Origin of the sequence: Mycobacterium sp. DL (genome assembly GCF_039729195.1) — a bacterium.
GTDB classification, from domain to species: Bacteria; Actinomycetota; Actinomycetes; order Mycobacteriales; family Mycobacteriaceae; genus Mycobacterium; species Mycobacterium hippocampi_A.
In genome coordinates this window covers 4,686,073-4,741,766 of sequence record NZ_CP155796.1, presented here as the reverse complement: position 1 = coordinate 4,741,766, position 55,694 = coordinate 4,686,073, and the positions used below count along the sequence as shown (strand labels likewise).

58 protein-coding genes and 2 pseudogenes (2 of these 60 only partly in view) are annotated in these 55,694 nt (G+C 66.8%); 40 read left to right on the top strand and 20 right to left on the bottom strand.

All coding sequences use genetic code 11. The features are described 5' to 3' along the window. Together ABDC78_RS22640 and ABDC78_RS22635 are read left to right on the top strand one after the other, a co-directional pair. On the top strand, positions 1-191 hold the 3' end of the coding sequence (locus ABDC78_RS22640) for a class I SAM-dependent methyltransferase (RefSeq protein WP_178360580.1). 520 nt of this gene lie to the left of the window's left edge; the window shows 191 of its 711 coding nt (coding positions 521-711); its start codon lies off the left edge, out of view; its stop codon occupies positions 189-191. Next, complete coding sequence (locus tag ABDC78_RS22635; RefSeq protein WP_178360579.1) at positions 188-1,291, top strand: Rieske (2Fe-2S) protein; 1,104 nt, start codon at positions 188-190, stop codon at positions 1,289-1,291. Before ABDC78_RS22640 ends, ABDC78_RS22635 begins: the two co-directional genes overlap by 4 nt. Here ABDC78_RS22635 and idi read toward each other — a convergent pair. Further along, positions 1,218-1,763, bottom strand: a complete 546-nt coding sequence (gene idi / locus ABDC78_RS22630) for an isopentenyl-diphosphate Delta-isomerase (protein WP_178360578.1) — start codon at positions 1,761-1,763, stop codon at positions 1,218-1,220. The genes ABDC78_RS22635 and idi overlap by 74 nt on opposite strands. A gap of 42 nt (positions 1,764-1,805) precedes the next feature. Next, complete coding sequence (locus tag ABDC78_RS22625; protein ID WP_347133198.1) at positions 1,806-2,993, bottom strand: ROK family protein; 1,188 nt, start codon at positions 2,991-2,993, stop codon at positions 1,806-1,808. An 85-nt stretch (positions 2,994-3,078) separates the two neighbouring features. Between ABDC78_RS22625 and eda the strand changes: the two genes are divergently transcribed. Then, entirely contained in the window at positions 3,079-3,732 is a 654-nt protein-coding gene (gene eda / locus ABDC78_RS22620; protein ID WP_178360576.1) for a bifunctional 4-hydroxy-2-oxoglutarate aldolase/2-dehydro-3-deoxy-phosphogluconate aldolase, read from the top strand. Continuing rightward, positions 3,729-4,958: an MFS transporter gene (locus ABDC78_RS22615; RefSeq protein ID WP_178360575.1), complete on the top strand. Its 1,230-nt coding sequence runs from the start codon at positions 3,729-3,731 to the stop codon at positions 4,956-4,958. Before eda ends, ABDC78_RS22615 begins: the two co-directional genes overlap by 4 nt. A gap of 10 nt (positions 4,959-4,968) precedes the next feature. Here the strand turns inward: ABDC78_RS22615 and ABDC78_RS22610 are convergent, their stop codons facing one another. Continuing rightward, the gene (locus ABDC78_RS22610) at positions 4,969-5,850 is read right to left on the bottom strand and encodes a LysR substrate-binding domain-containing protein (RefSeq protein ID WP_178360574.1); all 882 of its coding nucleotides are present in this window, start codon (positions 5,848-5,850) and stop codon (positions 4,969-4,971) included. An 85-nt stretch (positions 5,851-5,935) separates the two neighbouring features. Between ABDC78_RS22610 and ABDC78_RS22605 the strand changes: the two genes are divergently transcribed. The 4 genes from ABDC78_RS22605 to ABDC78_RS22590 are packed head-to-tail and all read left to right on the top strand — an operon-like array spanning position 5,936 to position 9,388. Further along, positions 5,936-7,147, top strand: coding sequence for an acetyl-CoA C-acetyltransferase (locus tag ABDC78_RS22605; protein ID WP_178360573.1), 1,212 nt, complete (start codon positions 5,936-5,938; stop codon positions 7,145-7,147). Next, complete coding sequence (gene pcaD, locus ABDC78_RS22600; protein ID WP_178360572.1) at positions 7,144-7,914, top strand: 3-oxoadipate enol-lactonase; 771 nt, start codon at positions 7,144-7,146, stop codon at positions 7,912-7,914. The genes ABDC78_RS22605 and pcaD overlap by 4 nt, the downstream gene beginning before the upstream one ends. Then, a complete protein-coding gene (locus ABDC78_RS22595; protein ID WP_178360571.1) occupies positions 7,911-8,705 on the top strand; it encodes a CoA transferase subunit A in 795 nt (264 codons plus the stop codon). Before pcaD ends, ABDC78_RS22595 begins: the two co-directional genes overlap by 4 nt. Further along, positions 8,702-9,388, top strand: a complete 687-nt coding sequence (locus tag ABDC78_RS22590; RefSeq protein ID WP_178360570.1) for a CoA transferase subunit B — start codon at positions 8,702-8,704, stop codon at positions 9,386-9,388. Before ABDC78_RS22595 ends, ABDC78_RS22590 begins: the two co-directional genes overlap by 4 nt. Here ABDC78_RS22590 and ABDC78_RS22585 read toward each other — a convergent pair. The 5 genes from ABDC78_RS22585 to benA are packed head-to-tail and all read right to left on the bottom strand — an operon-like array spanning position 9,334 to position 17,910. Further along, positions 9,334-11,970, bottom strand: a complete 2,637-nt coding sequence (locus ABDC78_RS22585) for an AAA family ATPase (protein WP_347133197.1) — start codon at positions 11,968-11,970, stop codon at positions 9,334-9,336. The genes ABDC78_RS22590 and ABDC78_RS22585 overlap by 55 nt on opposite strands. Positions 11,971-11,973: 3 nt before the next feature. Next, positions 11,974-13,326, bottom strand: coding sequence for an aromatic acid/H+ symport family MFS transporter (locus tag ABDC78_RS22580; RefSeq protein ID WP_178360569.1), 1,353 nt, complete (start codon positions 13,324-13,326; stop codon positions 11,974-11,976). After that, entirely contained in the window at positions 13,323-15,983 is a 2,661-nt protein-coding gene (gene benC, locus ABDC78_RS22575; protein ID WP_178360568.1) for a benzoate 1,2-dioxygenase electron transfer component BenC, read from the bottom strand. The genes ABDC78_RS22580 and benC overlap by 4 nt, the downstream gene beginning before the upstream one ends. Positions 15,984-15,992: 9 nt before the next feature. Then, a complete protein-coding gene (gene benB / locus ABDC78_RS22570) occupies positions 15,993-16,517 on the bottom strand; it encodes a benzoate 1,2-dioxygenase small subunit (RefSeq protein ID WP_178360567.1) in 525 nt (174 codons plus the stop codon). Between the two features lies 1 nt (position 16,518). Beyond that, a complete protein-coding gene (benA, locus tag ABDC78_RS22565; RefSeq protein WP_178360566.1) occupies positions 16,519-17,910 on the bottom strand; it encodes a benzoate 1,2-dioxygenase large subunit in 1,392 nt (463 codons plus the stop codon). Positions 17,911-18,116: 206 nt separating this feature from the next. Between benA and ABDC78_RS22560 the strand changes: the two genes are divergently transcribed. Genes ABDC78_RS22560 through catC form a run of 4 tightly spaced genes read left to right on the top strand, consistent with a single transcriptional unit; the run spans position 18,117 to position 21,346 of the window. Then, a complete protein-coding gene (locus ABDC78_RS22560) occupies positions 18,117-19,019 on the top strand; it encodes a LysR substrate-binding domain-containing protein (protein ID WP_178360565.1) in 903 nt (300 codons plus the stop codon). Further along, complete coding sequence (locus ABDC78_RS22555; RefSeq protein WP_178360564.1) at positions 19,016-20,122, top strand: enolase C-terminal domain-like protein; 1,107 nt, start codon at positions 19,016-19,018, stop codon at positions 20,120-20,122. Before ABDC78_RS22560 ends, ABDC78_RS22555 begins: the two co-directional genes overlap by 4 nt. A gap of 59 nt (positions 20,123-20,181) precedes the next feature. After that, complete coding sequence (gene catA, locus ABDC78_RS22550) at positions 20,182-21,060, top strand: catechol 1,2-dioxygenase (RefSeq protein ID WP_178360563.1); 879 nt, start codon at positions 20,182-20,184, stop codon at positions 21,058-21,060. A gap of 1 nt (position 21,061) precedes the next feature. After that, positions 21,062-21,346 carry a muconolactone Delta-isomerase gene (gene catC / locus ABDC78_RS22545; RefSeq protein WP_178360562.1) on the top strand — a complete coding sequence of 95 codons (285 nt, stop codon included), beginning with the start codon at positions 21,062-21,064 and terminating at the stop codon, positions 21,344-21,346. 10 nt (positions 21,347-21,356) lie between these two features. On the opposite strand, the gene ABDC78_RS22540 is transcribed toward catC, so the two are convergent. Next, on the bottom strand, positions 21,357-22,343 hold the full coding sequence (locus tag ABDC78_RS22540) for an aldo/keto reductase (protein WP_178360561.1): 987 nt from the start codon (positions 22,341-22,343) through the stop codon (positions 21,357-21,359). Between the two features lie 100 nt (positions 22,344-22,443). On the opposite strand from ABDC78_RS22540, the gene ABDC78_RS22535 reads away from it, so the two are divergent. The 5 genes from ABDC78_RS22535 to ABDC78_RS22515 all read left to right on the top strand — a co-directional run bounded on the left by ABDC78_RS22535 (position 22,444) and on the right by ABDC78_RS22515 (position 25,581). Continuing rightward, entirely contained in the window at positions 22,444-23,334 is an 891-nt protein-coding gene (locus tag ABDC78_RS22535) for a helix-turn-helix transcriptional regulator (RefSeq protein ID WP_178360560.1), read from the top strand. 7 nt (positions 23,335-23,341) lie between these two features. Further along, on the top strand, positions 23,342-23,974 hold the full coding sequence (locus tag ABDC78_RS22530) for a glyoxalase (protein WP_178360559.1): 633 nt from the start codon (positions 23,342-23,344) through the stop codon (positions 23,972-23,974). Between the two features lie 34 nt (positions 23,975-24,008). Further along, positions 24,009-24,197, top strand: a complete 189-nt coding sequence (locus tag ABDC78_RS22525) for a helix-hairpin-helix domain-containing protein (protein ID WP_178360558.1) — start codon at positions 24,009-24,011, stop codon at positions 24,195-24,197. A 4-nt stretch (positions 24,198-24,201) separates the two neighbouring features. Next, the gene (rnhA, locus tag ABDC78_RS22520; protein WP_178360557.1) at positions 24,202-24,684 is read left to right on the top strand and encodes a ribonuclease HI; all 483 of its coding nucleotides are present in this window, start codon (positions 24,202-24,204) and stop codon (positions 24,682-24,684) included. A gap of 162 nt (positions 24,685-24,846) precedes the next feature. After that, positions 24,847-25,581 carry an alpha/beta hydrolase gene (locus ABDC78_RS22515; RefSeq protein ID WP_178360556.1) on the top strand — a complete coding sequence of 245 codons (735 nt, stop codon included), beginning with the start codon at positions 24,847-24,849 and terminating at the stop codon, positions 25,579-25,581. 71 nt (positions 25,582-25,652) lie between these two features. Here the strand turns inward: ABDC78_RS22515 and ABDC78_RS22510 are convergent. After that, positions 25,653-26,492 (bottom strand): annotated as a pseudogene (locus ABDC78_RS22510) (DUF222 domain-containing protein); the annotation flags it as partial. Between the two features lie 587 nt (positions 26,493-27,079). Here ABDC78_RS22510 and ABDC78_RS22505 point away from each other — a divergent pair. The 10 genes from ABDC78_RS22505 to ABDC78_RS22460 all read left to right on the top strand — a co-directional run bounded on the left by ABDC78_RS22505 (position 27,080) and on the right by ABDC78_RS22460 (position 33,374). Then, positions 27,080-27,442 (top strand): hypothetical protein, encoded by a 363-nt coding sequence (locus ABDC78_RS22505; RefSeq protein ID WP_218621153.1) that lies wholly within the window; start codon positions 27,080-27,082, stop codon positions 27,440-27,442. Beyond that, on the top strand, positions 27,439-28,497 hold the full coding sequence (locus ABDC78_RS22500; RefSeq protein ID WP_347133196.1) for an AAA family ATPase: 1,059 nt from the start codon (positions 27,439-27,441) through the stop codon (positions 28,495-28,497). Before ABDC78_RS22505 ends, ABDC78_RS22500 begins: the two co-directional genes overlap by 4 nt. A 216-nt stretch (positions 28,498-28,713) precedes the next feature. Next, the gene (locus ABDC78_RS22495) at positions 28,714-29,013 is read left to right on the top strand and encodes a hypothetical protein (protein ID WP_178360555.1); all 300 of its coding nucleotides are present in this window, start codon (positions 28,714-28,716) and stop codon (positions 29,011-29,013) included. Between the two features lie 320 nt (positions 29,014-29,333). Next, positions 29,334-29,558, top strand: a complete 225-nt coding sequence (locus ABDC78_RS22490) for a hypothetical protein (protein ID WP_178360554.1) — start codon at positions 29,334-29,336, stop codon at positions 29,556-29,558. A 4-nt stretch (positions 29,559-29,562) separates the two neighbouring features. After that, positions 29,563-30,123 carry a hypothetical protein gene (locus tag ABDC78_RS22485; protein WP_178360553.1) on the top strand — a complete coding sequence of 187 codons (561 nt, stop codon included), beginning with the start codon at positions 29,563-29,565 and terminating at the stop codon, positions 30,121-30,123. A gap of 371 nt (positions 30,124-30,494) precedes the next feature. Continuing rightward, entirely contained in the window at positions 30,495-31,352 is an 858-nt protein-coding gene (locus tag ABDC78_RS22480; RefSeq protein ID WP_178360552.1) for a phage major capsid protein, read from the top strand. Between the two features lie 168 nt (positions 31,353-31,520). Further along, positions 31,521-31,856: a hypothetical protein gene (locus ABDC78_RS22475; RefSeq protein WP_178360551.1), complete on the top strand. Its 336-nt coding sequence runs from the start codon at positions 31,521-31,523 to the stop codon at positions 31,854-31,856. Between the two features lie 3 nt (positions 31,857-31,859). Next, the gene (locus ABDC78_RS22470) at positions 31,860-32,231 is read left to right on the top strand and encodes an HNH endonuclease signature motif containing protein (RefSeq protein WP_178360550.1); all 372 of its coding nucleotides are present in this window, start codon (positions 31,860-31,862) and stop codon (positions 32,229-32,231) included. Beyond that, entirely contained in the window at positions 32,228-32,554 is a 327-nt protein-coding gene (locus tag ABDC78_RS22465) for a hypothetical protein (protein ID WP_178360549.1), read from the top strand. The genes ABDC78_RS22470 and ABDC78_RS22465 overlap by 4 nt, the downstream gene beginning before the upstream one ends. 676 nt (positions 32,555-33,230) lie before the next feature. After that, on the top strand, positions 33,231-33,374 hold the full coding sequence (locus ABDC78_RS22460; RefSeq protein ID WP_178358280.1) for a hypothetical protein: 144 nt from the start codon (positions 33,231-33,233) through the stop codon (positions 33,372-33,374). Positions 33,375-33,441: 67 nt separating this feature from the next. Here the strand turns inward: ABDC78_RS22460 and ABDC78_RS22455 are convergent, their stop codons facing one another. From ABDC78_RS22455 to ABDC78_RS22430, 6 genes and pseudogenes are all read right to left on the bottom strand, one after another. Continuing rightward, entirely contained in the window at positions 33,442-34,899 is a 1,458-nt protein-coding gene (locus ABDC78_RS22455; RefSeq protein ID WP_178358281.1) for a recombinase family protein, read from the bottom strand. 41 nt (positions 34,900-34,940) lie between these two features. Then, positions 34,941-35,657: pseudogene (locus ABDC78_RS22450) on the bottom strand (DUF222 domain-containing protein); the annotation flags it as partial. After that, complete coding sequence (locus ABDC78_RS22445) at positions 35,654-36,466, bottom strand: integrase core domain-containing protein (protein ID WP_178358283.1); 813 nt, start codon at positions 36,464-36,466, stop codon at positions 35,654-35,656. The pseudogene ABDC78_RS22450 and the gene ABDC78_RS22445, both read right to left, overlap by 4 nt. A gap of 867 nt (positions 36,467-37,333) precedes the next feature. Next, positions 37,334-38,056: a hypothetical protein gene (locus ABDC78_RS22440; protein ID WP_347133195.1), complete on the bottom strand. Its 723-nt coding sequence runs from the start codon at positions 38,054-38,056 to the stop codon at positions 37,334-37,336. Next, a complete protein-coding gene (locus tag ABDC78_RS22435) occupies positions 37,984-38,946 on the bottom strand; it encodes a CPBP family intramembrane glutamic endopeptidase (RefSeq protein WP_178358285.1) in 963 nt (320 codons plus the stop codon). The genes ABDC78_RS22440 and ABDC78_RS22435 overlap by 73 nt, the downstream gene beginning before the upstream one ends. Before the next feature lie 179 nt (positions 38,947-39,125). After that, complete coding sequence (locus ABDC78_RS22430) at positions 39,126-39,488, bottom strand: hypothetical protein (protein ID WP_178358286.1); 363 nt, start codon at positions 39,486-39,488, stop codon at positions 39,126-39,128. A gap of 189 nt (positions 39,489-39,677) precedes the next feature. Between ABDC78_RS22430 and ABDC78_RS22425 the strand changes: the two genes are divergently transcribed. Then, positions 39,678-40,280, top strand: a complete 603-nt coding sequence (locus tag ABDC78_RS22425) for a TetR/AcrR family transcriptional regulator (RefSeq protein WP_178358287.1) — start codon at positions 39,678-39,680, stop codon at positions 40,278-40,280. 278 nt (positions 40,281-40,558) lie between these two features. On the opposite strand, the gene ABDC78_RS22420 is transcribed toward ABDC78_RS22425, so the two are convergent. After that, positions 40,559-41,479 (bottom strand): CPBP family intramembrane glutamic endopeptidase, encoded by a 921-nt coding sequence (locus ABDC78_RS22420; protein WP_347133193.1) that lies wholly within the window; start codon positions 41,477-41,479, stop codon positions 40,559-40,561. A gap of 118 nt (positions 41,480-41,597) precedes the next feature. Then, positions 41,598-43,886, bottom strand: a complete 2,289-nt coding sequence (locus tag ABDC78_RS22415) for an ATP-dependent DNA ligase (RefSeq protein WP_178358288.1) — start codon at positions 43,884-43,886, stop codon at positions 41,598-41,600. A 48-nt stretch (positions 43,887-43,934) separates the two neighbouring features. Between ABDC78_RS22415 and ABDC78_RS22410 the strand changes: the two genes are divergently transcribed. Both ABDC78_RS22410 and ABDC78_RS22405 read left to right on the top strand, forming a co-directional pair. After that, complete coding sequence (locus ABDC78_RS22410) at positions 43,935-44,867, top strand: carbohydrate kinase (protein ID WP_178358289.1); 933 nt, start codon at positions 43,935-43,937, stop codon at positions 44,865-44,867. Continuing rightward, entirely contained in the window at positions 44,867-45,769 is a 903-nt protein-coding gene (locus ABDC78_RS22405) for a Ku protein (RefSeq protein WP_178358290.1), read from the top strand. The genes ABDC78_RS22410 and ABDC78_RS22405 overlap by 1 nt, the downstream gene beginning before the upstream one ends. A gap of 5 nt (positions 45,770-45,774) precedes the next feature. Here the strand turns inward: ABDC78_RS22405 and ABDC78_RS22400 are convergent, their stop codons facing one another. Then, entirely contained in the window at positions 45,775-46,536 is a 762-nt protein-coding gene (locus ABDC78_RS22400) for a MerR family transcriptional regulator (protein WP_178358389.1), read from the bottom strand. A gap of 205 nt (positions 46,537-46,741) precedes the next feature. Here ABDC78_RS22400 and ABDC78_RS22395 point away from each other — a divergent pair, with 205 nt between their 5' ends. The 9 genes from ABDC78_RS22395 (at position 46,742) to ABDC78_RS22355 (ending at position 53,906) form a co-directional block, all read left to right on the top strand. Continuing rightward, positions 46,742-47,533 carry an SDR family oxidoreductase gene (locus ABDC78_RS22395; protein ID WP_178358291.1) on the top strand — a complete coding sequence of 264 codons (792 nt, stop codon included), beginning with the start codon at positions 46,742-46,744 and terminating at the stop codon, positions 47,531-47,533. Between the two features lie 28 nt (positions 47,534-47,561). After that, positions 47,562-48,638 carry a diacylglycerol kinase gene (locus ABDC78_RS22390; RefSeq protein ID WP_178358292.1) on the top strand — a complete coding sequence of 359 codons (1,077 nt, stop codon included), beginning with the start codon at positions 47,562-47,564 and terminating at the stop codon, positions 48,636-48,638. Positions 48,639-48,660: 22 nt separating this feature from the next. Further along, positions 48,661-48,909 (top strand): hypothetical protein, encoded by a 249-nt coding sequence (locus ABDC78_RS22385; RefSeq protein ID WP_178358293.1) that lies wholly within the window; start codon positions 48,661-48,663, stop codon positions 48,907-48,909. A 31-nt stretch (positions 48,910-48,940) separates the two neighbouring features. Then, a complete protein-coding gene (locus ABDC78_RS22380; protein ID WP_178358294.1) occupies positions 48,941-49,174 on the top strand; it encodes a hypothetical protein in 234 nt (77 codons plus the stop codon). Between the two features lie 79 nt (positions 49,175-49,253). Next, on the top strand, positions 49,254-50,495 hold the full coding sequence (locus ABDC78_RS22375; protein ID WP_178358295.1) for an Nramp family divalent metal transporter: 1,242 nt from the start codon (positions 49,254-49,256) through the stop codon (positions 50,493-50,495). Next, the gene (locus ABDC78_RS22370) at positions 50,495-51,598 is read left to right on the top strand and encodes a poly-gamma-glutamate hydrolase family protein (RefSeq protein WP_178358296.1); all 1,104 of its coding nucleotides are present in this window, start codon (positions 50,495-50,497) and stop codon (positions 51,596-51,598) included. Before ABDC78_RS22375 ends, ABDC78_RS22370 begins: the two co-directional genes overlap by 1 nt. A 225-nt stretch (positions 51,599-51,823) precedes the next feature. Next, positions 51,824-52,591, top strand: coding sequence for a DUF1365 family protein (locus ABDC78_RS22365; protein ID WP_178358390.1), 768 nt, complete (start codon positions 51,824-51,826; stop codon positions 52,589-52,591). Next, positions 52,588-53,169 (top strand): sigma-70 family RNA polymerase sigma factor, encoded by a 582-nt coding sequence (locus tag ABDC78_RS22360; RefSeq protein WP_178358297.1) that lies wholly within the window; start codon positions 52,588-52,590, stop codon positions 53,167-53,169. The genes ABDC78_RS22365 and ABDC78_RS22360 overlap by 4 nt, the downstream gene beginning before the upstream one ends. Further along, on the top strand, positions 53,166-53,906 hold the full coding sequence (locus ABDC78_RS22355; RefSeq protein WP_178358298.1) for an anti-sigma factor: 741 nt from the start codon (positions 53,166-53,168) through the stop codon (positions 53,904-53,906). Before ABDC78_RS22360 ends, ABDC78_RS22355 begins: the two co-directional genes overlap by 4 nt. On the opposite strand, the gene ABDC78_RS22350 is transcribed toward ABDC78_RS22355, so the two are convergent. Beyond that, positions 53,903-55,000 carry a glutamate--cysteine ligase gene (locus ABDC78_RS22350; RefSeq protein WP_178358299.1) on the bottom strand — a complete coding sequence of 366 codons (1,098 nt, stop codon included), beginning with the start codon at positions 54,998-55,000 and terminating at the stop codon, positions 53,903-53,905. The genes ABDC78_RS22355 and ABDC78_RS22350 overlap by 4 nt on opposite strands. Positions 55,001-55,135: 135 nt before the next feature. Here ABDC78_RS22350 and ABDC78_RS22345 point away from each other — a divergent pair, with 135 nt between their 5' ends. Then, a protein-coding gene (locus tag ABDC78_RS22345; protein WP_178358300.1) for an LLM class F420-dependent oxidoreductase crosses the window boundary here: on the top strand, positions 55,136-55,694 show its 5' portion. It continues 266 nt past the right edge of the window; 559 of the gene's 825 nt are visible here — the first part of the coding sequence; the start codon lies at positions 55,136-55,138; its stop codon lies off the right edge, out of view.

Here is a 55,694-nt window from a genome sequence, read left to right as displayed (position 1 = left end):
CCGCAGGGCGGCTGCGCACCGGCGACGCCGAGCTCTACCGCTATCTGCGCCGCAGCGTCAACGACTTCGACGGTGTGACACGGTTCCGGAACCGCCTGCAGCACAGCGGGTTCACCGAGGTCCGCAGTATGACCGTCCCCGGCTGGCAGCGAAACATCGTGCACACCTTCCTCGCCAGGGCACCGCAGTGAGTGTCTTCGACCGGCTGGCCGCGACGGCCGCCAAGGCGTGGCCGTTCGAGATCCTGCCACGCATCCCGTGGGCCCGGCAGACCCCGACCCACGGGCAAGCGTCACCCGCCGTGATCGGCGCGGCCCTTGCGCGTTCCCAGAAGCGGCCGAGCGGCAACTGGTTCACGATCGCCGCCAGTTCGGCGATCACGGCCGCGCCGTACCGCGCCGAAGTGGCAGGGGCCCAGCTGGTCTGCTGGCGCGGCGCCGACGGTCAGGTGCGGATCGGACCGGCACGATGCCCCCATCTGGGCGCCGATCTGTGCACCGGCACCGTCGATCGTGATGCGCTGATCTGTCCGTGGCACGGCCTTCGGTTGACGGGCGACTCGGCGCGATCCGGATGGGCGCCGCTGCCCGCTCACGACGACGGGGTCCTGGTCTGGGTCCGCCTCGACCGTATCGGTGGCGAAACGCCCACTCCCGAGCCGATCGTCCCGGTCCGACCAGTCGGGCCTCAGATCGCGGCGGTCACCCAGCTCAGCGGGGTCTGCGAAGCCACCGACATCATCGCCAACCGGATGGACCCCTGGCACGGCTCGTGGTTTCACCCGTACTCGTTCACAAAGCTCGAGGTGCTCAGCGCCCCACCGGCGCACGACGACGTGCCTGAGGAGTTGGACCGGTTCCTGGTGGCCGTCACATTCCGCATCGGCCGGCTCGGCATCCCGGTGATCGCCGAGTTCACCAGCCCTGAGAAGCGCACCCTCGTCATGCGCATCCTCGAGGGTGAAGGCACCGGCAGTGTGGTCGAAACCCATGCCACGCCCAATGGATACGGCCGGGACGGGCTTCCTCGCAGCACGGTGATCGAGGCGGTCATCGCATACTCCGAGCGTCCCGGTTTCGCCCGTGCCCTTCCGGCCGCGCCGTTGATCGCACCACTCATGCGCCGCGCCGCAGATCGGTTGTGGCGGGACGACTTACGCTACGCCGAGCGATTGCACACCGTGCGTCGGGAAGAAGCCGACGGCGCGACGGATCTGCTCACGCCGACCCCGCCCACGACGGAAGAGCCGCGGCATCCAGCAACGGCACCTGGTCGCGGGCCCACGGACTGATCGCCCAGTCCAGCGTCGCCGCGGTGCGCACCTGATCCCAGCCCACCCAGGCCAGGTCCATCACCTCGTCGGGTTCGGCGTTGACATCGCCGGCCACCAACGCGCAGAAGACCGGACACACCTCGTTCTCCACGGTGCCGTCGGCAGCCTCTGCGCGGTAACGGAATTCGGGGAGCACACACACCACCTCCGCCAGGGTGGTTCCGAGTTCCTGCCGACCGCGACGGCGCACCGCCTCCTCGACAGGTTCGTCGGGACCGGGATGGCCGCAGAATGAATTCGTCCACACCCCCGGCCACGTCTGCTTTCCCAGGGCGCGACGGGTGAGCAGCACGCGCCCGGTTCCGTCGAAGAGGTAGCAGGAGAACCCGAGATGCAGAGGGGTGTCGGCATGATGAACCTCCGCCTTCGCGGCGGTGCCCACGGCGTTGCCGGCATCGTCGAGCAGCACCACCCGTTCCTCGTGACTCACACGTCTCTCTCTTTCCCTTCGGTCCCTGTCTCGTTCGGTGTGTCACCGCGACGCTGCGACCATCCCGTCGATCGCCTCGGTGCCGAGAACCTGGTCGAGCACCATCATGGCGCTGCCGATGACCCCGGCCCGGTCGCCGAGCGCCGCCGGAACGACCTGCAGCGTACGGGTCGCCAGTGCGGTCGCGTTGCCGTACAACGTCTCTCGCAATCCGGCTACGAAGATGTCGTAGGCGGCCGCGACGTCGCCCGCCACCACCAGGGCGGCGGGGTTGAGCAGGTTGACGGCAGCGGCGAGCACCTCGCCGACGTGCCGACCACTGTCCCGCAGCAGCCGGCGCGCCAGCGCGTCTCCCCCGTGCGCCAACTCGACGACGTCGCGGAGATTCTGTACCGGCCTGCCCTCCTGCCGCAGCGCGCGCACCAACGCCCATCCGCCGGCGACCGCCTCGAGACAACCGATGTCGCCACAGCGGCATGCTCGGCCGTCGGCCGCGGCGGTTTTGTTGTGGCCGAATTCGCCTGCCGCACGAATCGCGCCGCGCTGCAGCGCCCCGCCGGAGATGATGCCCGCTCCGAGACCGGTTGATGCCTTGATGACCAGGACGTCGCCGAACGTGCGCCCGGCCCCGACGCGCCATTCGGCGAGAGCGATCACGTTGGCGTCGTTGCCGAGTATCACCGGGGCGTCGGTGAGCTCACTGAAGTACGGGATCAGCGGTGCGCCGTCCCAGCCGCTCAGGATCGGTGTATCAACGCTGCTGCCGCGCTGCTGATCCACGGTGCCGGGCAGGCTGAGGCCGACGCCGAAGATCCGCGCATCACGGCAACCCGATTCGGTCAGCATCAGGTCGAGGCGTTTGACCACATCGGGCATCAGGTCGTTGGGGCCCAGGCCCGGCTCCTGGTCGATGTCGGCGTTCGCCAGCACGTCGCCGGCCAGGTCGCACACCGCCAGGCGAGTGCGGCTGCCACCGACGGCAGCGGTCAGCACCACTCCCGCCGCGGCGTTGAAGCTCAGCAGCGTGGCGGGCCGCCCGCCCGTCGACAGCGCGTGTTCGTGCTCGATCACCATGTTGCGCGCGGTGAGTTCCCTCACCCTGGCGGTCACCGCGGTCCGGGACAAACCTGTGAGCTTTCCGATCTCGGATCGTGTCACTTCGCGCTTTTCCCTGATCAAGGCATACACATCTCCCACAGTCGTTGCTGGAGAGATCCTGAACAGTGGCACGGGCCCACGGTAACCACCAGACTTTTGTATTTCAAGTGCGGAAGTCAGATTGAGAAGTACCGAATTCGTCTCTACCGTTGAGCCGATGAAGGAACCGAGATCGTTGTTGGACGTCGCCCCGGTGATGCCCCTCATCAGCGTTCGCAACCCCGCCGACGCGGCGTCCGTGGCCCGCGCACTCAGCCGGGCCGGGCTGCCGCTCGTCCAGGTCGACCTCGGCAGCGCAGCTTCGCTGGACGCCATCGCCTGCATCTCCGCGGACGCACCCGAGGTTGTTGTCGGGGCCGGGAACATCACCGATGTCGACCAACCGGCGCTCGCACGTGCCGCAGGCGCCGAGTTCCTGGTCGCCACGACCGGGGCTGCACCCCTGCGGGCCGCGATGTGCGATACCGAACTGCCGCACCTGCCCGGGGCCACCACCGCGCTGGAAGCAGTGGAGCTTCTGGGGGACGGCTACACCGACATGGTGCTGTTTCCGGCTGCCGCCGCCGGCGGCCTGCGGCACCTGCGGGCGCTCGCAGCGTTTGCGCCCGGCGCCCGGTTCTGCCCGGCGGGCGGAATCTCGCCGGCGCAGCTGAGCGGCTACCTGGCCGCACCCAACGTCGGGTGTGTCACCGCGGACTGGCTCGCCCCTGCCGACGCCGTCCGGCGCCGCGACTGGGACCGGATCCGCCGTCTCGCCGACGTCGCCGTCAAGCTCAGCACGCCGACCGTCACCGCGGTGAGAGCTCTATGACCGTGACCCTCGACCGATCATCGGGCCCCGTCTCGGTGGTGGCACCCGACCCCGTGGTGCGCTGGCTTGCCGTCGTCGCGCTCGCACTCGGCGGATTCGGCATCGGAACCACCGAGTTCGTGGCGATGGGCCTGCTCCCCGACATCGCGAGCAGCCTCGGGGTATCCGAACCGGTGGCGGGACATGTCATCTCGGCCTACGCCCTCGGCGTGGTGGTGGGCGCACCGCTGATCGCCTCGATCACCGCGCGGATGGCCCGCCGCACCCTGCTGCTCGGCCTGATCGCACTGTTCACCGTCGGCAACCTGGCCAGCATGCTGGCTCCGTCCTACGAGACGCTGATCGCGGCACGGTTCCTCGCGGGCCTGCCGCACGGCGCCTACTTCGGTGTGGCCGCGCTGGTGGCCGCGCACCTGATGGGTCCGCAGAACCGCGCCAAAGCCGTCGCGCACGTCATGTCCGGGCTGACGATCGCGACCGTGCTCGGCGTGCCGATGGCCTCCTGGCTCGGCCAATCGCTGGGCTGGCGGGCCGCTTTCGGCCTGGTTGTCGCCATCGGAATCGTCACCGTGACCGCGCTGTGGTTCTGGCTCCCGTTCCAGTTGCGCTTCATGCCGACCACCAGTCCGCTGGCCGAACTGGGCGCACTGCGCCGCACCCAGGTCTGGCTGGCGCTGCTCGTCGGAATGATCGGCTTCGGCGGCATGTTCGCCGTCTACACCTACATCACCACGACCATGACCGACGTCGCCGGCCTGTCTCGCGGACTGGTCCCGGTGGCTCTCATGGTCTTTGGCCTGGGCATGGTCGTCGGCAACGTGGTGGGCGGACGACTGGCAGACCGGTCGGTGATCCGCGCGCTGTACTTGTCGATGGGTGCACTGAGCGTCGTCCTCGCGGTCTTCGTCATCGCGGCGCACAACCCGTGGACGGCACTGGTGCTGCTGTTCGGCATCGGCGCCTCGGGTTCGGCGGTCGCACCTGCACTGCAGACCAGGCTGATGGACGTCGCCCACGACGCACAGACCCTCGCGGCTGCGCTGAACCACTCGGCGCTCAACATCGGCAACGCCACCGGCGCCATGGTGGGCGGCCTGGTCATCGGTGCGGGTCTCGGTTACACCGCCCCCGCGGCCGCAGGTGCACTGCTTGCGTTGGCGGGACTTCTGGTACTGACCTTCTCTGTTCTGCTGCAACGACGTTCGGATAGCGCCCTCGCCCGATGAGGGTCGCTCCTCAGGCGAACGTACGAAGCACCTCGAGCACCCTGGTGAGCAGCGCCGACGCACGGGCGCTGGGGTAGGCCGCGAGAAGGTCGATGGAGTTCGACCGCGGCAACAGGGGGCGGTAACAGACCCCCGTGATGTCGAGCTCCGCGGTGGGTTCCGGTACGACCGCCACACCCAACCCCGCCGCGACGAGTGTCACCAGCGTGGAGGTCTCCTCGACTTCGTGACGGATGCGTGGCGTGAACCCGGCGTCAGTGCACAGTGCGGTGACCAGCGCGCTCATCCGGGAGCGGCCCCGACCGGCATGGCCGATGAAATCCTCGTCGCGGAGTTCGGTGATGCTCAGTTCGTCACGCGAGGCACACGGATGACCCGCGGGCAGGGCGACCAGAAGACGGTCCTTCCGGATCGACTCGACGGTGATGTCGGCGTCCGTGACGGGGGGACGGAGCAGTCCCAAGTCGATCTCGCCGGTGTGCAGTGCGACCAGTTGCGCGGGAGCGAGCATCTCGCCGCGCACGCTGAGGTCGACGTTCGGCAGCGTCTTGCGCAACGCGCGCACCAGTTGTGGCAGCAGCGAGTACGTCGCGGACCCCACGCAGCCGATGACCAGGCGCCCCTCCGCGCCCGCGGCGACCCTGCGGGCCTGCTCACCGGCATCGTCAACGGATTCCAGGATCTGCACCGCCCGGTCGAGGAAGGCCCGGCCCGCCGCGGTCAACTCGACACTGCGGGTCGAGCGGGTCAGCAGGGTGACCTGCAACTCCCGCTCGAGCTGACGGATCTGTTGCGACAACGGCGGCTGCGCCATGTGCAACCGCTCCGCCGCCCGTCCGAAATGGAGCTCTTCGGCGACCGCGCGGAAGTACCGCAGGTGGCGCAACTCCACGGCAACTCCAATACAGATGTCAAAGATATCAATCAGGGTGTTTTGAGTATTTCACAATATCGCCGTGTCGATCTACCGTCGAGGCATGGACGTCGTCATCTGCAATCCCCTGCGCACCCCGGTAGGACGGATGGGCGGAGCCCTGGCGACGCTGACGGCTGCCGACCTCGCCACAGCCACACTGCGCGCGCTCATCGACCGGACCGGACTCACCGAAGGTGATGTCGATGACGTGGTACTCGGAACCGGTTACCCCAACGGCGAAGCGCCCGCACTCGGTCGCGTCGCGGCGTTGGACGCCGGTCTCGGCACCGGGGTTCCCGGTTTGCAGATCGACCGACGTTGCGGTTCTGGTCTGCAGGCCGTGCTCTACGCCGCCGGGCAGGTGGCCACGGGCGCGGCCGAGGTGGTCGTCGCCGGAGGCGCGGAATCGATGTCCAATGTCGAGCACTACGCGTTGGGCCTTCGCACCGGCGTCCGCCAGGGTGGCATCACTCTCGCCGATCGCCTCGATCGGGCGCGCGAAACAGCTGGCGGCGCTTCGCATCCCATCGGCGGCGGCATGATCGAGACCGCGGAGAACCTGCGCCGCCAGTACGGCATCTCCCGCGCGGACCAGGATGAGTTGTCCGTGCGGTCACATCAGCGGGCGATCGCCGCACACGACGCGGGCCGTTTCACCGACGAACTGGTCCCGGTGACCGTGCCCGGAAAACGCGGCAGGGCGGACGTCGTCGTCGACCGTGACGAGCATCCACGGGCCGATGTCGACATCGAGACGCTTGCGGGTTTGCGTGCCGTCCGGGCCGGGATCGACACCGACGCCACCGTCACCGCGGGCAACGCCTCGGGCCAGAATGACGGTGCCGCACTGTGTGTCGTCACCACCGCGAGCCACGCCGACAAGCTGGGGTTGACCCCGATGTTGACGCTGCGCTCCTGGGCGGTGACCGGTTGCCGGCCGGAGACGATGGGCATCGGGCCGGTCAGCGCCACCGCGGCCGCCCTGCACCGCGCCGGACTCACGCTCGACGACATCGATCTGATCGAACTCAACGAGGCGTTCGCCGCGCAGGTGTTGGCGGTGCTGGCGGAGTGGAAGGTCGATCCGCTCGATGATCGGTTGAACCCCAACGGATCCGGGATCTCACTGGGCCATCCCGTCGGAGCGACCGGCGCCCGGATCCTCGCGACGGCGGCCCACGAGGCCCGCCGGCGCGGTGCGCGCACCGTCCTGGAGACGATGTGCATCGGCGGCGGGCAGGGACTGGCCGCCATCTTCGAGGTGACCCGATGAGCGCAGTCGAGGTGCACTCGGTCGTCACCGGACCCACGGACGCGCCAGTGGTGGTGTTGTCGAACTCGCTGGGTTCGACCCACCGGATGTGGGACGCCCAGATCCAGGAATTGCAGCAGCATTTCCGGGTCGTGCGCTACGACACCAGAGGACACGGCGACTCCCCCGTGCCCGCCGGACCGTACTCGATCGACGACCTTGCCGACGACCTCGTCGCGCTGCTCGACCGACTCGCGGTGACGCGGGCGCACATGGTGGGCCTGTCCCTAGGCGGGATGACGGTCATGCGGGTGGCCGCACGCAACTCCGACCGGGTGGCGCGGATGGCACTGCTGTGCACCGGGGCGCAACTCCCGCCGGCGAGCGCCTGGACGGAGCGGGCAGCCACGGTACGCGCACAGGGCAGTCAAGCCGTGGCCGCTGCCGTTCTCGACCGCTGGTTCACCCCGGCGTACCTCGACGCCCACCCCGAGACCGTCCGCAGGTATCACCAGATGATCGCAGCCACCCCCGCCGAAGGATATGCCGCCTGCTGCGAGGCCATCGCGAAACTCGATCTGCGCGAGCAGCTTTCCTCCATCACGGCGCCGACGCTGGCCATCGCCGGCGACGACGACCCGGCCACCCCGGCGGCCAAGCTCGAAGAGATCACCGCCGCAATCCCCGGGTCGCGCCTGATGACGGTGCCGCAGGCCGCCCACCTGGCCAACGCCGAACAACCCGACATCATCACCCCCGCCCTCATCGAACACCTGGAGCAGCAATGACTTTGAACAAGATCGTGAGCTCGCCCGAAGAGGCGGTGTCCGACATCCCCGATGGCGCCAGCCTGGCCGTCGGCGGATTCGGACTTGCCGGGATCCCCTGGTTCCTCATCGAAGCCCTGCTCGAGCAGGGGGCGGGCGACCTGACGATCGTCAGCAACAACTGCGGTGTCGACGGCGGCGGGCTGGGTCTGCTGCTGGAGGCGCACAAGATCACCCGCGTCATCGCCTCCTACGTCGGCGAGAACAAGGAATTCGCACGGCAGTACCTGGCCGGCGAGTTGACCGTCGAGCTGACACCGCAGGGCACGCTGGCGGAGAGACTGCGCGCCGGTGGCAGCGGGATCGGCGCGTTCTTCACCCCGACCGGAGTCGGCACACTGGTCTCCGATGGCGGCCTGCCGTGGCGGTACCACCCCGACGGGAGCGTGGCGCTCGCGTCCCCGCCGAAAGAGGTGCGGACGTTCGGCGGCCGGCCGATGCTGCTCGAGGAGTCGATCGTCACCGATTACGCGCTGGTGCGGGCCGCGGTCGCCGACAAAGCCGGAAACTGCGTCTTCCACGCGGCCGCCCGGAACTTCAATCCCCCCGCCGCCATGGCCGGCCGGCTCACCGTCGTCGAGGCGGAGAGAGTGGTCGAGGTCGGCGACCTGCACCCCGACGAGGTCCATCTGCCGGGCATCTTCGTCCAGCGCGTGGTGGAGCTGACGCCGGAACAGGCTTCGCGCAAGGGAATCGAGAAGCGTACGACCCGGCCGCGCCCGGCCGATCATCAGCAGGAGGTTGTGTCATGAGCTGGACCCGCGACCAGATGGCCGCCCGCGCAGCGCTGGAACTGCGTGACGGCGACTACGTCAACCTCGGGATCGGCCTGCCGACCCTGATCCCGGACTACCTGCCGGACGGGTCCGACGTCACCCTGCACGCCGAGAACGGCATCCTCGGGGTCGGTCCGTTTCCGTACGACGACGAGGTGGATCCGGATCTGGTGAACGCGGGCAAGCAGACCGTGTCGGTGGTCGACGGTGCGTCGTACTTCGACTCGGCGACCAGCTTCGCGATGATCCGCGGCGGCCATGTCGACGTGGCGGTGCTGGGCGGCATGCAGGTGGCCGCCAACGGAGATCTGGCCAATTGGATGGTGCCCGGTTCGATGGTCAAGGGCATGGGTGGCGCGATGGACCTCGTCAGCGGTGCGGAGCGGGTCATCGTGCTCATGGACCACGTGTCCAAGTCCGGGGCTGCCAAACTGGTTCTGCGGTGCGATCTTCCACTGACGGGCAAGGCTGTGGTCAACCGGGTCATCACCGATCTGGGGGTGTTCGACATCACCGGAACCGGGTTCGCCGTCGTCGATCTCGCCGACGGTGTGGCTTTCGAAGACGTCGTCGACAAGACCGCCGCTCCCGTCACCGACGACCGTCAGCGACGCAGCGCCGCGAGTTCCGAGCGGGATCGCACGCCGAGCTTGGCGTAGACGCGGGTGAGATGGTATTGCACCGTCTTCGGGGAGACATAGAGTTCCGCAGCCACTTCGCGATTGGAAAGTCCCTGGGAGACAAGCGCTGTGACGGCTTCTTCCTGCGCAGTGAGGTTCACGTCATCCCGCGAACCCTGGACCTGATGCAGTCCACCCGCCTTGAGTTCACGATCGCAGCGGGCGACATAGGTCTGCGCATCCAGGGACAGATAGATCTCACGGGCGGCACCGATCACGGCGTCGGCCTGGCGTCGTTTCCCGGCCCGGCGCAGCGTCTGCCCGTAGGCGAAGTTGACGCGCGCGGTGTCGTAGCGCAGAGGTAACCCGTTGAGCAGTTCCAGCGCCGCCTCGAACGACCTTCGCGCGGCGTGGATGTCACCGAGCGCGCCGTGCAGGCGGCCCCTGGCATACCCGAGGCGGGCCTGGGCTGACCGATGGCCACGCGACCTGGCGCGCTGCTCGTGCGGTTTCAGGAAGCTGTCGGCTTCCTCGAGTCGGCCGTCGAGCACCAGCGCGTTGGCCAGCAGATCAGGCCACGGCCAGTAGCCCGGTTCCTGCAGCGAAGTGCCGACGGCCATCCGGATCAGTGGTGTCGCCAGCCGGCGAACCTTCGCGTAGTCCGCTTCCGCTTCCGCGATCTGCGCACGAGCCAGCACCGTCGGGATCACCATCATCTCGTAGTCACCGGCGACCGAGTCTGCCGAGCGCACCGCCGACGCCGCACCCGCCCAGTCGCCGCGCAGTGCGGCGATCTGTGCCGCCGTCCACTCCAGCAGCGGCGTGGTCACCACGATCCCCGTCGCCGTCGCGAGTGCTCTGCCACGCTCGACGGTGGCCATTGCGCGGTCCCACTCACCTGTCGCGAAGTGCACTCTGGCGAGCCAGGCCAACGCCCACAGCGTGATCCGGGACGAACCGCCCATCCCTGCCGCAGCCACCGCGCTCTCCAGGCTGGCACGCGCCCCGTCGACGTCATCTCGGATGAACTCCACCCAGCCGCGGCCCATGACGACACGCTGCGCCTGCGCACCGTGGCGGACCCGCGCACTGAGCTCGTCGTAGGCCGCCGCGGCGCGTCGGGGGTGCCCGGCCGCCAGCAGTCCGAGGCCCCGGATGGCCGCAGACTCGATGCCCGCGGGAGAGTCGCTGTCGGCCAGGCTCAGGGCACGGTCGGCCCAGGTGACCAGATCGTCACCGCGACAGCGGATCAGCGAGTGCAGGACGTGTCGTTGTGCCACCAGTGCCGCGGTGTCGGGATCACGCTCGGGATTGACGATCTCCCACGCACGCCCCAGTCGGACTTCTGCTTCGGCTGCCCGGCCGCGAAGGATCGCCAGGTAGGCCAGTACCGCATTTCGCAGCGGCGTCTCCCGCAGGCTCTCCACGACAGGTACCTTGGCCGCGGCCGCCACGCAGTCACCCGCGGCGATCAGCGCGTCGACCGAACGGGTGAGCCGTTCGTCGTGCCGCAGCGGGTCCGCTGTCAGCCTCGCGGAGTCGCGGAACAGCGTCGCGGCCTGCGCCCACGCGCCTTCGGCACCTCTGTGCTGCGCGAGCAGCGCGACCTCATCGGCCAGTGCCGCGTCCGGCGTCGGTGTGGCCGCCACGAGGTGGCCGAGCCGTGACACCGGGTCGGTGACGATTCCCGCCGCCCGCCGGTGCGCTTCGGCGGCAGCCTGAGCACCCATCAGTTCGAGCACCGACGCCCGGGTGGACCGGTCGCGCAGACCCGGTTCGAAGGGTGTCGCCGAGACGACGAGGCCCGCACTGCTCGCAGCGTCCAACGCCGGCAGCGGGTCGATCAGACCCGCCAGAGCCGAGGCATCGGCCAGCGAGGCGGCCTCACCGAGTATGGCCAGTGCCTCCACGAGTGCCCGGCCGTCGGGGCTGCAGGCCGCCAACTGTTCGCGGGTCCGGTCTCGAATATGTTCGGGCGCAGGCAGGATGGCGTCGGGCTGCGCCCAGATGAAGTCAGGGACCTCGTCCAGCAGTGCCAGAACGTCGCGTGGGTTACCCCGCGTGTGCTGTGTGAGCGCGGTGACCATCGAGGGGTGCAGGGTCCGGCCGCGGCCGGCGGCGAGTGCGGCGACGGCAGGTTCGGGCAATCCGGTCAGGGTCACCGTGTCGGCGGCGAGATCGGACAGAGCCGGTGAAGGCGACGACATTGCGAGGACGACCAGGACGGGCAATTCTCGCTGATGGCGCACCAGTGTCGACAGCGCCTGGACAGACTCTGCGTCGGCGTACTCGGCGTCGTCGACGATCAGCAGCACCGGTTCGGGTGTCCGCAGCAGGTCGACGAGGTGGGCCGCTGCGTCCACCGGGTCGGGGGGCACCTCGTCCTGCACCATCTGGGCGAGCACGCCGCCGGGGAGATCGGACTCCCAGGACGTGGCGCGCGCCCACATCGAATTGTGGTGCTGGGCGGCCAACGCACGCAACAGCGCAGTCTTCCCGAAGCCGGGACCACCGACAACCGCCACAACTCCGGCGCCACCGTCGACGGTGCCGCGCAGGCGCCGGGCGAGTTCGGACAATTCGCCGTCACGCCCGACGCAGCCGTTCGGCCCGATGCGCACCGTTCACATCGTAGTGGCGAGGACCTCTGCCCCAGGGTCGCTCGACACATCCCGCGGTGGTTCGCGGCGCGGCACGAAGGCCGTCACCGCGGCGCCGAGCAGAGCGAGCACTGCGAAGATGACAAAAGCCACCGATCCGCCGATACCGGCCCCGACGAGCACACCGCCGACGACCGGTCCGACAATTCCGCCGAGCCTGCCGAAACCGGCGCACCAGGCGACGCCGGCCGCCCGTGCCCGGGTCGGGTAGTAACCGGCCACCAGCCCGTAGATCAGCACCTGGGTGCCGATAGTCCCCACCCCTGCGATCGCCACTGCGAGGAGCAGGACCGGCAGCGGCAGCTGCAAGGTGAGCAGCACCAGCATCGCCGCGGCGAGGACGAAGGTCGTCATCACCACCCGCTGCGCGCCGCCGATCCGATCCGCGGCGTATGACGCGATCAAGCCACCGATGATGGCACCGAGGTTGAGCACCAACAGGAACATCAGCGAATACGCCTTGCCGAAGCCGTTGACCTGCATGATGTGCGGCAGCCAGGTGTTCAATCCATAGGTCAGGAGCAAACCGACGAAGCTCATCGTGCCGAGCAGCGCCGTCGGCCATACCAATGGCCGACAGGCCAATGCTGCGAATCCCGCTCGGCTGCCGTCAGGTTCGGAATCCGACAGCGTCACGCCGGTGCGTGCTGCCGATTCCGCCGCACGGGCATGCTGACCCCTCGACAGCATCCACTGCGGCGACTCCGGGAGCTTCCACATCGCCAGCGGCAGCAGCAGGAACAGCGGGAGCGCGCCGAAGGCGAACATCAGGCGCCAGCTGTCGCTGTCGGCGAACACCAGCGCCACCACGGCCGCCAGCACGCCACCGGCCGGAACACCGCTGTAGACAACGGCATTGAGCCTATTGCGTTGATGCGGCTCGGCGAACTCCGCCACCAACGCGCCCACGGTGGCCACCAGCGCGCCGACTCCGATGCCGGTGAGAAAACGGAACAGTCCGAATGTCGTGACCGATTGCGCCACCGCGGTCAACCCCATGCCCACGGAGAACCATGCCAGATTCACCAGGATCACCCTCCGGCGTCCGATGAGGTCACCGACCGCGCCCGCACACAGCGCGCCGACCAGGACGCCGACCAGCGCGTAGCTGCCGAGCGCTCCGGCCTGCTGCGGCGAGATGGCGCCGAGCTGGGTGGGGTCGTCGAGCAGGGTGGGTACGACGGTCCCGTACACCACCAGGTCGAAACCGTCGAATATCAAAGCGGCTGTGGACAGTACGACGACCCACGTAAGCGTGCGCCTCCGACGTGATTCGGACATGGTGATCGGGCTTTCTGTGGGTGGGGTGGGATTCATCCGGCGTCGCCGCCGGCGACGGGCAGCACGGCTCCGGTGATGTAGCTCGCCTCGTCGGAGGCCAGGAAGCAGATGGCGGCGGCCTGCTCGTCGAGAGTGCCGTACCGCTTCATCAGCGACGAGTCGATCGTCTGCTCGATGTGGGCGTCGAACCAGGCACGCTGGGTGTCGTTGCGCTGCTCCGGGGTGCCGCGCGGGATCCGCCGCGCCGGGGCCTCGGTGCCGCCCGGCGCAGTCGCCACCACTCGAATTCCGTCACCGGCGTATTCCATCGCCAGTGACGCAGTAATCGCGTTGATACCGCCCTTGGCAGCCGAATACGGGATGCGATGGATTCCCCTGGTCGCTGCCGAGGACACGTTGACGATGACGCCCTGCCCGCGATCCACCATCGACGGAAGCGCGGCGCGGCAGGCGTACAGCGTGGTCATCAACGACCTGTTGATCTCCGCGCGGATCTCGACGTCGGTGAACTCGGTGAACGGCTTGAAGTTGATAGCACCGCCGACGTTGTTGATCAGGATGTCGATCCGCCCGAAGGACGAGAGTGCCTGTTGTGAAATCGATTCGGCACCTTCCCAGTGCTCCAGATCAGAGGTGACGGCCAGCGCCTGCGCACCGTCCCCGCTCAGTTCGTCGGCGAGTTCTTTCACCAGTTCCGAGCGGTCGGCCAGCACGAGGATGCCGCCCTCGGCATGCACGCGGCGCGCAGTCTGTTCGCCGATGCCCTGAGCGGCGCCTGTGACGACGACGACCTTCCCAGCGAAGCGTCCCGGGGTGACGAACCGTGGCCGCCGGGCGGAACGCACCTGCGCCACGTCTGCCATCGCCCGTCGCATCGTCTGCTTCGAACACTCGGCATGCGCGGTGATCAGGGTGCGGGCCGCGGTGCGGTCCCCGGCTTCGAACGCATCAACGATGTTCACGTGATCCTGCGCGCACAGCGGATGGCACCACGTGGCATGTCGCAGCACCTCGCTCATCCGCCCCTTCACATCCAGTGCCTGATAGGCCTGCAGCAGATGCGAGTTCCCGGTCAGGGTGAACAGGTAGTCGTGGAACGCCGCGTTGGTTTCGGTGTACTGAGCGGCGTCGACGAACCGGTCCCCGTCGACGTAGGGCAACGTCGACTCCGCAAGAAGTCGGTAGCCGGCGAGTTGCTGCGAGGTCAGACGCCCGAGCGTCAACTCCAGCGCTCCCAGTTCCAGTGCCTGCCGCGCCTCGAACAGCGCATCGGACGCGTGCAGCTCGGGATGTTCCTCGCCGATCTGGTATCCGTCCTGCGCCACGACCGGATCGACTGCCGGCGTCGGGGCGACGGTTGATTCGGCGGCGGCGAACATCGATTGCCCGGCAAGATGAGTTGCGCCACTGGCGATCAACGACCCGTCATCACTGTCGAGAGGCTTCGAGGGTCCGGAGCCGGCGTCGGGAATGATCCGTTGGCCGACGATCGACCGGATGGACCGGTTGTCGTCGATCACGGCCCCCGAACCGGAAGCGGTGATGGCGTGTGCCGGCAGTACGATCTGACCGGCGACACTGCGGGCATCGGCAGAGATCAGCAGCGCCTGTTCTGCCGCGGCCGGCGCGGGACGCGGCGAAGCCGGTTGCGCCGCCGCAGCGCCTACGTGCGCGAGCGCGAACTTCTCGTAGTAGAAGCCGGTCGGCTCGATGCCGACCTGTGCCACATGGGTGCGCACCGCCTCCACCATCGGGGGTGGACCGCAGAGGTACACCGCGACGTCGCCGTCGTACAGGTGCTCGGGCTCGATCAGACTCGTCACATAGCCGGTGTGCACCGCCGTCGAATCCGGGTCGGAAACGCAGTGATCCCAGGTGAATCCGTCCAACGTGGCGGCAAGATCCTCGATCTCGTCCAGAGCGACCAGATCCTCGTCGGTGCTGACACCGTAGATCAGGTGCGCCTTGCGTGGACTCGACGTATCCCGCATCGCACGCAGCATCGACAGCACGGGCGCCAACCCGGTTCCACCTGCGAGCAACAACACCGGTCGGTCAGTGTCCCGGAGGAAGAAGGATCCGTTGGGACCGGTGAACGAGAGGGTGTCGCCGACCGCGGCGCGCCGGGCGAGATACTCCGACATCACCCCGCCCGGGGTGAGCTTCACCAAGAAGGTGAGCCGGTCCTGGTCGGGTGCGTTGGAGAACGAATACGACCGGGTCTCGTCGGTGCCGGGCACCACGATGTTCACGTACTGCCCTGGCAGGAAGGCCAGCTCGGCGCGGTTCGGAATCTCCACACCGAGGGCCACGGTGGTGTCGGACAGTCGATCGAGCGCGGTCACGGTGCCGGTGTACGTCGCCGCACGGGTCTTGGCCACTTCCGAGGTGCTGGCGATCTGAAGCACCAGATCCGATTGCGGCCGCATGCTGCACGGCAGCACGTAACCCGACGCCGCCTCGTCCGGTGTTAGTGCGTCGTCGATGTAGGTACCGCCGTCGTAGGTACCCGACTCGCACAGCGCCTTACAGGTGCCGCACGCGCCGTCACGGCAGTCCAGCGGGATGTTGATGCGCTGGCGGTAGGAGGCGTCGGCAACGGTTTGGTCGTCGCGGCAGGTGATGAACCGAGTCACGCCGTCTTCGAAGGACAGTGCAATGGAGAATGTTTCGGCTTCGGTGGTGGCAGTCATAACTCGTCCCTAGAAGTGGTAGACATCCACCACGTGGTGGATGTAGTCGTTCTTGAGCACCACGGTCTTGCGTCGGATCAAGGGTTGTTCGCCGCTGAAATCGATGGTGTAGAAGGATGTCCCGTAGTACGGGTCGATCGTCTTGTAGCGGAAATACATGGTGTGCCAGTTGAATCGGACGTCGACCAGATCATCACGCCGTTCGATGACCTCGACGTTGCTGATGTTGTGGCTGGTGCGGGGTTCGGGCAGTGACGTCGCCGACGATCGTTCGGTTCGGATCCGGAAGATCCGGTCCTCGAGGCCGCCCTTGTTCCCGTAGTAGATGAGCGAGATGTCTCGTTGCGGGTTCTCGACGAGCATGTCGTTGTCGTCCCACGCGGGCATCCAGTACACGACGTCGTCGGCGTAACACTGCAGCCATTTCTCGAACTCGCGGTCGTCGAGGTAACGGGCCTCGCGGTACAGGAACTGCTCGATCATGTTCTGGGTGATCAGAGTCCTGGCTGTGTTCACCTTTTCCGTTGAGGCCATGTCAGCTCTCCTTCGCGTGCTCGCGGGCCACTGCGCCGCGCATGGTGTCCAGCCAGTAGCCGTGCTGGACCGGATAGAGTCCCTCGTCTTCGTTCTTGACGCCGGACGAGATCACCCCGTCCATGCCGAGTGATCGGGCGACGTCATCGGGTCCGGTCAGCCAGTGCTCGGCACCCCGGCTCATGTCGTTCCACGGCGCGGCCTCAGCGCGGAAGGTCAACTGGCAGGAGCGGAACTCCTCCAGGTCGTCGGGTGTGGCCATGCCGGAGGCGTTGAAGAAGTCCTCGTACTGGCGGATCCGGTGCGCGCGAGCCGCATCACTCTCACCTTTGGGGGCGATGCAGTAGATGGTGACCTCGGTCTTGTCCGGCGCGATGGGACGGAAGTGCCGGATCTGCGTCGAGAACTGGTCCATCACATAAACATTGGGGTACAGGCACAGGTTGCGCGATCCCTTGACCATGAACTCGCCCTTGGCGTCGCCGAAGCTCTCCTTGAGTACGTCGAGCTTGTCCCACAACGGCCGGTCCTGCGGATTGCCCGCCCAGGTCCACAGGCACAGGTGCCCGTGAGGGAACGACCAGTAGCCCCCGCCGGACTTGCCCCAGCTGCCGGCGTCGAGGGCTTTGGTGTCGTTCTTGGACTCACCGGTGCTGCGCCGGCTGGTGGTCGCGGCGTAATTCCAGTGCGTAGCCGTCACGTGATAGCCGTCTGCCCCGTTCTCGGCCTGCACCTTCCAGTTTCCGTCGTAGGTGTAGGTCGATGAGCCGCGCAGCACCTCCAGCCCGTCCGGTGACTGGTCGACCAGCATGTCGAGCACCTTGACGGTGTCACCGAGATGTTCGGCGAGTGGCAGCACGTCGTCGGCGAGGCTGCCGAACAGGAAGCCGCGGTAGCTGTCGAACCTCGCGACCCTGGTCATGTTGTGGCTGCCGTTGACGTTGAAGGTTTCCGGATATCCGGCGCCGTCCGGGTCCTTGACCTTGAGAAGAGTGCCGTCGTTGCGGAATGTCCAGCCGTGGAACGGGCACGTCAGCGTCATCCGGTTGTCTGTCTTGCGGCGGCAGATCATCGCGCCGCGGTGGGCGCAGGCGTTCACCAGGCAGTGCAGCTCACCGGACTTGTCGCGGGTGATCACAACGGGCTGCCGGCCGATATAGGTGGTGACGTAGTCCCCGGGGTTGGGCACCTGACTTTCGTGGGCCAGGTAGATCCAGTTGCCTTCGAAGATGTGTTTGATCTCCAGATCGAAGATCTCCTCGTCGGTGAAGATCCGACGGTTCGTGCGATAGATGCCGGCCTCGGCATCGTCGACGACGGCGTCGGCCAAGACGGCTTCGACGTGGCTCGCGGGGCGAGCGGTTGTGTGGGTGGGTTCGGTCGACGTGGTCATATGTGCCTCCAGAAGTGATCTCTGTTGGCACTCTGGCACCGAGTGGCATCAGTCACACTAGGTAATTGCCTAGTCCTGACTCCGCACTAGATTAATAAACTGCATCGAATAATCAGACGTAAATGTGTCTTTGATTCCTATGGATCAGCCGCCTACCGTCGAACGTGTCGGGCCTCATATACAGCCCTCAGACGGACGGAAAGCACATGGAGCTGCGTCACCTGCGATACTTCGCCGCGGTGGCCGAGACCTGCCACTTCGGGCAGGCCGCGGACCAACTCCACATTGCGCAGCCGGCATTGTCGTATGCGATCCGCCAGCTCGAAGACGAACTGGGCGCCACGCTGTTCAACCGCACGACCCGACAGGTCTCCCTGACCTCCGCCGGGGACTTCCTCAGATCCGAAGCGGCCCGCATCCTGGCGGGCGTCGACGACGCCGAACGCGGGGTGCGCCGCATCGCTGCCGGCCGCGGTGGCCTGCTCCGCGTCGGGCTGACCGGCACGGCCGCGTTCTCCCACCTGCCGCGCGTCGCACGGATCCTGCGTCAGGAACTCCCGGGGGTGGCGATGGAGATCCAGGCCGACATGCTCACGCCACTGCAGTGCGATCAGCTCCGATCGGGCGCGCTGGACGTCGGCGTGCTTCGTCCACCCGCCGTGGGCGACGACATCGAGATGCGGACCATCGACGTCGAACCGCTGGTTCTCGCCGTATCGGTAGACCACCGCCTGGCCGCAGAGCCGGTGGTCTCCTTGACCGACCTGCGCAGTGAGTCGTTCGTCGCCTACGCCAGCCGGGATTCGGCCGTCAACGACGCTGTGCTGCGCGACTGCAAGCGCGCCGGGTTCGTGCCACATCGCGAACATGCCGCGCCCGGTACCGCGGTGCTGCTGGCCCTGGTGGCCGCCGGCTTCGGCGTCGCAGTATTGCCGGCGTCGGTGCGCACTCTGCCGTTGCAGGGGATCGTCTTTCGCGATCTGACCGATGCGGGCAGCATCGAACTCGCCCTCGCCTGGCGGTGCGGTGCCGACAACCCCGTGGTCGACGCCGCGATCAACGTCCTGTCGTCTGCTTTCACACCCACCGCCGTTCAGGAGCTCCTGTGAAGATCACCGCCGTCGAGGCGATTCCGTTCGCGATCCCCTACTCGAAGCCTCTCAAGTTCGCGTCCGGCGAAGTCCACACCGCCGAGCACGTCCTCGTCCGCGTGCATACCGACGACGGCGTGGTCGGCGTGGCGGAAGCGCCGCCGCGGCCCTTCACCTACGGCGAGACCCAGGCCGGGATCGTCGCGGTCATCGACCAGTTGTTCGCTCCGGCCCTGGTCGGGTTGGCACTCACCGAACGTGAAGTGGCCCATGCCCGGATCGCACGCACCGTCGGAAACCCCGCGGCGAAATCCGCTGTGGACATGGCGATCTGGGATGCGCTCGGCCGCACACTGGAAGTTCCCGTGACCAGCCTGCTCGGTGGCTTCACCGACCGGATGCAGGTGAGCCACATGCTCGGCTTCGCAGATCCGGCGGCGATGGTCGCGGAGGCGGAGAAAATGCGTGACGGCTACGGCATCAGCGTGTTCAAGGTCAAGGTGGGACGCCATCCCGTCACCCTGGACACCGCGGTCGTGCGTGCCCTTCGGGACCGGTTCGGCGATTCGATCGAGTTGTACATCGATGCCAACCGCGGGTGGACGGCGTCGGAGTCGCTGCGGGCGATGCGGCAGATGGCAGATCTCGACCTGCTGTTCGCGGAGGAACTCTGTCCCGCAGACGATGTCATGGGCCGCAGGTGGCTCGTGGAGCGACTCGACGTGCCGTTCATCGCCGATGAGTCGGTCTCGACACCCGCCGACGTCACGCGCGAGGTGCTGAGCAGGTCAGCCACCGCGATCAGCATCAAGACCGCTCGCACCGGATTCACCACCTCGCAACGCGTCCACCATCTCGCCGAAGGTCTCGGCGTGGAAGTGGTGATGGGCAACCAGATCGACGGTCAGATCGGTAGCGCCTGCGCAGTCGCGTTCGGCGCGGCGTTTCCGCTCACCTCGCGTCGCGCCGGCGAACTGTCCAACTTCCTCGACATGTCCGACGATCTGCTCACCGAGCCGCTGCAGATACGTGACGGCCTGCTGAGGGTCCCGCCCGGCGTCGGACTCGGCATCACAATCGACCCCGACAAACTTGCCCGCTACCGCACCGACCGGCATTGAACTCCTCCATGGGCAGCCCCCGTGGAGCTGAAAGAACAACAGAGAGAGAAGAATTGACCATGACCACCGTCGAAAACCCCACACCGTCTGCCACTGAAGTCACAAGCGCCGCGGCATCCGGCGCATCAGCCACCGACCGGTTCCACGCCGACAAGTCGCCCTATGACGCGGTCAAGGACACACCCGCCGAGCGTGTTGATCTGCTGGCAGGTGAGGTGCTCAGTGCTCTGCACGACACGATCCGTCGCCACCGCGTCACCTACGACGAGTACAACGCACTGAAGGCGTGGCTGATCGCTGTCGGCCAGGACGGTGAGTGGCCGTTGTTCCTCGACGTCTGGCTCGAGCACGCGGTCGAAGACGTCGCCACCGATCACCGGGCGGGCAACAAGGGCAGCATCGAAGGTCCGTACTACGTCCCGGGCTCACCGGACCTCGGCGCGAAGGGCACGATCCCCATGCGCGACGGCGAGCAGGGGACCCCGCTGGTGTGGCGCGGCAGGATCACCGACACCGACGGTGGTCCACTGCAGGGCAGGGTCGAACTCTGGCACGCTGACAACGACGGCTTCTACTCGCAGTTCGCGCCGGGCATCCCGGAGTGGAACCTGCGCGGCAGCTTCTCCACCGGAGCTGACGGCACATTCGAGATCACCACCATTCGCCCTGCGCCGTACCAGATCCCGACCGACGGATCGTGCGGAAAGCTGATCGCGGCGGCCGGTTGGCACGCATGGCGCCCGGCTCACCTGCACGTGAAGGTCTCGGCTCCCGGCCACGAATTGTTGACCGCGCAGTTGTACTTCCCTGGTGACGAGCACAACGACGACGACATCGCGAGCGCGGTGAAGCCGGAGTTGATCCTCGAACCGCAGATCGAGCCCGACGGCACCCAGTCGGTCGCCTACGATTTTGCCCTCGATCCGGAACGGATCTGACGTGCTCTACCACGTACACATGGAGGTGAACCTCCCGACCGACATGGACCCGCAGGAGCGGACCGAACTGCTCAGCCGGGAGAAGGCTTACTCGCAAGGCCTGCAGCACGACGGCAAGTGGCCGCACATCTGGCGCGTGGTGGGTGAATACGCGAATTACTCGGTGTTCGATGTCGATTCCAACGATGAACTGCACCAGATACTTTCGGGACTTCCGCTGTATCCGTACATGACCATCCGGGTGACCCCACTGGCGCAGCATCCATCAGACATCCGCGCCGGGTAGGCAGCCGAGCTCAGCGCTCGGAATCCAGCGCAGCCATGTGCGCTGCGGGATAGCGGTCCCCCGCTACCGCATCAACCGGCACGGCCGCCTCGATCTGCGCCAACTGCTCTGCAGTCAGGCTCACGTCCACCGCGCCGAGCGCCTCGGCCAACCGAGTCCGGGTGCGCGAGCCGACCAGCGGCACGACGTCGGCGCCCCGCGAGTCCACCCAGGCGATCGCCGCCTGCGCCACCGACACCCCGAGCTGGTCGGCGACCGCGCGCAGCGTTTCGACCATTGCCAGGTTGCCGTCCAGGTTGGCCTCGGCGAAACGCGGACTCGCAGTGCGGAAATCACCCGGGCCGCCGCTCGATTTCGTCCAGTGTCCGCCGATCAGTCCGCGCGCGAGCACACCGTAGGCGGTCACCCCGATTCCCAGATCCCGACAGGTGCCGAGGATGTCGCGCTCGACGCCGCGTGTCATCAGCGAGTATTCGATCTGCAGGTCGCTGATCGGCCTGACGGACGCCGCACGACGGATCGTCTCCGATCCGACCTCCGACAACCCGATGTGCCGCACGTACCCGGCATCGACGAGCTCACCGATCGCGCCGATGGTGTCCTCGATGGGCACCGCAGGATCGAGTCTCGCGGGCCGGTAGACATCGATGTAGTCGGTGCCGAGGCGCTGCAGCGAGTACGCCGCAGCGGTTTTCAGCGCGGCCGGCCGGGCGTCGTATCCGACCCAGGCACCCGCCGGGTCGACCTGGGCACCGAACTTCACGCTGAGTTGGTAGGTCTCGCGGGGAACCGGCCGCAGCGCCTCGGCGAGCAGCAGTTCGTTGTGCCCCATGGCATAGAAGTCACCGGTGTCGAGAACCGTGATCCCCGCGTCGAGTGCCGCGCGCACGGTGGCGATGCACTCGTCGCGGTCGGATTCACCGTAGGCCCCCGACATCCCCATGCATCCGAGGCCGATGGCCGAAGTGGTCAGATTTCCAATCGTCTTGGTTCGCATGAGACCAGCGTGGGACGAAACGCGCAGGGCTACCAGGATCCGCGGAGGCAGGGATCGGCAGTCCTACCCAGAACCTCTCGCACTGAACGACAATGACCGGATGGATCGTGAAGCGCTGGCCGAGTTCCTCCGGCGCCGCCGAGAGACGTTGAAACCGGCGGACGTCGGGCTGCCTGCGGGTTTTCGCCGCCGGACGGTGGGGCTCCGGCGCGAGGAGGTGGCACAGCTGACGGGGATGTCGGTCGACTACTACGGGAGGTTGGAACAGTCACGAGGGCCGCAGCCGTCGCCGCAGATGCTGCGGGCACTGGCGCGGGCGCTGCGCATGACCGACGACGAGTCCGATCACCTCTACCGACTGGCCGGCCACGCCGTCCCGGACCGCATCGGGCATTCGGTCCACGTGCGGCCGGCGATGCTGTTCGTGCTCGACCAGTTGCGCGACGCCGCCGCGTTCGTCTGTTCGGACACCGACGTGGTCCTTGCGCAGAACGAGCTCGCCCGACTGCTGATGAGCGCGTTGCCTCTTGTGCGTGAGGCCGGTGTCCGCGCCAGCATGAGTTGGCAGTGGTTCACGGATCCGCGCTCGCGGCAGTCCGCCCCACCGGAACACCACAACCAGCTGAGCCGGACGATGGTGGCAGACCTGCGGGCGGGCTGGGCCCGCCGCCCCAATGACGCCGACATGCGTGAACTCGTCGACGGGTTGCTCGCACGCAGCCCCGAATTCGCCGAACTCTGGGCACGACACGAAGTGGCCACCCGCCGTATGCAACGCAAGACGTTCCTGACGAGGGTCGGACAGATCACCCTGGACTGCGAGGTGCTGGCGACAACCGACGGCCAGCGGCTGGTGATCCTCACCCCACCCGCCGGTTCCACCGCACTGGAGGATCTGCGCCTGCTCGCCGTCGTCGGGGACGAGGTTGTCGAGCCTGCTTTCGGGCCCAGTCCGGACGCTGCCCGCAGCCCCGGTGACCGCGTAGTCTGAGCCGCTGATGACCGTCTCAGTCGCCGAGTTGCACGTCGCAGACCCGGTGGAAGCCTGGTCACGCGCCGGGTTCAGCGTCGACCCCGATGCCGTCTGCCGGGTCGCCAGCGTGCGGGTCAGGCTGGCCGGGCGTGATTGCGGGACCGGCCTCACCGGCTGGTCGTTGTCCGGCCTGCCGACGGGTGACGATGTCGACACCGTCGACGGCGTTCCGACGACCACGTCCCCAGCCGTCCCTACAAACCCGGCCACGCACCCCAACGGTGTCACCGCGATCGACCACGTCGTCTTGATGTCACCTGACCTGGGCCGGACAGTCGAATCGCTGGCCGCCATCGGTGTACATCCCCGCCGGGAACGCGACGGCGAGATCGGTGGGCGGCCGATCCGGCAGATCTTCTTCCGCCTCGGGGAGGTGATCGTCGAGGTGGTCGGTGCACCGGATGCGGCCGGGTCGGGACCGTCCACCCTGTGGGGGATCACCTACGTCGTGGAGGACATCGATGCCACCGCGACGTTCTTCGGTGACCTGACGGCGCCGGTCAAGGACGCGGTGCAGCCGGGACGCCGGATCACCACGCTGCGGCATCAGCAGCTCGGAATGTCGGTCCGGACGGCGATGATCTCCGCGAGTCGCTGAACAGACTGCTCGCCCCGTTGCCTATCCTCGGCGCATGAGCGAACGCGAAGACCGCGGCCCTGTCTTCGACGGCATCCGTATCGGCAGACCCGCGACCGGCGCGCTCATCGACGCCGGCTACCGCTCCCTGGCGGATCTGCCGGCAGACCTCGACGGGCTGCTCCCCCTTCACGGCGTCGGACCGAAGGCTGTCCAGATGCTCCGACAGGCACGGGCGGGCTGAGCTCATGAGCGACGATGTCGTGGTCATCCACACCGACGGCGGGTGCCGACCCAATCCCGGGCCCGGCGGCTGGGGCGCAGTGCTGCGCCAGCGCCAGCACATCCGCGAGATGTGTGGTGGCGAGCCGAGCGAGACCAGCAACAACCGGATGGAATTGACCGCGCCGATCATGGCGCTCGAGGCGCTCACCCGACCTGTGGTGGTGCACCTCTACACCGATAGCACCTACGTCCGGAACGGCATCACCAAGTGGGTGCTCGGCTGGGAACGCAACGGCTGGAAGACCGCAGCGCGTCAGCCGGTGAAGAACGTCGACCTGTGGAAGCGGCTCCAGATCGCTTGCGCGCGACACCAAGTGGAGTGGTTCTGGGTCAAGGGACACTCGGGTGTCGCTGACAACGAGCTGGCCGACATCCTGGCGACCCGGGGAATGCAGGAGGCGATCGATGCGTCAGCTCTCCACGCATCGATGACCCGCCTCGATTGATCAGGGCTGGACGAACGACGACGCCGCGGACACACTGACGCAATGCCGACCGTATACAAGAACTCCAGCGGTCAACGAGCGGTACGGCAATGGTGTTCAGAAGCTTTGGCGCGAGCAGATTTTCCGCTTACCAGTGCGACCCTGGACACCAGCGTCGGCCGAGTGGAACTCACCTCCGCGGGCGCCGGCCTGCCGCGGGTCATCATGGTGCCCGGCACCGGCTTCAGCGCTGCGGTCGCTCTGCCGTGGCTACAGGCACTGTCGGTCCGCTGGGCGACAACTGTGGTGGATCTGCCCGGTCAGCCCGGACTCAGCGATCCGCGTCGGCCTCGCCGGGGCCGGCTGGCCTGGTATGGCCGAGTGCTGGATGAGGTCTTGGGGGCCATCGATGCCGACGGGGTTGTGCTGCTGGGCAATTCACTGGGTGCAGCTGTGGCGCTGGCCGCCAACTCGCCTCGGATCACTGCGCGGGCGTTGGTCTCCCCGGCCGGCGCCATCCGCCTCAGACTGGACCCGGAACTGGCACTGGCTGCGGGTCTTTGGCTGCTCCGTCCCACGGCCGAAAGCACCCGACGCATGCTGCGATTGTTCGTAGCCCCCGGTGAGGATCCGCCCGAGGCCGAGGTCGAATGGATGACCCTCGTGGCACGTTGTTGCCGAACGACTCTGGCGCCTCCGCCTCTGCCCATCGAACTACTGGCCCGTCGCGCCGAGCGGCCGTGTGTCATCGGGGTCGGCGAACATGACCGATTCTTGCCGCCGAGTCGGCTCGTCCCGGCGGTGCGCCGAATCATGTGCGCCGATGTTCGGATCTTCCCCGGGGTGGGACACCTGACCACCCCGGCTGACCTCGACCACGTGGTGTCGCTGGTGGCTGCGGTCATCGATCACGGCTGAGCCCTCGGCGTCGCAGGCACGCACCGCCCCACACCATCGGGCGGAGGTGCACGATTCAAAGTGCCTGGCTGTCAGGCTGCTTGGGTGTCGGGTGGTGCGGGTCCGCCGGGTTCGCTGGTGTGGTCGCTCGGTTGGGGGTCGATTTGTTCGGGAGTGATGGGTTCGGGGTCGAGCTTTTCAGGGGTGACCGATGCGGGGTCGGCCGAATCAGGTTCGGCCGACTCGAGGTCGCGCGATTCGGGGCACTCAGGTTCCGGCTCTTCAGGCGGCCGGAGCAAGGCTTCGGGGCGGTGGTAGTAGTTGATTCGCGACTGGCCGGTGTCCAGTCCCGCCGGTGGTGTCCATTCAACTTCGTGGCGGTCGTTCATGGAGGTGGTCCAGCCGTTGGGGCCGACCATTCTGTTGTCGGGTCCACACGCCAGGCCGAGGTCGTCGATGTTGGTGTTGCCGCCGTGGGACCAGTCGGCGGTGACGTGGTGGACTTGGGTGCCGTAGGCGCCGACGGTGCAGCACGGTTTGGTGCAGCCGCCGTCTCGGGCGATGAGCATGAGTCGCTGGGCGGGGGAGGCGATGCGTTTGGTGCGGAACAGGTCCAGCGCTGATCCGGTGGCGCGGTCGAACACTGCGAGGCTGTGGTGGGCGTGGGCGCCGAGGCGGATCACGTCTTTGATCGGGATGATGGTGCCACCGCCGGTGACACCGACCCCGGCTCTGGTTTCGAGGTCTTGGAGGGTGGTGCGGATGATGATCGACACCGGGAGTCCGTTGAGGTCGCCCAGGCCGCTCATCAACGCGATCCGCCCGACCACCACCAGCGCATCATGTTGGCGTTGCGCCAGCGACCGGTGGTCGTTGTCGATCTGGGCTTGGCTCGGTGTTCCCGACGTGCAGGGTTCGGGATCGTCGGGGTTCCTCATAGCCGACTTAAGACACCTAGTGGACTCGAGCGCCTGACCTGCAGACCGCCAGGTCGGACCACTGTCGGCGACACGGTCTCGTATGGCTTTCCTCGTAGCCGGTTCCCCCGAACGCGGCAGCGACACGACAGACCGTTCAAGTCGAGAAACTAGACGAACAGGCGTTCGACGTTCTAGTCTCGTCTCACCGGCTAGCACCCGGGGACGCGGCCAGCCCGGCGAGAAGCAGGGGCAGTTCCGAGGCGAGTGCGACTCTCACTCCTTCGTTGAATCGGAGCCGCTGTCATGTCTTCACCTATCGCTGACCGAAATCTGGGGCCAGCCGCCGCCGCCCGCGAGGTCGCGCACGTCTCGAACACCACGTTGAGGTCGTGGCTCGACCGGGGCTGGATCACAGCCGTGCGCGTCGGACCTCGAAATTATCTGTACGACTTGGACTCTGTCGCCGCGATGATCCAGCCGGTCGGCCCGTTGTCCGATGTCGAGCGGGCATCAATCGCCGAAGCCGTTGCTAAATCGCCTGATCCAACTCCAGCGCAGCTCGCCACGCTGCGGGGAATCATTCACGAGGTAGATGCCTGATGGCGATAGAAGAGCGAACCGGGCAGCCCACCCAGGCTGCCCGGTTCCAATGCTCACCTGCGGCCACCACAGCAGCAGATTTCGCGACTCTACCGCACACGGGGGTCACCGAATGGGATCGTCGACGCCTCGCCGCTGCCCGCTGCGAACCGCTCAACTGCGGGTGCCGTGACCCGTGGGTGTGCCGATGCCGCCGACAGCCGCTGTCCCACAACCAGATCGACGCTGCCGCCGCAGCAGCCGAGCACCTCGAATGCTGCGGACTGATGCCGATCTTCAGTGACGCCACGCTACGGGCACTGTGGACTGCCGGTCACCAAGCCCTCGCCGAACGCCTGCACCACGGGGGGGAGGTCGCGTGACCGACGACGACTGGGTGCAGATGGATGCTGCCCGTGACGCCGAGGCGTTCTACAACGAGCGTGTCGTGACCGCCGCGTGGCTTGATGAGCAAGAGTTCCCGCCGCTGGAGTGGACGGTTCCCGGCATCCTGTCCGAGGGTCTTGGCCTGCTCGTCGCACCACCGAAAGTCGGGAAGTCATGGATGGTAGCCAATTTCGCGCTGGCATGCGCGTCCGGCGGGTCGGCTCTGGGTGCAATCCCGGTGAAGCAGCGACCTGTGTTGCTGATGGCATTGGAGGACGGACACCGCCGCCTGCAGAGCCGGTTCCGCACCCTGATGGTGGGCCAGCCGCTGCCGGACGGGCTGGAGGTGGTCACCCGAGCTTCAGCGAACGAGGCTCTGGTGTGCGTCGCCGAATTCCTGCGGCGGAACCGAGACGAGGCACCGCTGGTCATCATCGACACCTTTGGAAAGGTGAAGCCGCCCAGGCTCCTCAACGAGGATTCCTACGCCGCCGACTACCGCATCGGAGGCGCGCTGAAGGAACGGATCGATGACGTGGCGGGCGGGTGCATGTTGTTGGTGCATCACACCCGTAAGGCTGAGAGCGCGGACTTCATCGACTCCGTCAGTGGCACCCAGGGGATTGCCGGATCTGCAGACTTCGTGCTGGCCCTCAACCGCCGCCGTCACTCCGACGAGGCCATGCTGTCCGTCACCGGTAGGGATGTCCCCGAGAACGAGTACGCCTTGATCACCACCGACGGTCGCTGGTCGCTCGACGGCCAGGATCTGATGGACGCCGCCACTACGGCCCAAAAGCGGCGGGAGGCAGGCGACCTCGGCGACCGAAGCCTCGATGCTCTCGTTTTCATCAACGGGAGGCCCTCAGGTACCAGGGCAGCCGACCTGGCCGAGCATCTGGACATCGAGGCCAACCTGGCGGGCAACTACCTGCGCCGCCTTCAAGAGGCTGGACGCATCGCCAAACGAAGCCGAGGTCTGTATGGACCGGTGGTTGAAGTGGTTGAAGTGGTTGAAACACAGGTAGAAGCGGGCGAAAACTCACGATGAAAACATCACTTCAACCACTTCAACCACCCTCCTACACCAACGTCACGTGTGAGATCTGCTCGACCCCGCTGCCTCCCCGGCCTTCAATGCCGGTGTGTGAGCTGTGCGCCCACGCGCTGCGCTGGCGCACCGTGATCTGGGCCCGACGACGCAAGGCCGTCGCCCGCAAACTGGCTGAACTCGATGGACGGCCACTAACAAGAGAGATGAACACACATGTCTGACAATGCATTTGATCCGCAAGCGCTGGAGATGCCCAAGCCTGCGGACCTCAGACGCGCCATCGAGTGCATGCTGCTCCACCGCAACAAGGACGCGTCCGGCATCGCCATGGTGCTGGACGAGGCCGACGGCGAGCACCGAATGAGCTTCGTCATCGCGGCGCTGCTGTTCCTGGGTAACCAGTTCGCCGACCAGGCAGCCGCCGAGCACAACTTCGACGTGGAGGCCAACCTGCGGCACCTGCAGGCCGCGCTGGCCGCCCAGGAGGAGGACGAAGGTGGCCCGACGACGTGACCCCACGGCGACCGTCACTGGTATCACCGCATGGGTGCTGCCCGACGGCTCAGTCGCCACCCTGTGGCGCATCCGGTGTCCACTGTGCCGGGGGTTCCACAACCACCGCCCCGGCGGCACCCGCCACCTCAGACAAGCGCCCTGCACCCCGTGCAGCGGCCTGCACATCGAATCCCCGTCCGACCGAATTGTGAGGAACCGAAATGTCATCGACCAACGGCCAACCGCCGACCCCACCCGCATCGCCCAGGAACGCCGCGCCACCTACATCGAGGCGTGCCGGACTGCGGGCCGCGACACCGCTCTCCACGAGGATCGCGATGACGCTCCTATGGCTGGGATGCATCGACCGTGACGACGCCGCCATCGAGGACGCCCTGGCGCTGCTGCCCGACGACCCCGAGGTTCGCGGTATCGCGCTGGGGCTGTGCCGCATCGGTCTGAGCATCGAGCCCCGGCTGCGATGCGACGCCGCCCGCGCCAACGCCTACGACCTGCTCGAAACCTACGACCTCTCACACCGTGTGATCACAGGAAGGCTCTAACACAATGACCGTAAACACCGACACCGCAACAGATTCCGAAAACGCCGGCGAACTGCTGAGCGGCGAAATAGACTCTGCCGCAACAGCTTCCGAGGGGGCAGGCTCGAGTTCTGACCCCGTCGCCGACCCCGACAGTGACGAGGCCGAAACAGATTCCCGCTCAGAGGATTCCGACGCCCCGAAGGCTGACCGCGAAGCCGCGAAGTATCGCCGCCAGCTCCGCGACACCGAGGCTGAACGCGACCGGCTCCTCACACAGGTCGAGGGATACCACCGCGCCGAGGTCGAACGCCTCGCCAGCTCGCGACTGATTGACGGCAGCGATGTGTGGGCAGGCGGTGTCGCGCTCGATTCGCTGCTCAATGACGCCGGACAGGTCGACCCGGCCCGCGTCGCGCAAGCAGTACGCGATCTCGCTCAGACCCGCCCGCACTGGTGCCGCAGCGCCGCAGCGCCCGCGTCGATGGTCACCAGCGCCGGGAAGCCGGACACGTCCGGCGACCAACCCGCGACGACGTGGTCGGATGCGTTCACCCGCTTCCGAAGCGGCGCACAGGACGGCTGATCTGGCGGTTGCCAAAGGGCAATGGTGTGGCAGCCGAATTGGAGCCGCTGTACGCCGAGGCTGCAGCCAAGAGGGTCGGCGGCAGGCCGAGGGTCGGGCAGGAGAAACCTGTCGCAAATTCGCGACAGGTTACTGAGCGTCAAAGGAAGTCGGTCGAGCATGCGGCGAAAGCCGTTGGCGCTAAGGGCCGTTTGGTGTCGCCCTTGCGCTTTCGAGCACCGTTGCCGCACACTGAGACCCGTCACCCGATCACCGGCCTGGTGCCGACCGGCTGACACGAATGCCCCCGGTGGGCACCGCGACCGGCCCGTGGCCTCGCGTGAATCACACAACGGACCCGACCGTGGGTCCGATTCACCGGAGGCCCACCCATGTCGTTCCTCTCCACTTCCGCTGCCGGGATTCTCACGCCCGAGGAAGTCCACGCCCTCGTCGTGCAGCCGACGCAAGAGCAGTCGGTTGCCATGCAGACAGCGACCGTAGTGCCCACCAGCTCAAGCGAATTCCGGTTTCCGGTCGTCACCGACGACGCGGGAACAGCCTGGTACCTGGAGGGCGAGGACATCACCCTCACCGACCCGACAGTCGATGAGCTGGTCGCCCGCCCCAAGAAGATCGCCAGCCTGACCAAGGTGTCGCGTGAGTTGGCCGAAGACAGCAGCCCCGAAGCCACCGCGCTGGTCGGTGAGTCCGTGGCCCGCGACATGGCGAAGAAGATCGACGCCGCCTGGTTTGCCGCCAGCACCCCGAAGGGACCGGCGGGCCTGGCCTCACTGATCGGCACCGCAGGCGCGGTCGTGGGCGGCTCCTACGCCAACGCTGACGCGTTCGCCGAAGCGATCTCGCTGATCGAGCAGACCGGAGGCACCCCAACGTGTTTCGTGTCCAGCGCCTCCACGGTGCTGGCACTGTCGAAGCTGAAGAAGGCCACCGGCTCCAACGAGCCGCTGCTGAGCCCGAACCTGGCGACCGGCGCAACTCAGCGCATCGAGCGCCAGCTCCTGGGAGTGCGGCTGTGGACGACACCCGACGCCATGCTGGACGACGATGTGGTGTGGGCCTACGACCGCTCGAAGGTGTTCGTCGTGGTGCGTCGGGACACCGACCTGCGCATCGATGAGTCCTTCTTCTTCGGCTCCGATTCCATCGCGGTGCGCTGCACGATGCGCGTCGACTTCGCGTTCCCCCACGCCGCCTCAGTCGTCAACATCGGACCCGACGGCAGCTAAGACGGACGCCTGTGAGAGCAACTGAGCGACAAACACTCTCACGGCACCGGGGCACCTGAGAGGCGTTCTGATCCTCCGCGCCTGTCGGCTGTGCCCTCCAACGCTCCCGGCCCCCGGCTGATCCTTCTCCTCTCAGCCGGGAGCCGGGGCACCCGAGAGGAGCTGCTGATGCCGAGACCACGATTCAAACCAGGCGACCAGCACCCGAACTGGCGTGGCGACGACGCCAGTTACTTCGCCATCCACTACCGGCTGCGGTCGGCTCGCGGCAGCGCCCGTGACCAGCCGTGTGTGGACTGCGGCCAACCGGCGCGGCACTGGTCCTACAGCGGCGACTGCCCCAGCGAGAAGCCGCGCCGCCGCAACGCCGCCGGACGTGTGATCTCCCCGCCGTACTGCACGCACCCGAATCACTATGAGCCACGGTGCATCTCGTGTCATCACCGGCATGACGGCGCAGTGGAGCGGCTCAACCGCAAACACGTTGCGGCGCAGGAGGTTTGACGCGTGCCGCGAGCACCAAAGCACTGTGGCCGCAACGGATGTCGGAAGCTGGTCCGGCCACCGGCCAAGCGTTGCCCCGAGCACATCGGCTGGAACATGAGCCCCCGCACCGCCTCGGCGCAGGCCACCAACCGCCACCACTGGCGCACCGTGATCAGGCCGCAGGCGCTGGCCCGCGACGGCCACCAGTGTCAGCTCCGGTTCCCCGGCATCTGCACCGGCACGGCCACTGAGGTCGACCACATCATCGAGGTCACCGACGGCGGCACCGACACCCTGGACAACGCCCGCTCGGTGTGCCGCCCGTGCCACCGCCGCCGCACCGCCACCAACGCCGCGAACACCCGCCACCAATCACCAAGGAGGACAACATGACCGCTGTCGGATCACCGCAGCAGGCAGCCGAGAAGATCGCCGCCGACCTGTCCGTGCTCGCCGATAAGCTCGACACCCTGCGTGAGCGCCCCGACTGGCATCACGACCACCTGATCGCCCCGGCCCTGCGCGCTCTCACCTCGGCATCTCGGTCGACTGCAGAGCAGCGGGCCAAGCGCCGCGCAGCCCGCGACGAGCACCGGGCCGACGACCTGGCCCGCGCCCACGTCGCACGGTCTCCGATGCGGACATCCGCTGGTGACCGGCGAACCGGTGGACCGGCAGGCGTCGTCAGGAAGGCGAAAGCCTCCAAGCGGCCCTGAGAAGCCCTCGACCGACACGGCCACACCACCACACCACCGACACCCCGAACGCACCCCCACGGCCCACACAGCCCCAGCACGACACCCCCACCGGGAGAACCCCTCCCCACCCCCCGAAGCCCTGTCGGCACGGACTGCGGTTTAGGAGCCGTACAGCTCCCTGGGTTCTGGGCCGGTGGGGCTGTTCACGCCCCTATTTCCCGCCTCGGGATATTCGGACACACGGATTGACCTGCGGGAGGCGCAATTCAGCGTGTGTGAATCAAGCTGATGCAGAGGATGATTGACCCCCTTGGGCACGATGGTCTTCTAGCTGCTCAAAGTACCGACACCGGCACCGTTGTCACGGCAGCCAGGACGCCCGAGGAGAGCGGTGCTGCACGCGCAAGAAGCCGGATGCGAATAATCGCATCCAGCGTGTGCTGCCGGTCGGGCGTCTTGGCAGCGCCAGCGGCGGGGCGTGCGGTGGTTAGACGGGCTCGCTGTTGTCGGCGGCACCGCCAACATCACCGACCTGAATTGATTTGCTAGAACGCGCTATTCGTTCCTCCGTGAGGTGGAGAGTTCCTCCGTGAGGAGATGTTGTCGTGAATAGTGCTACAGGACAGCGGTATTCACGCGGCGTAACGGGTAACGCGAAACAATTGCACGTTGATTATCCGTTACAGTCGATGGCATGAGAGTCCACGAATCACACCCGCAGCTCCAGACGGTTGACGTGGTGACCACCGTCTTCGTCTTCGCCTGCGCAGCCTGCGGCGAGGAGCACTACGTCAGGGGTGCCCGCGTCCAGGCCGACGGCCTCGATGAGACCGGCTGAGCGTCAACGGCAGAAGAGCCGCCGGTTGTGATCCGGCGGCTCTTGTGTGCTCCTGGCGCGGCTGGACTCAGCCGACGAGCCACTCCACGCCCACGCTGTCCTCACCGAGCGGAGCGCCCCGCCTACGGTGGCCCATCGGCTTGACCGTGATGGCGGCGACGACACGCAGGATGGCCCGCTTCTGGTGCAGCGTCAGCTTCGACCACAAGTCACGAATGTTGCCCTGCGCCAACGGTGCCAAAGGCGACTGGTGGCCGATCTCGGCGAGCTGCGACGTGATCACTTTGGCCCGTTCATCGAGAACCCTGCTGGCCGAGGCCAATTGGCCGATATCGATGCCGTCGTCGTTGGCATACGCTGCGGCCAGCGCGTCCTTCTTCACGTTGATCTTGCGCAATTCAGCGTTCAGGTTCGCCCCGTCAACCGAGTCGTCGCGTGCCAGCAGCTTCTCCACCCGCCCCGGCTTGGACAGGTAGTCCAGCAGCAGACCGTCCACGTATGCGTCGAGATGGGTGGCCTCACGGCTGACGTGTGCGCGGTCATCGAATCCGAGGTTCTTGCACCGGTAGCTCTTGCGGCCACCCGACGACGACCCGACCTTCATCGTGCCCTCGCCGCAGCCCCCGCACCGGTAGATGCCCGACCCTAGCCACGCCGGTCCACGCCCCAGGCGCTCCTTGGATGCGGTGGCGCGCAACGGGTTCGAGATGATGTCTACGACAGCCTGCCAGGTCTCCTCGTCCACGATGGGTTCCCAATGGCCCTTGGCCACAGCCTTGCCCGCGTGAACGCTGTACCCGGCGATGGTGGGTCGCATCAGCATCTCGCGCACTGTCTTGGTCTGCCACCGCTGCTGGCCGGTCGAGGTGAGCACACCACGTGCGTTGAGGTCGTGGACCACCGAGCGCAGTGACTGGCCCTGAGCGATGGCCTCGCACATCTTCCTGATCTCGGCGGCCTCCTCGGGGATGATCTGCATCGCCTCACGGGCCCCGCTCTTGCCGACGCCGCCGGTGTAGCCGTAGGGCCGCTTTCCGCCGTGCCACACCCCGTTCTGGGCCGATTGGATGCGGGCGGCCTTCACGCGCTCGGCCTTGTGCTCGGACTCGTAGCGTGCGACTGCACCCAGTTGGCGGGCCACCATGCGACCAGCCGGTGAGGACAGATCCCACAGGCCCGCCTGCACGGTGTGCGTTGGCACCCGGCGAGGATCGCAGGCGTCGATGTAGGTCTCCAGCTCCTTGGGTGAGCGGTGCAGCCGGTCGGGATGCCACGCGATCACCGCATCGGTGATCCCAGCTTTGATGTCGGCCAGCATCGCCTTGTAGCCGGGACGGGGTTTGCCGCTGTAGGCGCTGATGTCGTTGTCGGAGTAGACGCGCTGCACTGTCCAGCCGAGGCGCTCCGCCAGGGCACGGCAGTCCTTCTCCTGGCGCTCGACGCCCAGGCCCAGACCCTTCTTGTCGTCAGAGATGCGCAGGTAGATGGCCGCGCTGACGGCCTCTGCGGTGTGTGTGTCGTTCATGCAGAACAGTCTACGGAAATTAGGTGTTCTAAGTCGGGGACGGGGTTGCACATGCCGGGGGCGGCGTATTTGGCGAAGATCGCCTCCAGAGTCGCCCACGCTTCGGGGGTCAACTCCCCTCGGACGGGGATGTTGCCGTTGCGTTGTTGTTTCCCTGCTGAGAGCCCGCGGGTGCGGGCGCGTTCGGTGTCGTCGGGTTCGGGGCCGTCCTGGTCGAGCAGGAACAACCGCAGCGCGGCGGTCTCCTTGAGTTCCTTCGGCCCGACCCCGACTGCGACGCGGACCAGGTCGACTTCGAATTGGGCCGCGGTGGCCGCGTCGACGAAACCCGGCAGTTTCCGGACCGCGGCGCGGATCACCGCGACGTGCTCGCTGGTGATCAGCCCGAGGTCTTGGGCGGCCGCGGTCGCCGGCAGTGCGGCGGGGAGGGGTTCGCCGGTGATGGTGCGTCGCGGCGCCAACACCGCGGCCTCGTTCAGGCGACGATTCGCCTCAGCAGCCGAGATGCGCCAGCGGACGGTCAGGACGTCTTTCCAGGATTTGGCGCCCAGCTGCTGCGGAGTGGTCTCAGTCTGCAGGCGGGCCAGCAACCGCTGACTCACGCTGGGGAGCTGACAGGTCAGGGTCTGCAGATCGTCGAGGGGCCCGATCAGCTCCGCGCGGGTCAGCAGGTCGATATCGCAAGCGGCGACCGCGTCGAAAGCGGCCCGCAACGCGGTCACCGCCTCCTGCAAACCCGTCCCCGTGTCTTGAGTCAAGAAGTTGGCAGGTTTTTGGTGTCGAGGTAGGCCTGTTTGGGTGTGCGGTCTGCCAGTGCTTGGTGGGGTCGGATGGTGTTGTAGATGATGCGGAAGCGGTGGGCTTCCATGTCGAGGGCGTCGCCGTCGCCGATGTAGCCGCGGAACAGGTGCTCGTATTTCAGGGTTCCGAAGAAGCGCTCGATGACGCCGTTTGTTTGTGGCGTCTTGATCCGGGTGCGGATATGGCGCAGGACTGGATCAGAGCCGGTGAACAGCGTTTGAAAGTCTTTCCCGCGGTAGCAGGGTCCGTTGTCCGAGACCAGGGCGATGGGAGCGGGTGCGTGGCCGATGATGTTTTCTTCGGCATCGAGTACATCCATTTCTCCTCGGTCGAGTCGCAGATCGGCGAGGTTGAGCACTGTGGTGGCTTCCTCGATCGCCAGGCGTACGCAGTGCACGGCGTCGCGGCCACGTCCGGTGGGACTGACGGTGATGGCCAGGCAGTACTTGGTGACGTAGTCGATGACCGCGCTGATCCTCCAGATTCCGCCGTGAGCGGTTTCGAACTCGGAGAAGTCGGTCTGCCAGACCCGGTTGCGCTCTGTGGGCGGATGATGAAATACCTGGCGGCGCAGCGCGGCCCAGGACTTTCGATCAGCCCGGAAGCCTTGGGGCAGGAGCAGGCCGCGCCGTCGTAGTGCTCGCTGCACCGAGGAATTGGTGACCTCATGGCCATCGGCACGCATCAGTGCGGCGATCTTGCGGTAGCCCCAGGCCGGCCATTCTTCGGCGTACTTGGCGGCGATCGATTCGATGCGATCGACCACCGGCGCCGGCCACGGACCCTTGGCTGGATCGCCGGCACGCAGACGTGCCAGCCGGCGTCGATAGGTCCGCTCCGGGATACCGGCCAGCGGCGCGAACCTCGAAACCGGCAGCCCCGCTGCCTCTCTTAGGGTTTCGAGGTCCGTGAAGGGACTTGGTCAGCCCACGCTGCCCCGCGCTGCCAGATGCGCAGCTGCACTGTGGCCTCGGCCAGCGCTAGTTTGAGCTCCTCGTTTTCCTGCCGGAGCCGACGCTGCTCAGGGGTGCCGGCGCGCCCGGCGTGCCCACTAGGCACTTCCTCCATTCGCTGCGCACCGGCCTCGAGGAACTGGTGCTTCCATTTCGTCACCTGAGTCGAGGCCACCCCGCACCGTCGGGCGGCCTCCGCACCGGTCATTTCTCCTGCGAGTACCGCTAGCACCAGCCGCGTCTTCTCCGCGGCCGGGATCTTCGTTCGTCGTGATCGGACCATGACCCACTCAACCTCCTCGACGGCCCGCTGTGAATAGCGCGACCCTGACAGAAAGTTTGAGTCAGTGGACCGACATACTTCGAACATACATTCGACCACCGACAAATCCGGTCGATGTGACTGCTGAAACTGAAGTGACACAACACATCCAAGTGACATGACAATCAGGGCTGTGATGTTTCAGGACATCGGTGACAGTTCTGCGTCAGGACATCGGTGACAGTTGGTGTATCAGGACTTCGGTGACGGTTGCCTGGTTTTCGGGCGTAGGCCGCGGGGTCGGCCGTTGGCTACGTATTTGGTGCCGGGTGCAGGTCGGGTGTGGTCGGCGAGGACCTCGCCGTGTAGGTCGATGATGATGATCTTCGCACCGGCGGCAGCGGGCTGTCTGCGGGTGTCAGGTGCCGGCACCTCCGTCGAGCAGCCAGTGGTGGCGCATGTGCGTTGCCCGTTCCATTGCGCCGACCACCGCGCCGAATCCCAACGCGAGGTTGAGCCACACCGGAAGATGCAAGGGCGATTCGAAGGGGCCGAATATGTCTGCAATGAGGGGAATCTCGGAGATCGGCTCTGCGGCCTGCAGCATGTTGAGTCCTACTCCGATGAGCAGCATGAGCACCGAGACCGCACTGATGATTCCACTCGCGAGCGGATGCACGTGTGCGAAACGCATACGCCGCCCCTCAGCGGACTTCGGATCGGGCACGAGACGCCGCTCAGTGCCGTCGTGGGCAACGAAGTGACAGCGTCGTAGGCCTACCTTGCTGGTGCGGACCTCGACGTGGCCATGCGTGACAGGGAATCGAGCGGGAACTTTCGACTGCGCCCGGAGCTGCCCATCAAGGTAGAGCCCCGCCTTGACGACGCCTGTTTCAGCGTCGCCACCGTGCTTCACCTCGATCGTGTGCATGACCTGTCGGCCGTCAACCGGGAGCGCGATCGACATGACCGAGCGCCGCGTCAGCTGCCACCAACGGAAGGGCTTGAGCGGGCGCCCGTCACCTGGCTTCACACGCTTGGCGAGCCGACGTTCGTTCCAGCTCAAGTTCACTGCTCCCGCCCAGCCGCCGGGTGGGCCGAAGGCGTGCGCGCAGGCCCGCTGGTGCGGGTCATCCACCACACAGTCGCGGTGATGACGACCAACGCCGCGCTGGGCACCAGGTTCGCCATCGAGCCGACCGCGTCACCCCGATTCGCCGACTGGGCGCCGATGTCGAGGTGCAAGGTCGTGCCGAGCACGAGGAACGCAACGTTGTAGACACCGTGGAGGACGACCGCGACCTCGAGGCCGCCGGTGCGCCAGGTCACGATCGCCATCGACGAGAACAACACCAGGTACGACGTCAGCAGGTACGGATCGAGCGTGCCGTGTGCGAGCGAAAACAGCACAGTCGTGGCGACAATGCCGAGGATCGCGCCAGAGCGCGCGCTCGGCGTCCAGCTACCGAATACACGAAACATCAAGCCGCGGAAACCATATTCCTCGCCCGCAGCAGCAAGGGGGGTAAGCACCATGCCGATGACGAAGAACGCCACAAGATCCGCAGTCGACCACGGCACGCTGCCGCTTTCATCCAGAACAACGACGGCGACCGCGACCGCGATCAACACCAAGGGTCCGAACACAAGCAGTGCTCGACCGAACACTCCGTACCGGAAGCGCCCCGCCACGGAGTGCAACGACCCCGGCGGCACGCCGTAAAGCACACGTTGCAACAGCATGCAGTACGGGATCAACAAGGCCAACGACAACGCGCCGGCTGCCTGCTTCAACGGTGTCGAGGTACCGGAACGACCGAACAACTCCCGGTCGACGATCACCGATAACGCATCCAGAAGCACTGCGAAGCCGATCAACCCGATCATCAGCAACGCGATCGCCACGATGCCACGCAGGATGCCACGACGCGCTTCCGCGTACACGCGGTGGTATTCGACGCCGGCCGGGACCGGCGGCGTCGGTGCGGGATCAGCGCCCCGCATGATCAAGCGCTGGGTGATGGTGTTCATTGTCGGTTCCTTCGATAATCGGCGTTGTTTCACAACGCAAGTGGGCCGTACTCTCCTGCGCGTCAGGTGATTTCGCGCACTTGGCGTCGGTCTCAGTACAAATGGCAGCTTTGACAATTGCCGCAACGGGCGTCAACGCGAGGCCGGGCCACGCTCATCTCACTGCCCCCTTCAAGAGATCAGCGCGCGCCGAGGGCTCGGTTGATGGCAGCGACGACGTCGTTCGGGTCGTCGACGGTCAGGACCAGTCGGTCGAAGCGTTCGGCATCATCGAGGGTGACGACGATCGCACGGTCGTATCCGGAGACGTTCCAGAACTGCTTCCTGCCGTCTGCGTGGAACGTGCCGGCGAGCTTGCCGGGCAATCCGAGGCCTGGACCTCGCCACCCCTTCGGCTCCTCTCGCATACCGGGATCGAAGGTTGCTCCTCGCACCCGCTCGAGCGGGAACTGCAGGCGCCGTGTGAACGACCAGACCTTGTTGAACCCCGTCGGCTCGACCACGAGGTGGTCTGCGGTCACGGTGACTCGGTTGATGCTCATGCGAAATCTCCTACTTCGCGTAGTACTGCGCGGGTCAGCAGCCGAACTCCCAACTGCTCCTTTGTCACATCGAGACGGCTGACGTGGTGGTCAACCCGACTCCGGATCAGTGGCGGAACTAGCACACTGTACTAGTTCGGCAGATAAAGTAGCACAGTGTGCTAAGAACGGAGGGGAGGTGCTGACCCGATGAGCGAGCCGACGAAACAGAGCACGCGGGACAAGATCCTGATCGCCGCGGCGACCATGCTCGGCGAGGATCCGACCTCCCGGCTGAGCGTGCGCGCCGTCGCCGCGCGCGCCGGGGTCAGTGCTGGCTCGCTACGCCACTTCTTCCCAACTCAGCAGGCGCTGATCGACACCGTGATCGCCGGGCTCTACGACCTCGACATCCCCGACGACCCGATGCAAGACACCACCAGCGACCCGGGCGACCGTCTTGTGGCCTGCCTGCAGCTGCTGCTGTCGCAGGTGGGTACGGGCGAGCGGGCACGCGAGCATTGGCGCGCAGTACACGACGCGTACGTCGCATCGCCACCGTCCGCGGATGCCACCCATGCCTTCCTCGCGCTCGAACGCCTCAACGTGGACTACATCGCGCGCTGGCTCAGCACCTTGCGCGACGAGGGAGCGCTTGCGCCCGGCGATTTGGATGTGAAGGCGCGGTTCTTGAGCACCGTGGTCAACGGACTTGCATTCGAGCGCGCCCTCCCAGGCGACCGTGAGCGCCTTGCCTTCGAGGTACATACCCTTCGCACTGCCGCTGACAGCGTCCTGCAGCGCAGAATGTGACCACTCCAAAACAGCATCAAGAATCGAGACAGGATGTGACCGATCTCGTGTCCCGACGACCGGCAATGCACGGCAACGCATTCAGATCGCCGCAGCGGCGATGCTTCGCGAGAATCCGACACCGTTTGATCGACACAGTCGTCGAGGGGCGGCATCTACTGCAATGACTCCCACACAACTGGCGGAGGTGCAGTATTCGAAGTGTGCAGTATTCGTTCGCCGAGGTCGGCGTGAATAATCGTCGCGCATATCAGGCGAAGGCTTCGATCCCGCCGTGGTCAGAACAGTGCGAGCGGGTTGGCGTTCATCAGCCCGTGCACAAGCAGCAGCGGCCACATCGCGCGATGCCGCTGCCACACGAGCCCGAGAAAGAGTCCTGTAACTCCCTGGTTGGCAACGACATTCGCGAGGTCCACGACCCAATCGCCGGTCCCTTGAATGGCGATGTGCCAGGATGCCCAGGTCAATGAGCTGACGATGATTGCCGGCCACACTCCGCCGAGAACGCCCTCCCATCGAGTCTGTAGCCACCGCCGGTAGAAGAACTCCTCCACCACGGAGTTGAGCAGGAATCCGATGAGCACCATCGCGATCACGGTCAGCGGGTCAACTTGGAAGCTGGTCCCAGGATGCGTGGGCGAGAGGGCCAGGTACGTAACGGTCCAGCCCACTGCCGGTACCAGCGGCCACCAGGGGCTCCGCTTGTCGGCGACCTCACCGGGTCCCGGCGATGCGGGGAGTGCACTACGTCTGCTGGCCGCCCCGAACCGTCGGCACACCGCGAACAGCAGCAGCGGACCGAGCAGGAGCAACCCCAGCTTGAGCGCCGTGTAGTTCGGCTCGTCCGGTCCGAGCAGCGTCAACGCGAACGTGAATGTCACGGCCAGCGCGAGCAGGACCAGGGCTTCCAACCGCACCCGCTTGGCCGGTGCAGCGCGCCCGCGAACAGGCCCGGTGGTGGGTGTCATCAGAATCAGCCCGACACCTACAACCGCGGCCAGCCACGGATGCCACATCGGGATCGAGTCTGCGGAGTCAGCCGTGAACCGGATCTGCCCCTCGCCGATGACGGCCACGGTGAGCGCGGCGACGACATAGATGCCGACGCCGGTTGCGACCACGGCGGTGCCGATCAAGGTTCGAGTCTGACTGTTCTCGCTGAGCGCGACAGCGGCATCGGCGTCGGAGGACTTGGACACGAAACGAATGTAGCGGCGCCCATAGCCGGGAGTCGTCGTACCTAGGGCTCGGCTGCCCCGCGCCTGCGATGCGAGCAGTAAGACCTACCGCGCCGACGCCTGATTCGGATTGCAAGCGCTATTCCCACACAACCTCGCGGGGCTCCTTGTCGGTTCGCAGCCCCCGCCAACTCGCCTGGCGCAGCCGGTTGTCGGAGGTGCGCTCGCTGTAGCGGACCTCCCCCACCAACTCCGGACGCACGAACGTCACACCCTTGGCGTCCTGCTTGGGAAGCGCAGCGGCAAAGGGTGATTCGTCGGCGTGCAACGGGGCGAGGGTCTTCTTGAGAGCAGCGAGTTCCTTCTCGGTGAAGCCGGTGCCCACCCGTCCGACGAATTGCAGTCCGTCGTCATCGGGGATGCCCAGCATCAGCGCGCCGATCCCGCTGCTGCGACCGCCCGCCCCCTCACGCCAGCCGCCGATGACAACCTCCTGGGTCCTCCAGAACTTGTCCTTCAGCCACGACGACGACCGTCGGCCCGGTTGGTAGGTGGAGTCCCGCTTCTTCGCGACGACGCCTTCCCACCCTTTCTTCCGCGCGAACTCGAGCGCCTCGGGCCCGTCGCCGTCGAGCGGGTCGGGCACGATCAGACCGCCCCCCTCCGCCAGCGCCTCGAGCAGTCGCCTGCGGTCGGAGTACTTGGCGCGCAACAGTGATCGGCCGTCGAGGTGGAGGATGTCGAACGCCCAGAACTCTACGCGCGTCGAGCGGGCACGGTTCTGCATGTCGCGGAAGCTGGGCACGCCGGACTCGTCGAGCGCGACGGCCTCACCGTCGAGGATCACGTGGTGGTCAGCAAGGTCGGCAGCAACTGCCTGCAGTTGCGGATATTCGCCGGTCACATCGCGACCACGCCGCGACCGCAACGTCAGTTTCCCGCGGTCCGCGTCGACGATCAGGCGGTAGCCGTCCCATTTTCCCTCGAAGGCCCACTGCCCCTTGGTGAGTCGCTGCACCGAGCCCTCGGAGGCCAGCATCGGCGCGAGGTCTGCCGGGGTCGGCCGCGTCTGGTCCTTCATCCGGTGCGCCAGCCAGTTCTTGCCGTCGGTCTGGATCAGTGCGTAACGGCCCTCGACCTTCTCGCCGTGCAGCGTGACGATCACCTCGCCGCCCTTGTCCGGCCCGTCGGGTGCGTTGTCGTTGAACTTCTCGGTCTCGTAGGTTCCGTTGTCCCACACGTAGACCTCGCCACCGCCGTATTCGCCCTTCGGGATCCCGCCGGCGAAAGTGAGGTACTCCATCGGATGGTCTTCGGTGTGGACGGCGAGATGGTTGACCGAGGTCGTCTGGGGCAGATTCTTCGGCACCGCCCAACTCACCAGCACCCCATCACGTTCCAGCCGGAAGTCGTAGTGCAGCCGCCGGGCATGGTGTTCCTGGATGACGAACTTGTTGTTGTTGCCGACCGTGGGCGCCTTCGCGGGCACGGGTTCGGGCGTTCTGCCGGCATCACGCATGCCCCGGTACGTCGTCAGTCGGTCGGCGACCGGGAGCACCTCATCGAGCTCGGCGAGAAGATCACCATCGCGGTCCAACCGGTCGAGAACCTCGTCGAAGGTGAGGTGGCGCAGGTCCGGATCGTCGAGCTCGTCCCAGGTTCGCGGGGCCGCCACCGTCGGATGATCCCGCCCCCGAAGCGAATACGGCGCGATCGTGGTCTTGTTGCCGTTGTTCTGACTCCAGTCCAGGAACACCTTGCCTTCCCGCAGACTTTTTGTCATCGTCGCGGTGACCTGTGTCGGCATGGTCTGTTCCAGCTGTTGGGCCACCCTCTTGGCCAGCGTCGACGCACCCCGCGAGCTGATCGGATCCTGCAGCGGGACATAAAGATGCAAGCCCTTGCTTCCACTGGTCAGCGGGAATGTGCGCAGGCCGATGTCGCTGATCAGGTCACGGACCTCGTGGGCGACCCGGCAGAGCTGACGCATCGTGACGTCGTCGCCGGGATCAAGATCGAAGACGATGCGCGTGGCCGGGCCCACCGTATCTTTTCCCGACCGCCCCCCGGTCGCCTCCACGAACCGCCACTGCGGAACGTGCACCTCCAGTGCCGCCTGCTGAGCGATCCACGCCAGCCCCTCGGCGGTGTTGATGACCGGATAGGTGGTGGTGCCCGACTTGTGCGCGATGGTGCCGCGGTCCAACCAGTCCGGCGCCGAGGAGGCCAACTGTTTCTCGAAGAACGCGGATTCCGCCACACCGTTGGGCCAGCGCTTGCGGGTGACGGCGCGGCCCGCGATATGGGGCAGCATCGCCTCGGCGACGCTGACGTAGTAGTCGAACACCTGGGCTTTGGTGGTACCGGTCGCCGGGTACAGCACCTTGTCCGGATTGGTCAGCTTCACCCGGCCGTAGCGGTCCACCATTCCACGTTATAAGCCTCGGACCCCGGCAGTGGCGGTAGCGTCAACACCGTGCGGGCATTGGTCATCGGCGAGGCACTGATCGACGTCGTCGAACGAGGCGGCGAGGGCCCGACCGAGCACGTCGGCGGCAGCCCCCTCAACGTCGCCGTCGGCCTGGCGCGGCTGGGCCGTGACGTCGACTTCCTGACCCACATCGGCACCGATGCTCGCGGTGAACGAATCAGCGAGTATGTCGAATCCTCTGGCGCACAGCTGGTTCCGGGCAGTCAGAGCGCACAGCGGACCCCGACGGCGCTGGCCACCCTCGACGACACGGGAGCAGCTACCTACACCTTCGACATCGACTGGCAGCTGACCGGCACACCCGAGGTGGCACCGCCCGTCGTCGTCCACACCGGCTCGATCGCCACCGTGCTGGAACCGGGATGCCTGGCCACTGCGGCGCTGGTCGACGCCTACCACCTCGCGGCGACGTGCACGTTCGACCCCAACATCCGGCCGGCGCTGATCACCGACGCCGATTCGGCCCGCGCCCGGATCGACCGGTTCCTCGAGCGGGCGGACGTGGTCAAGGCCAGCGACGAGGACCTGCGTTGGATCGACCCGGCTCGAAGCCCCGAACAGATCACCGCGGCGTGGCTCGCGCTCGGACCGTCGATCGTCGTGGTGACGATGGGCGGAGGCGGCGCATTGGCCATGTGTGCGGCGGGAACGGTGCGGGTACCTGCGTTCCATGTGGACGTGGTGGACACCGTGGGCGCCGGCGATGCGTTCATGACCGGCTTGATCGACTCTCTGTGGTCGATGGATCTGCTGGGTGCCGATCGCCGGCCCGGGCTGGCCGCCATCGGACCCGACGCTCTCACCACCGCCGTGCGCGCGGCCTCGCTGACCGCGGCGTTGACCGTGTCCCGTGGCGGCGCCGATTTGCCCGATCGCGCCACCCTGGACGCCGCCGCTTCATCGGCCATACTGACCTGATGCGATCCATCTGGAAGGGTTCGATCGCCTTCGGCCTGGTGAACGTGCCGGTCAAGGTGTACAGCGCCACCGAGGACCACGACATCAAGTTCCACCAGGTCCACGACAAGGACAACGGCCGCATCCGGTACAAACGCGTCTGCGAGGTGTGCGGTGAGGTCGTCGAGTACCGCGACATCGCGCGCGCCTACGACTCCGACGACGGCCAGACCGTGATCATCACCGACGACGACATCTCGACGCTGCCCGAGGAGCGCAGCCGTGAGATCGAGGTGCTCGAGTTCGTGCCGGCGAGCGACCTCGACCCGATGATGTACGACAAGAGCTACTTCCTCGAGCCGGAGGGCAAATCGTCGAAGTCCTATGTGCTGCTTGCGAAGACGCTGATGGACACCGACCGGGTCGCCATCGTCAACTTCGCGCTGCGCAACAAGACGCGGCTGGCAGCGCTGCGGGTCAAGGACTTCGGCAAGCGCGACGTCATGATGATCCACACGCTGTTGTGGCCCGACGAGATCCGTGATCCCGACTTCCCGGTGCTGGACAAGGAAGTCGAGGTGAAGCCCGCCGAGTTGAAGATGGCCAGTCAGGTCGTCGACTCGATGACCGACGACTTCAACCCCGACCGCTACCACGACGACTACCAGGAGCACCTGCAGGAGCTCATCGACGCGAAACTCGAGGGCGGCGAGGCGTTCACCACCGAAGAGGAACCGCAGGAACTCGACGAGACCGAGGACGTCTCCGACCTGTTGGCCAAACTCGAAGCCAGTGTGAAAGCGCGCAAGGAGCAGGCTCCCGCGGACAAAGCCCCCGCCAAGAAGACGCCGGCGAAGAAATCTCCCGCCAAGAAAGCCCCGGCCAAGAAGGCAGCCAAGAAAGCCGCCGCAAAGAAGAGTTAGCGGTATCAGTGGCCAGTTCGGTCCGCGTTCGCGTAGATCGCGTCGCGACAGTAAGCCGCGAGCCCTGGGAGCTCGAATGATTCGTCGTAGGTGGCGACGTACCTGGGGTCGCTCACATACATGTCGCCCAGGTTGCGGTGGAACGTCGGCGGGCAGTCGTAGAACCAGCGATTCACGTGGAGCCGGTGTTGCTCGGCCGCATTCATCGCCTCTTCGGAGTCGGGCGGCAGACCAGCGCGGAAGGCATCGGACAAGGCCTTCTCAACGGCTTCTCCCTCAGCCTTGATCTGCACCCAATCGTCGCGGCTGTAGGACTTCGTTCGGCGCTGCGATTCCTTCCACTCTGCGGTCTCGCCCCACTTCTGCTCCGCCTCTGCCTGATAGTCGTCGAAGCCGTCACCGAAGAGCTCGCGCATGTCGTCGTCGGTCATGGGGGTGTTCGTCATAACTTTCTCCAATGCCTGGTCAATTGCCTCGACGAGGTCCTTCATCTCGTCGAGCCTGGACATGACGCGTTCGCGCTGGCGAACCAGGTGGCTGACCTCGTCGCCCTCATCCAGCAGGCTCGCGATCTCCTCGAGAGAAAGCTCGAGCCGGCGGTAGACGATCACCTGGGACAAGCGGGTCAGGTCCGCCGACGTGTAAACCCGATACCCCGAGGCTGCACCACGACTCGGGGTCAACAAGCCGATGTCGTCGTAGTGGTGAAGCGTCCGGACCGTGATCCCGAATCGCTCCGCGACTTCGCCCACGGTGAGTCCGTCCACCTGCATCTCCTGCGTCACGTCGATCAGGCTGGTGCCTCACGCTGCGTGAGGGTCAAGTCTGCATATCCGAATTTATTCGAACGTCGAGGATCCCGTCAGGCGGCAGGGCACTGTCAGCGAGAGAATTAGAACGTGTTCCAGAAACCGACCCCGCGGGCCCGCGCTCCTTGCTAGCGTGACGCCCGGCTAGGGAAGCGAGGGACATGTGATTCTGGACAGATTCCGGCTCGACGATCAGGTGGCGGTGGTGACCGGCGCGGGCAGAGGCCTCGGTGCCGCGATGGCGGTGGCGTTCGCGGAAGCGGGCGCTGACGTGGTGATCGCCGCTCGCACGCAGTCACAGCTGGAGGAGGTCGCCGAGCAGATCGGCGCCACCGGGCGACGCGCCCACATCGTCGTCGCCGACCTGGCACGCCCCGATGACACAGCCGCGCTGGCAGCCGAGGCGATCGAGGCGTTCGGCAAACTAGACATCGTCGTGAACAACGTCGGTGGTTCGATGCCGAACGCACTCCTGAGTACCTCCACCAAGGATCTGCGCGATGCGTTCACGTTCAACGTGGCCACCGCACACGCACTGACCATCGCGGCGGTGCCGCTGATGCTCGAGCACTCAGGCGGCGGCAGCGTCATCAACATCACCTCGACGATGGGCCGGGTCGCCGGCCGCGGGTTCGCCGCCTACGGCACCGCGAAGGCTGCACTGGCGCACTACACCCGATTGTCGGCACTCGACCTCGCGCCGCGCATCAGGGTGAACGCGATCGCGCCGGGATCGATTCTCACCTCGGCCCTCGACGTCGTCGCCAGCAACGACGATCTGCGCACCCCGATGGAGCAGGCCACCCCGATGCGCCGCCTGGGTGACCCGCTCGACATCGCCGCCGCTGCGGTCTACCTCGCTTCGCCGGCGGGCAGCTATCTGACCGGCAAGACGCTCGAGGTCGACGGCGGCCTCACCTTCCCGAACCTCGACCTGCCCATCCCCGACCTATGACCCAACCCCGATCTGTGAGGACCCATCAATGACCATCAAAGTGGCCGCCATCGGCACCGGAAACGTCGGCAGGCATGCGCTGACCCAGCTGATCAACGACCCGAGGTTCGAGCTGACCGCGGTGTGGGTCTCCTCGGAGGCCAAAGCCGGCAGAGACGCCGCAGAGCTTGCGGGACTGCAGGATTCGACCGGCATCATGGCGACCACGGATCTCGACGCTGTGCTGGCGACCGGACCCGACGTCGCCGTCTACACCGCGATGGCCGACAACCGCCTGCCCGAAGCGCTCGAGGACTATCGGCGCATCCTGGCCGCGGGTGTCAACGTCGTGGGCAGCGCCGCCGTCTTTCTGCAGTACCCGTGGCAGGTGCTGCCCGACGAGCTCGTCACGCCGATCGAGGATGCCGCCAAGGCAGGCAACGCGAGCATCTTCGTGAATGGCATCGATCCGGGCTTCGCCAACGACCTGCTGCCGATGGCGCTGGCCGGCACATGCCAGAGCGTGCAGCAGATCCGCTGCATGGAGATCATCAACTACGACACCTACGACAGCGCGACGGTGATGTTCGACGTCATGGGTTTCGGCGGCAGCCTGGACGACACCCCGATGCTGCTGCAGCCCGGCGTGCTGAGCCTGGCGTGGGGTTCGGTGGTGCGCCAGCTCGCCGCCGGCCTGGGCATCGAACTCGACGAGGTGACCGAGACCCACGTGCGGGTGCCCGCACCGGAGGACTTCGACATCGCCTCCGGCCACATCACGAAGGGCACCACCGCCGCGATGCGGTTCGAGGTGCGCGGCATGAAGGACGGTGAGGTGGCGGTGGTGCTCGAGCACGTGACCCGGCTGCGCGACGACCTGTGCCCCGAGTGGCCGCAGCCCGCCGCGCACGGCGGCAGCTACCGGATCGAGATCACCGGTGAACCCTCCTACGCTCTCGACCTGTGCCTGAGCAGCCCGAACGGCGATCACAACCACGCCGGACTGGTAGCCACAGCGGCCCGGGTGGTCAACGCCATCCCCGCGGTGATCGATGCGTCGCCGGGAATCGTGACGGCGATCGACTTACCACCCATAACTGGAAAGGGCCTGTACGCTACGACATAACTGACTTGGAAGGATGTTGGACATGAAGGCTCGTCTCAGCCCGCTCGCCGCTCTTCTGGTTGCCGGTGGCGCGTCCCTGGCGATTGCCGCCGCACCCGCCGCACTGGCACAGCCCAGCTGCGTCGAGACCGGACAGGGCGGTGGGTATGCGGGTGGCTCGACCACCGTGTGCCAGTCGCCGGGCAACGCCCAGATCGACTCGCGTCCGAGCGTCCTCGCCCCCTCGGTGAACCAGATGATGCCGTGGGGCTACGGAATGTTCATCCTCTGACGGTCGTCGAACCGACACCGTCACTCATCGCATGAAGACCCCCGGGCGGCACGTCGCGCTGGTGATCGTCGGCGGCGCCCTCGCTCTGGGCAGTGCCCCCAGCGCTCTGGCCGCTCCGCAATGTACTGACGTCGGGTCTACCGTGACCTTCTGCGAGACCAACGGCAGCACGCAGTTGACCACCACCCCGCCACCGTGGAATTACGGCGGATGGCAGGGCTTCGGGTTCTGGCCGTTGGTCGGCGGCTTCGGCATCGGCTCGTAGCTCAACTCCTGGTCCACCATCCGCCACTGGCCTGTCCGGCAGGTTTCGTCTAGCCTAACTTTTCTGTTCGCATGACCGGATGGAAGAGGGGGCGGTGAAGAGCGACGTCACTCCGCGGGCGCGGCCGGGTTGGCTGCTGCTCGGGCCTGCGTTCGTCGCCGCGATCGCCTACGTCGACCCCGGCAACGTCGCCGCCAACGTCAGCGCCGGCGCCCAGTTCGGCTTCCTGCTCGTCTGGGTCATCGTCGTCGCCAACCTGATGGCCTGCCTCGTGCAGTACCTGTCGGCGAAGTTGGGCCTCGTCACCGGCCAGTCCTTGCCGGAGGCCGTCGGAACCCGGATGGGCCGACCGAGCCGGCTCGCGTACTGGCTGCAGGCCGAATTGGTCGCCATGGCAACAGATCTCGCCGAGGTGATCGGCGGTGCGATCGCCCTCTATCTGCTTTTCGACCTGCCACTGCTCGTGGGCGGGGTGATCACCGGCGCCGTGTCGCTGGTGCTGCTCGTCGTGAAGGACCGCCGTGGCCAGCAGACCTTCGAACGGGTCATCACCGGCTTGCTGCTGGTGATCGCGATCGGCTTCCTGACCAGCCTGGTCGCCGAACCGCCTCCGATCGCCGACGCCGCAGCGGGATTGATACCGCAGTTCGACGGAGCCGAGAGTGTCCTGCTGGCCGCCGCCATGCTCGGTGCCACCGTGATGCCCCACGCGGTGTACCTGCATTCCGGCCTGGCCCGCGACCGCCACGGCCACCCCGACGCGGGAGCCGCCCGCCGACGACTGCTGCGCATCACGCGCTGGGACGTCGGCATCGCCATGCTGGTGGCCGGCGCGGTGAACCTGGCGATGTTGCTGGTCGCAGCGACCAATCTGCAGGGCATGGAGAACACCGACTCCATCGAAGGTGCCTACGAGGCCGTCCAGAGCACGCTCGGACACACTGTGGCCCTGCTCTTTGCGATCGGACTGCTGGCATCCGGCCTGGCCTCGTCGTCGGTGGGCGCCTACGCCGGCGCCATGATCATGCAGGGGTTGCTGCGCAGGTCGATACCTCTGGTGACCCGCCGATTCATCACACTGCTGCCCGCGCTGGTCATCCTGGCCGTCGGCATCGACCCGAGTCGAGCGTTGGTGCTGTCGCAGGTGGTGCTGTCCTTCGGCATCCCGTTCGCGTTGATTCCGCTGGTGCGACTGACCGGCAACACAGGGCTGATGGGCGGCGATGCCAACCATCGGGTCACCACCGCTCTGGGCTGGGCGGTTGCCGGAGTCATTATTGTGCTGAATGTGGTCCTGATCTACCTGACGGTGAAGGGTTGATGGCAGACCGGCACACCTACTTCGCGTACGGGTCCAACCTGTGCGCGCAGCAGATGGCGCAGCGATGTCCCGACGCGGTCGATCCGCAGCCCGCAACGCTGGCCGACCACGACTGGCTCATCAACGAACGCGGCGTCGCCACCGTCGAGCCGTTTGTCGGCAGCGAGGTCCACGGTGTGTTGTGGCACCTGTCCGATCGGGACCTGGCCACCCTGGACAGCGCCGAGGGCGTCCCGGTGCGCTATCGCAGGGACCGGCTCACGGTGCGCACCGAGCACGGCTCTTCCGCTGCCTGGGTCTACATCGACCATCGGGTCGAACCCGGACCGCCACGGCCCGGATACCTCGAGAGAATCCTCGACGGCGCCCGACACCACGGTCTGCCGCGCCGGTGGATCGATTTCCTCGAGCGGTGGGATCCCGCCCACTGGCCGCAACGCCTCGGCCAGCCTGATTGTGCTGCTCCACAATCACTTTCAGAGTTGCTTGCCGACCCCGCGATCACCGAGGACAGTACGCTGCGGTCCCGGTTCGGTTTTCTGGCCATTCACGGTGGCGGCCTGGAGAAGATGACCGACGTCATCGCTGCGCGCGCCGCCGACGCCGCAGGCGCCTCGCTGTACGTCGTGCGCCATCCCGATAATTACCCGCACCACCTGCCGTCCGCGCGCTACGACCCCGCCGAGTCAGCCCGACTCGCCGAGTTCCTCGACCATGTGGATGTCGTGGTTTCGCTGCACGGCTACGGCCGCATCGGACGCAGCACCCAGATTCTCGCCGGCGGTCACCACCGCGCGCTGGCCGAACATGTGGCTCTTCATGTCGATATCCCGGGTTACCAGGTGGTGACCGAACTCGACGCGATACCCCGCGAACTGCGCGGTCTGCACGCCGACAACCCGGTCAATCGGGTGCGTGGCGGTGGCGCCCAGTTGGAACTGTCACCGCGGGTGCGCGGGATCAGCCCCCGCAGCGGTATGCGCGGCGACGACGGCCTGTCCCCCGCGACATCTGCACTCGTGCAGGGTTTGGTGACCGCCGCCCGCTCGTGGAAACTGCCTCCGCGTCAATATCTGTCGCAGCCCGGGCCGCCGTCCGACTGACTGCCGGGCACAAATGTGACGGCTGGGAGGGCACCCATCCGTCGCGCGCACCGCTCCGAATACGGCTATGTGGATCCCCTGCACACAGCAAAGCAGTCGACCGCCGCCATCGGCGGTGGTGTAGCCGGCCCAGCTGCGGTTCACCCGGTGTCGGCTCGCACCGGTGCCGTGGGTCGCCGCGGGGCCGACCGGCCGGTCCGACGTCGCGAAACCAGAGCCGGTGACATGGTGAGCACAGCGCTGTACCGCACCCGGATCACCCATCTGCGTCGCGCACCGGTGCACCACTATTTCGAGCATCGCAGCTACAGCTGGTTCGTCGACATCGATGCACTGCCCCGGTTGCCACGGTGGCTGCGACCGTTCGCCACTTTTGATGCGCGAGACCATCTCTGGGGCAACGACGGGGACACGTTGCGCGACCGCGTCGATGCGTTCCTGGCCGACAAGGGCGTCAACCTGAACGGCGGCAGGGTGACCGCGCTGATGCACGCCAGGGTGCTCGGCTACGTGTTCAACCCGCTGACGGTGTACTGGTGCCACGACGCACGCGGGGTCCTGCAGTACGTCATCGCCGAGGTCCAGAACACCTACGGCGGACGGCATGCCTACCTGCTCCCGCCGTCGGGTGACCGTCCGGCAATGGTGGACAAGAAGCTGTACGCCTCCCCGTTCAACGGCGTCGACGGACACTACCTGGTCAGCGCGCCCCAACCCGATGAGCAACTCGACATCCGGGTCTCGCTGCATCGCGACAACCAACCGGCCTTTGTCGTCACCATGCGTGGCACCAGAAGGCCGGCCGGCATCGGCCAGATACTGGCTTTGCAGATCGTCGCTCCGTTGGCCCCGCTGATGAACACCCTGAGCATCCGAGTGCAGGGAACCCTGCTGTGGCTGCGGCGCGTACCCGTGGTGCCGCGCCCGAGTGTGGAACGCCAGAAGGAACGCCAGAAGGTCGGCGAGCTGATCTCCACCGAGCGGCACTTATGACCATATTGACACCGGTGACTAGGCTACGGCTCGTGACCAGCGATCTCGACGCACTGCTGCGCCAGGTGGCCCGTGGTGATGTGGACGCGTTCGCCTCTTTCTACGACCAGACCCGGTCCCGGGTGTTCGGACTGGTCACCCGGGTTTTGCGCGATCCCGGGTACAGCGAGGAAACCACCCAGGACGTCTACCTGCAGGTGTGGCGCAACGCCGAGAACTACGATCCGGCGGCCGGGTCGCCGATGGCCTGGCTCATGACGCTGGCCCACCGGCGCGCAGTGGACCGGGTGCGTTCCGAACAGGCGGCCAGCACCCGCGAGTCCCGCTACGGCGCCGCCAACGTGGAACCGCCGGCTGATCTTGTCGCCGACACCGTCGTGCGCACCGACGAGCGCCGCCAGGTGACCGAGTGCCTGGGGTCGCTGACCGACACCCAGCGCGAATGCATCCAGCTCGCCTACTACGACGGGCTGACCTACGTCCAGGTCTCCGAGCGGCTCTCGGCGAACCTGGCAACCGTCAAGTCACGGATGCGCGATGCCATCCGTGGCCTGCGCAGATGTCTGGGGGTGGCATGACAGATCCATCTGTGCCAACCGGCCCTACCGGGGCAGACCTGCTGTCGTTCGCGACGCCGTACGCACTGCACGCGCTCACCGACGCCGAGATGGCCGACATCGACCGGCACCTCGAGAGCGCACCCCACGAGACGGTGGAGGCGTTCGCCGCCGAAGTGCGGGCTGTCCGCGAGACGATGGCGGTCATCTCGACAGCGACCGCAGTGGAGCCGCCGGCTCATCTCCGCGACCAGTTGCTCGGCCAGATCACTGCAGACCCGGTACGCCCGATCAAACCCGCCCGGGCGCAACCCCGGCAGTGGTCCAGGACGGTGCTGGCCGCCGCGGCAACGGTGGCCATCGGGCTTGGTGTCCTCGGTGTCGGTCTCGCGATGCGGCCCGGAGCGACACCCTCGACCGCCGAGCAGGTGTTCGCGGCCACCGACGTGCGCACCGTGTCCGGCGAGATTCCCGGCGGCGGCATCGCGACGGTGGTGTTCTCCCGCGAGCGCGACTCCGGGGTCCTCGTGATGAACAACGTGCCGCCACCAGAACCGGGCACCGTCTACCAGATGTGGCTGGTTGATGCCGACGGCGCGCACTCGGCCGGAACGATGGACGCCGGCGCTGTGGCGCCGTCGACGACAGCGGTGATCCCCGACCTCGGCTCATCGCGTGCGCTGGCGTTCACTGTCGAGCCGCCGGGTGGTTCGCCGCGGCCGACCAGCCCGGTGTTCGCCGAGCTACCGCTCGTCTAGGGCGCTTCCAGCGTGGCTGCCGCCGCGGCGGCGAGCACATCTCCGACGTCGTGGCGCCGTTTCCACGCCCGACGCTGTCGCATCGCACCGTTGCCCACTTCGCCGATCCTGGCGAGCCCTGAGGTCACCAGCTCGTAGTCGCCTGCGGCCTCCAGAGCCGGGCGGACCCGCGCGACGAGATCGTCCAGCTGTGTCCGTATGGGTACCGAGGCCTGGTGTTGCAGGTCGACGCCGTCACCGTCGAGGCCGTCGCGCGCCGCTTTCCAATAGGCGGCCTTGAGGGCGTAGGGCGCCAGCGGCAGCACCGGTGTGCCCCGACGTTCGTCTTCGAGCGCCGTCGACACACAGCCCCGGACCAGCGCGGCGAACAGCACCGTCTCGGCCACCGTCGCGGGCACATCGGCGACACGGACCTCGACGGTCGGGAACTTGTCCGAGGGACGCACATCCCAATAGACCATCCCCGCGTCGCGGATCACGTTGGTGTTGCACAACATCTGCACCGCGGCATCGAATTCGGCGGCGGACGCGAAGTTCGGCGGTGGGCCCGCACTGGGCCAGCGCGCCCACAGCACGCTCCGCCAGCTGGCATGGCCGGTGTCCGAGTTGCGATAGATCGCCGAGTTCGCGGTCAGCGCGAGCAGCTGAGGCAACCACGGTCGCAGCCGATTGCTGACGGCGACGGCGGCGTCGCGGTCGGGCACGGCGACGTGCACATGGCAGCCGCAGATGCCCTGCTCGTGAGCGATCATGCCGAACCGTTCCCCGATATCGAGGTAGCGCGGGGTTTCGGTGATGGGGAACTCCCGGGGCAGCGAGGGCGGCAACCCGACGGCGAGCAGTTGTGCCCGCGAGCGCTCGGCGGCGTTGGCGGCGGTGCGGCGCAGCCGCACCAACTGGTCCCGCAGATCCGCGGTGTCCTCGACGACGCCCGTCGCGGTCTCCACCTGACAGCTCGTCAGCTCGAGTTGCAGGTCCACCCCATGCTCGGCAGCCCGCTCGGCGACCGTTCTGTTGCGCGCCACCGGGGCGCCGGACGCCGGGTCGACAAGAAGGAACTCTTCTTCGACGCCGAGTGTGGGTGGCCGGGTCATGGTGAAAAACTGATCCGGCCCGTCGGATGGTTCGACGACGGGCCGGATCGTGGTGGGAAAGTTCGTGGTGGGAAAGTCACTCGCTCTAATGCCCGGGCCAGAACGAACTCAAACATGCCGCCTACGATCGTTTCTGTGCCCAGGGATTTCCGGTTCGGAGTCGGCGTCACGCGAGCACGCTCGCGGACCACACTCGAGGAGGCGGCGCGTCGGGCAGAGGATTTCGGCTTCGACGTCATGCATGTGCCCGACCATCTCGGCGGGGTCGCGCCGTTCCCGGTGATGACGACCATCGCCATGGCCACCTCGACGCTGCGGGTCGGCACATTCGTCATCAACTCGGCGTTTCACCGGCCTGCACTGCTGGCCCGGGACGTGGCCGCGCTGTCCGAGCTGAGCGACGGACGGTTCGAGCTCGGGTTGGGCACCGGCTACGTCAAGTCGGAGTTCGACGCCGCCGGAATCCCGTTCCCCAGCGCGGGCGAGCGCGTCGACCACCTGCGCGCGACCACCCGGTACATGGCCGAGCACCTTCCCCAGGTGCCGATCATGATCGCCGGCAACGGCGATCGGGTGCTGCGCATCGCCGCCCGGTCCGCCGACATCATCGGGCTCACCGGGGGTGACCGGGCACCGACGGCCGAGGAGGATCCGCTGGCGGAGCGGATCGGCTTCGTCCGGGCGGCCGCGGCGG

What these genes read in the sequence shown, in the direction of transcription:
- ABDC78_RS22360 (WP_178358297.1), top strand. Translation starts at nt 52,588, where the DNA reads ATGACCATATTGACACCGGTGACTAGGCTACGGCTCGTGACCAGCGAT.
- ABDC78_RS22430 (WP_178358286.1), bottom strand. Translation starts at nt 39,488, where the DNA reads ATGAGCATCAACCGAGTCACCGTGACCGCAGACCACCTCGTGGTCGAG.
- benC (WP_178360568.1), bottom strand. Translation starts at nt 15,983, where the DNA reads ATGACTGCCACCACCGAAGCCGAAACATTCTCCATTGCACTGTCCTTC.
- ABDC78_RS22350 (WP_178358299.1), bottom strand. Translation starts at nt 55,000, where the DNA reads ATGACCCGGCCACCCACACTCGGCGTCGAAGAAGAGTTCCTTCTTGTC.
- ABDC78_RS22580 (WP_178360569.1), bottom strand. Translation starts at nt 13,326, where the DNA reads ATGAATCCCACCCCACCCACAGAAAGCCCGATCACCATGTCCGAATCA.
- ABDC78_RS22475 (WP_178360551.1), top strand. Translation starts at nt 31,521, where the DNA reads ATGCCGAGACCACGATTCAAACCAGGCGACCAGCACCCGAACTGGCGT.
- ABDC78_RS22435 (WP_178358285.1), bottom strand. Translation starts at nt 38,946, where the DNA reads ATGAACACCATCACCCAGCGCTTGATCATGCGGGGCGCTGATCCCGCA.
- rnhA (WP_178360557.1), top strand. Translation starts at nt 24,202, where the DNA reads ATGAGCGACGATGTCGTGGTCATCCACACCGACGGCGGGTGCCGACCC.
- ABDC78_RS22525 (WP_178360558.1), top strand. Translation starts at nt 24,009, where the DNA reads ATGAGCGAACGCGAAGACCGCGGCCCTGTCTTCGACGGCATCCGTATC.
- ABDC78_RS22375 (WP_178358295.1), top strand. Translation starts at nt 49,254, where the DNA reads ATGGAAGAGGGGGCGGTGAAGAGCGACGTCACTCCGCGGGCGCGGCCG.
- ABDC78_RS22355 (WP_178358298.1), top strand. Translation starts at nt 53,166, where the DNA reads ATGACAGATCCATCTGTGCCAACCGGCCCTACCGGGGCAGACCTGCTG.
- ABDC78_RS22590 (WP_178360570.1), top strand. Translation starts at nt 8,702, where the DNA reads ATGAGCTGGACCCGCGACCAGATGGCCGCCCGCGCAGCGCTGGAACTG.
- ABDC78_RS22495 (WP_178360555.1), top strand. Translation starts at nt 28,714, where the DNA reads ATGTCTGACAATGCATTTGATCCGCAAGCGCTGGAGATGCCCAAGCCT.
- ABDC78_RS22485 (WP_178360553.1), top strand. Translation starts at nt 29,563, where the DNA reads ATGACCGTAAACACCGACACCGCAACAGATTCCGAAAACGCCGGCGAA.
- ABDC78_RS22560 (WP_178360565.1), top strand. Translation starts at nt 18,117, where the DNA reads ATGGAGCTGCGTCACCTGCGATACTTCGCCGCGGTGGCCGAGACCTGC.
- eda (WP_178360576.1), top strand. Translation starts at nt 3,079, where the DNA reads ATGAAGGAACCGAGATCGTTGTTGGACGTCGCCCCGGTGATGCCCCTC.
- ABDC78_RS22380 (WP_178358294.1), top strand. Translation starts at nt 48,941, where the DNA reads ATGAAGACCCCCGGGCGGCACGTCGCGCTGGTGATCGTCGGCGGCGCC.
- ABDC78_RS22490 (WP_178360554.1), top strand. Translation starts at nt 29,334, where the DNA reads ATGACGCTCCTATGGCTGGGATGCATCGACCGTGACGACGCCGCCATC.
- ABDC78_RS22480 (WP_178360552.1), top strand. Translation starts at nt 30,495, where the DNA reads ATGTCGTTCCTCTCCACTTCCGCTGCCGGGATTCTCACGCCCGAGGAA.
- ABDC78_RS22415 (WP_178358288.1), bottom strand. Translation starts at nt 43,886, where the DNA reads ATGGTGGACCGCTACGGCCGGGTGAAGCTGACCAATCCGGACAAGGTG.
- ABDC78_RS22365 (WP_178358390.1), top strand. Translation starts at nt 51,824, where the DNA reads ATGGTGAGCACAGCGCTGTACCGCACCCGGATCACCCATCTGCGTCGC.
- ABDC78_RS22535 (WP_178360560.1), top strand. Translation starts at nt 22,444, where the DNA reads ATGGATCGTGAAGCGCTGGCCGAGTTCCTCCGGCGCCGCCGAGAGACG.
- benA (WP_178360566.1), bottom strand. Translation starts at nt 17,910, where the DNA reads ATGACCACGTCGACCGAACCCACCCACACAACCGCTCGCCCCGCGAGC.
- ABDC78_RS22455 (WP_178358281.1), bottom strand. Translation starts at nt 34,899, where the DNA reads ATGAACGACACACACACCGCAGAGGCCGTCAGCGCGGCCATCTACCTG.
- ABDC78_RS22405 (WP_178358290.1), top strand. Translation starts at nt 44,867, where the DNA reads ATGCGATCCATCTGGAAGGGTTCGATCGCCTTCGGCCTGGTGAACGTG.
- ABDC78_RS22465 (WP_178360549.1), top strand. Translation starts at nt 32,228, where the DNA reads ATGACCGCTGTCGGATCACCGCAGCAGGCAGCCGAGAAGATCGCCGCC.
- ABDC78_RS22530 (WP_178360559.1), top strand. Translation starts at nt 23,342, where the DNA reads ATGACCGTCTCAGTCGCCGAGTTGCACGTCGCAGACCCGGTGGAAGCC.
- ABDC78_RS22540 (WP_178360561.1), bottom strand. Translation starts at nt 22,343, where the DNA reads ATGCGAACCAAGACGATTGGAAATCTGACCACTTCGGCCATCGGCCTC.
- ABDC78_RS22505 (WP_218621153.1), top strand. Translation starts at nt 27,080, where the DNA reads ATGGCGATAGAAGAGCGAACCGGGCAGCCCACCCAGGCTGCCCGGTTC.
- ABDC78_RS22385 (WP_178358293.1), top strand. Translation starts at nt 48,661, where the DNA reads ATGAAGGCTCGTCTCAGCCCGCTCGCCGCTCTTCTGGTTGCCGGTGGC.
- ABDC78_RS22370 (WP_178358296.1), top strand. Translation starts at nt 50,495, where the DNA reads ATGGCAGACCGGCACACCTACTTCGCGTACGGGTCCAACCTGTGCGCG.
- catA (WP_178360563.1), top strand. Translation starts at nt 20,182, where the DNA reads ATGACCACCGTCGAAAACCCCACACCGTCTGCCACTGAAGTCACAAGC.
- ABDC78_RS22425 (WP_178358287.1), top strand. Translation starts at nt 39,678, where the DNA reads ATGAGCGAGCCGACGAAACAGAGCACGCGGGACAAGATCCTGATCGCC.
- ABDC78_RS22615 (WP_178360575.1), top strand. Translation starts at nt 3,729, where the DNA reads ATGACCGTGACCCTCGACCGATCATCGGGCCCCGTCTCGGTGGTGGCA.
- ABDC78_RS22460 (WP_178358280.1), top strand. Translation starts at nt 33,231, where the DNA reads ATGAGAGTCCACGAATCACACCCGCAGCTCCAGACGGTTGACGTGGTG.
- benB (WP_178360567.1), bottom strand. Translation starts at nt 16,517, where the DNA reads ATGGCCTCAACGGAAAAGGTGAACACAGCCAGGACTCTGATCACCCAG.
- pcaD (WP_178360572.1), top strand. Translation starts at nt 7,144, where the DNA reads ATGAGCGCAGTCGAGGTGCACTCGGTCGTCACCGGACCCACGGACGCG.
- ABDC78_RS22390 (WP_178358292.1), top strand. Translation starts at nt 47,562, where the DNA reads ATGACCATCAAAGTGGCCGCCATCGGCACCGGAAACGTCGGCAGGCAT.
- ABDC78_RS22595 (WP_178360571.1), top strand. Translation starts at nt 7,911, where the DNA reads ATGACTTTGAACAAGATCGTGAGCTCGCCCGAAGAGGCGGTGTCCGAC.
- ABDC78_RS22605 (WP_178360573.1), top strand. Translation starts at nt 5,936, where the DNA reads ATGGACGTCGTCATCTGCAATCCCCTGCGCACCCCGGTAGGACGGATG.